This window comes from Gemmiger formicilis (genome assembly GCF_018784445.1).
Classification (GTDB): domain Bacteria; phylum Bacillota; class Clostridia; order Oscillospirales; family Ruminococcaceae; genus Gemmiger.
Genome location: NZ_WQOH01000015.1, coordinates 1 through 55,548 on the forward strand (window position 1 = coordinate 1; position 55,548 = coordinate 55,548).

61 protein-coding genes, 1 tRNA gene and 3 pseudogenes (1 of these 65 only partly in view) are annotated in these 55,548 nt (G+C 51.6%); 10 read left to right on the forward strand and 55 right to left on the reverse strand.

Annotated elements, in window-relative coordinates:
- Positions 1-514 precede the first annotated feature (514 nt).
- From GPK89_RS06760 to GPK89_RS06800, 9 genes are all read right to left on the reverse strand, one after another.
- Positions 515-1,909 carry a site-specific integrase gene (locus GPK89_RS06760; RefSeq protein ID WP_186292809.1) on the reverse strand — a complete coding sequence of 465 codons (1,395 nt, stop codon included), beginning with the start codon at positions 1,907-1,909 and terminating at the stop codon, positions 515-517.
- Between the two features lie 20 nt (positions 1,910-1,929).
- A complete protein-coding gene (locus GPK89_RS06765) occupies positions 1,930-2,136 on the reverse strand; it encodes a helix-turn-helix domain-containing protein (protein WP_005541444.1) in 207 nt (68 codons plus the stop codon).
- 527 nt (positions 2,137-2,663) lie between these two features.
- Positions 2,664-2,900 (reverse strand): helix-turn-helix domain-containing protein, encoded by a 237-nt coding sequence (locus tag GPK89_RS06770; RefSeq protein ID WP_007705888.1) that lies wholly within the window; start codon positions 2,898-2,900, stop codon positions 2,664-2,666.
- A 4-nt stretch (positions 2,901-2,904) separates the two neighbouring features.
- A complete protein-coding gene (locus GPK89_RS06775) occupies positions 2,905-3,339 on the reverse strand; it encodes a sigma-70 family RNA polymerase sigma factor (RefSeq protein ID WP_005541445.1) in 435 nt (144 codons plus the stop codon).
- Between the two features lie 495 nt (positions 3,340-3,834).
- Entirely contained in the window at positions 3,835-5,643 is a 1,809-nt protein-coding gene (locus tag GPK89_RS06780) for an ABC transporter permease (protein WP_054705816.1), read from the reverse strand.
- Positions 5,640-6,323 (reverse strand): ABC transporter ATP-binding protein, encoded by a 684-nt coding sequence (locus GPK89_RS06785; protein ID WP_008705963.1) that lies wholly within the window; start codon positions 6,321-6,323, stop codon positions 5,640-5,642. The genes GPK89_RS06780 and GPK89_RS06785 overlap by 4 nt, the downstream gene beginning before the upstream one ends.
- 112 nt (positions 6,324-6,435) lie before the next feature.
- Positions 6,436-7,356, reverse strand: a complete 921-nt coding sequence (locus GPK89_RS06790; RefSeq protein WP_430750597.1) for a sensor histidine kinase — start codon at positions 7,354-7,356, stop codon at positions 6,436-6,438.
- 125 nt (positions 7,357-7,481) lie between these two features.
- Positions 7,482-8,168 (reverse strand): response regulator transcription factor, encoded by a 687-nt coding sequence (locus tag GPK89_RS06795; RefSeq protein ID WP_215692156.1) that lies wholly within the window; start codon positions 8,166-8,168, stop codon positions 7,482-7,484.
- Entirely contained in the window at positions 8,161-8,349 is a 189-nt protein-coding gene (locus GPK89_RS06800) for a helix-turn-helix domain-containing protein (protein ID WP_054705810.1), read from the reverse strand. The genes GPK89_RS06795 and GPK89_RS06800 overlap by 8 nt, the downstream gene beginning before the upstream one ends.
- 141 nt (positions 8,350-8,490) lie before the next feature.
- Between GPK89_RS06800 and GPK89_RS06805 the strand changes: the two genes are divergently transcribed.
- The 6 genes from GPK89_RS06805 to GPK89_RS06830 all read left to right on the forward strand — a co-directional run bounded on the left by GPK89_RS06805 (position 8,491) and on the right by GPK89_RS06830 (position 13,307).
- A complete protein-coding gene (locus tag GPK89_RS06805) occupies positions 8,491-8,859 on the forward strand; it encodes a helix-turn-helix transcriptional regulator (RefSeq protein WP_021738115.1) in 369 nt (122 codons plus the stop codon).
- Between the two features lie 194 nt (positions 8,860-9,053).
- Positions 9,054-9,383, forward strand: coding sequence for a plasmid mobilization protein (locus GPK89_RS06810; protein WP_215692157.1), 330 nt, complete (start codon positions 9,054-9,056; stop codon positions 9,381-9,383).
- Positions 9,344-10,687, forward strand: a complete 1,344-nt coding sequence (locus GPK89_RS06815; protein ID WP_215692158.1) for a relaxase/mobilization nuclease domain-containing protein — start codon at positions 9,344-9,346, stop codon at positions 10,685-10,687. The genes GPK89_RS06810 and GPK89_RS06815 overlap by 40 nt, the downstream gene beginning before the upstream one ends.
- 71 nt (positions 10,688-10,758) lie before the next feature.
- Positions 10,759-11,091 (forward strand): DUF6050 family protein, encoded by a 333-nt coding sequence (locus tag GPK89_RS06820; protein WP_215692159.1) that lies wholly within the window; start codon positions 10,759-10,761, stop codon positions 11,089-11,091.
- A gap of 154 nt (positions 11,092-11,245) precedes the next feature.
- Positions 11,246-12,232: a DUF5677 domain-containing protein gene (locus tag GPK89_RS06825; protein WP_215692160.1), complete on the forward strand. Its 987-nt coding sequence runs from the start codon at positions 11,246-11,248 to the stop codon at positions 12,230-12,232.
- Positions 12,233-12,320: 88 nt separating this feature from the next.
- Positions 12,321-13,307 (forward strand): hypothetical protein, encoded by a 987-nt coding sequence (locus tag GPK89_RS06830; protein ID WP_215692161.1) that lies wholly within the window; start codon positions 12,321-12,323, stop codon positions 13,305-13,307.
- Between the two features lie 354 nt (positions 13,308-13,661).
- Here the strand turns inward: GPK89_RS06830 and GPK89_RS06835 are convergent, their stop codons facing one another.
- From GPK89_RS06835 to GPK89_RS06920, 19 genes and pseudogenes are all read right to left on the reverse strand, one after another.
- The gene (locus GPK89_RS06835) at positions 13,662-15,455 is read right to left on the reverse strand and encodes an antirestriction protein ArdA (RefSeq protein ID WP_215692162.1); all 1,794 of its coding nucleotides are present in this window, start codon (positions 15,453-15,455) and stop codon (positions 13,662-13,664) included.
- Between the two features lie 12 nt (positions 15,456-15,467).
- On the reverse strand, positions 15,468-15,947 hold the full coding sequence (locus GPK89_RS06840) for a hypothetical protein (protein ID WP_215692163.1): 480 nt from the start codon (positions 15,945-15,947) through the stop codon (positions 15,468-15,470).
- On the reverse strand, positions 15,934-18,033 hold the full coding sequence (locus tag GPK89_RS06845; RefSeq protein WP_215692164.1) for a type IA DNA topoisomerase: 2,100 nt from the start codon (positions 18,031-18,033) through the stop codon (positions 15,934-15,936). The genes GPK89_RS06840 and GPK89_RS06845 overlap by 14 nt, the downstream gene beginning before the upstream one ends.
- Positions 18,026-18,688, reverse strand: a complete 663-nt coding sequence (locus GPK89_RS16585) for a DUF4366 domain-containing protein (protein ID WP_430750598.1) — start codon at positions 18,686-18,688, stop codon at positions 18,026-18,028. Before GPK89_RS16585 ends, GPK89_RS06845 begins: the two co-directional genes overlap by 8 nt.
- A 9-nt stretch (positions 18,689-18,697) precedes the next feature.
- Positions 18,698-19,126 (reverse strand): annotated as a pseudogene (locus GPK89_RS16590) (SH3 domain-containing protein); the annotation flags it as partial.
- The gene (locus tag GPK89_RS06855; RefSeq protein WP_021738126.1) at positions 19,092-19,364 is read right to left on the reverse strand and encodes a DUF4315 family protein; all 273 of its coding nucleotides are present in this window, start codon (positions 19,362-19,364) and stop codon (positions 19,092-19,094) included. The gene GPK89_RS06855 and the pseudogene GPK89_RS16590, both read right to left, overlap by 35 nt.
- A 26-nt stretch (positions 19,365-19,390) precedes the next feature.
- Entirely contained in the window at positions 19,391-21,370 is a 1,980-nt protein-coding gene (locus GPK89_RS06860; protein ID WP_215692166.1) for a C40 family peptidase, read from the reverse strand.
- Complete coding sequence (locus GPK89_RS06865; protein ID WP_215692167.1) at positions 21,367-22,389, reverse strand: DNA cytosine methyltransferase; 1,023 nt, start codon at positions 22,387-22,389, stop codon at positions 21,367-21,369. The genes GPK89_RS06860 and GPK89_RS06865 overlap by 4 nt, the downstream gene beginning before the upstream one ends.
- A complete protein-coding gene (locus GPK89_RS06870) occupies positions 22,382-22,555 on the reverse strand; it encodes a hypothetical protein (RefSeq protein WP_173011349.1) in 174 nt (57 codons plus the stop codon). The genes GPK89_RS06865 and GPK89_RS06870 overlap by 8 nt, the downstream gene beginning before the upstream one ends.
- Positions 22,548-24,977, reverse strand: a complete 2,430-nt coding sequence (locus GPK89_RS06875; protein ID WP_215692168.1) for a VirB4-like conjugal transfer ATPase, CD1110 family — start codon at positions 24,975-24,977, stop codon at positions 22,548-22,550. The genes GPK89_RS06870 and GPK89_RS06875 overlap by 8 nt, the downstream gene beginning before the upstream one ends.
- Positions 24,895-25,329 (reverse strand): PrgI family protein, encoded by a 435-nt coding sequence (locus GPK89_RS06880; protein ID WP_215692169.1) that lies wholly within the window; start codon positions 25,327-25,329, stop codon positions 24,895-24,897. Before GPK89_RS06880 ends, GPK89_RS06875 begins: the two co-directional genes overlap by 83 nt.
- Positions 25,330-25,343: 14 nt before the next feature.
- Positions 25,344-26,213, reverse strand: a complete 870-nt coding sequence (locus GPK89_RS06885; RefSeq protein WP_021739912.1) for a VirB6/TrbL-like conjugal transfer protein, CD1112 family — start codon at positions 26,211-26,213, stop codon at positions 25,344-25,346.
- 20 nt (positions 26,214-26,233) lie between these two features.
- The gene (locus GPK89_RS06890) at positions 26,234-26,449 is read right to left on the reverse strand and encodes a Maff2 family mobile element protein (RefSeq protein WP_005541840.1); all 216 of its coding nucleotides are present in this window, start codon (positions 26,447-26,449) and stop codon (positions 26,234-26,236) included.
- 36 nt (positions 26,450-26,485) lie between these two features.
- Positions 26,486-27,310 (reverse strand): annotated as a pseudogene (locus GPK89_RS06895) (VirD4-like conjugal transfer protein, CD1115 family); the annotation flags it as partial.
- Between the two features lie 84 nt (positions 27,311-27,394).
- Complete coding sequence (locus GPK89_RS06900) at positions 27,395-27,760, reverse strand: hypothetical protein (protein WP_014080225.1); 366 nt, start codon at positions 27,758-27,760, stop codon at positions 27,395-27,397.
- A 77-nt stretch (positions 27,761-27,837) separates the two neighbouring features.
- Positions 27,838-28,011, reverse strand: coding sequence for a transposon-encoded TnpW family protein (locus tag GPK89_RS06905; protein ID WP_015521917.1), 174 nt, complete (start codon positions 28,009-28,011; stop codon positions 27,838-27,840).
- Between the two features lie 64 nt (positions 28,012-28,075).
- Positions 28,076-28,939 (reverse strand): ATP-binding protein, encoded by an 864-nt coding sequence (locus GPK89_RS06910; protein WP_005933545.1) that lies wholly within the window; start codon positions 28,937-28,939, stop codon positions 28,076-28,078.
- A complete protein-coding gene (locus tag GPK89_RS06915; RefSeq protein WP_005933547.1) occupies positions 28,936-29,685 on the reverse strand; it encodes a phage replisome organizer N-terminal domain-containing protein in 750 nt (249 codons plus the stop codon). Before GPK89_RS06915 ends, GPK89_RS06910 begins: the two co-directional genes overlap by 4 nt.
- Before the next feature lie 113 nt (positions 29,686-29,798).
- A complete protein-coding gene (locus tag GPK89_RS06920) occupies positions 29,799-30,197 on the reverse strand; it encodes a cysteine-rich VLP domain-containing protein (protein WP_215692170.1) in 399 nt (132 codons plus the stop codon).
- 126 nt (positions 30,198-30,323) lie between these two features.
- On the opposite strand from GPK89_RS06920, the gene GPK89_RS06925 reads away from it, so the two are divergent.
- On the forward strand, positions 30,324-30,602 hold the full coding sequence (locus GPK89_RS06925) for a type II toxin-antitoxin system RelB/DinJ family antitoxin (RefSeq protein ID WP_005924829.1): 279 nt from the start codon (positions 30,324-30,326) through the stop codon (positions 30,600-30,602).
- Positions 30,599-30,889 carry a type II toxin-antitoxin system YafQ family toxin gene (locus GPK89_RS06930; RefSeq protein WP_002596328.1) on the forward strand — a complete coding sequence of 97 codons (291 nt, stop codon included), beginning with the start codon at positions 30,599-30,601 and terminating at the stop codon, positions 30,887-30,889. The genes GPK89_RS06925 and GPK89_RS06930 overlap by 4 nt, the downstream gene beginning before the upstream one ends.
- 107 nt (positions 30,890-30,996) lie before the next feature.
- Here the strand turns inward: GPK89_RS06930 and mobQ are convergent, their stop codons facing one another.
- The 12 genes from mobQ to GPK89_RS06990 form a co-directional block, all read right to left on the reverse strand.
- A complete protein-coding gene (mobQ, locus tag GPK89_RS06935; protein WP_215692171.1) occupies positions 30,997-32,442 on the reverse strand; it encodes a MobQ family relaxase in 1,446 nt (481 codons plus the stop codon).
- Between the two features lie 186 nt (positions 32,443-32,628).
- Entirely contained in the window at positions 32,629-32,919 is a 291-nt protein-coding gene (locus tag GPK89_RS06940) for a DUF3847 domain-containing protein (RefSeq protein WP_028085895.1), read from the reverse strand.
- A gap of 28 nt (positions 32,920-32,947) precedes the next feature.
- The gene (locus GPK89_RS06945) at positions 32,948-33,409 is read right to left on the reverse strand and encodes an RNA polymerase sigma factor (RefSeq protein WP_215692172.1); all 462 of its coding nucleotides are present in this window, start codon (positions 33,407-33,409) and stop codon (positions 32,948-32,950) included.
- Between the two features lie 10 nt (positions 33,410-33,419).
- A complete protein-coding gene (locus GPK89_RS06950; RefSeq protein ID WP_014081145.1) occupies positions 33,420-33,872 on the reverse strand; it encodes a hypothetical protein in 453 nt (150 codons plus the stop codon).
- A 103-nt stretch (positions 33,873-33,975) separates the two neighbouring features.
- Complete coding sequence (locus GPK89_RS06955; protein ID WP_215692173.1) at positions 33,976-34,389, reverse strand: RNA polymerase sigma factor; 414 nt, start codon at positions 34,387-34,389, stop codon at positions 33,976-33,978.
- Between the two features lie 443 nt (positions 34,390-34,832).
- Positions 34,833-35,294, reverse strand: a complete 462-nt coding sequence (locus tag GPK89_RS06960; protein WP_215692174.1) for a hypothetical protein — start codon at positions 35,292-35,294, stop codon at positions 34,833-34,835.
- Positions 35,295-35,299: 5 nt separating this feature from the next.
- On the reverse strand, positions 35,300-36,115 hold the full coding sequence (locus GPK89_RS06965) for an ABC transporter permease (protein ID WP_215692175.1): 816 nt from the start codon (positions 36,113-36,115) through the stop codon (positions 35,300-35,302).
- Between the two features lie 12 nt (positions 36,116-36,127).
- Entirely contained in the window at positions 36,128-36,922 is a 795-nt protein-coding gene (locus GPK89_RS06970; protein WP_154256123.1) for an ABC transporter permease, read from the reverse strand.
- Positions 36,915-37,841 (reverse strand): ABC transporter ATP-binding protein, encoded by a 927-nt coding sequence (locus GPK89_RS06975; RefSeq protein ID WP_025529726.1) that lies wholly within the window; start codon positions 37,839-37,841, stop codon positions 36,915-36,917. The genes GPK89_RS06970 and GPK89_RS06975 overlap by 8 nt, the downstream gene beginning before the upstream one ends.
- 134 nt (positions 37,842-37,975) lie before the next feature.
- Complete coding sequence (locus tag GPK89_RS06980) at positions 37,976-38,893, reverse strand: sensor histidine kinase (RefSeq protein ID WP_215692176.1); 918 nt, start codon at positions 38,891-38,893, stop codon at positions 37,976-37,978.
- 5 nt (positions 38,894-38,898) lie between these two features.
- Positions 38,899-39,591 (reverse strand): response regulator transcription factor, encoded by a 693-nt coding sequence (locus tag GPK89_RS06985; protein WP_215692177.1) that lies wholly within the window; start codon positions 39,589-39,591, stop codon positions 38,899-38,901.
- Positions 39,584-39,772 carry a helix-turn-helix domain-containing protein gene (locus tag GPK89_RS06990; protein WP_005933662.1) on the reverse strand — a complete coding sequence of 63 codons (189 nt, stop codon included), beginning with the start codon at positions 39,770-39,772 and terminating at the stop codon, positions 39,584-39,586. The genes GPK89_RS06985 and GPK89_RS06990 overlap by 8 nt, the downstream gene beginning before the upstream one ends.
- 144 nt (positions 39,773-39,916) lie before the next feature.
- Here GPK89_RS06990 and GPK89_RS06995 point away from each other — a divergent pair, with 144 nt between their 5' ends.
- The gene (locus GPK89_RS06995; RefSeq protein WP_005933665.1) at positions 39,917-40,285 is read left to right on the forward strand and encodes a helix-turn-helix transcriptional regulator; all 369 of its coding nucleotides are present in this window, start codon (positions 39,917-39,919) and stop codon (positions 40,283-40,285) included.
- 27 nt (positions 40,286-40,312) lie between these two features.
- Here the strand turns inward: GPK89_RS06995 and GPK89_RS07000 are convergent, their stop codons facing one another.
- The 9 genes and pseudogenes from GPK89_RS07000 to GPK89_RS07035 form a co-directional block, all read right to left on the reverse strand.
- A complete protein-coding gene (locus GPK89_RS07000) occupies positions 40,313-40,612 on the reverse strand; it encodes a hypothetical protein (RefSeq protein WP_005933668.1) in 300 nt (99 codons plus the stop codon).
- Between the two features lie 16 nt (positions 40,613-40,628).
- On the reverse strand, positions 40,629-40,982 hold the full coding sequence (locus GPK89_RS07005; protein WP_035394338.1) for a TnpV protein: 354 nt from the start codon (positions 40,980-40,982) through the stop codon (positions 40,629-40,631).
- Positions 40,983-41,008: 26 nt separating this feature from the next.
- Entirely contained in the window at positions 41,009-42,889 is a 1,881-nt protein-coding gene (locus GPK89_RS16225) for a recombinase family protein (RefSeq protein WP_005933672.1), read from the reverse strand.
- A 90-nt stretch (positions 42,890-42,979) separates the two neighbouring features.
- A pseudogene (locus GPK89_RS16230) lies at positions 42,980-43,927 on the reverse strand (type IV secretory system conjugative DNA transfer family protein); the annotation flags it as partial.
- Complete coding sequence (locus tag GPK89_RS07015) at positions 43,924-44,415, reverse strand: PcfB family protein (RefSeq protein ID WP_215692178.1); 492 nt, start codon at positions 44,413-44,415, stop codon at positions 43,924-43,926. The gene GPK89_RS07015 and the pseudogene GPK89_RS16230, both read right to left, overlap by 4 nt.
- The gene (locus GPK89_RS07020; RefSeq protein WP_215692179.1) at positions 44,416-45,312 is read right to left on the reverse strand and encodes a DUF6017 domain-containing protein; all 897 of its coding nucleotides are present in this window, start codon (positions 45,310-45,312) and stop codon (positions 44,416-44,418) included. It lies immediately after the preceding gene.
- 169 nt (positions 45,313-45,481) lie between these two features.
- Entirely contained in the window at positions 45,482-45,796 is a 315-nt protein-coding gene (locus GPK89_RS16745; RefSeq protein ID WP_430750599.1) for a DUF5720 family protein, read from the reverse strand.
- 280 nt (positions 45,797-46,076) lie between these two features.
- Complete coding sequence (locus tag GPK89_RS07030; protein ID WP_114000934.1) at positions 46,077-46,274, reverse strand: helix-turn-helix domain-containing protein; 198 nt, start codon at positions 46,272-46,274, stop codon at positions 46,077-46,079.
- 600 nt (positions 46,275-46,874) lie between these two features.
- A tRNA-Tyr gene (locus GPK89_RS07035) sits at positions 46,875-46,959 on the reverse strand.
- Positions 46,960-47,171: 212 nt separating this feature from the next.
- On the opposite strand from GPK89_RS07035, the gene GPK89_RS07040 reads away from it, so the two are divergent.
- Positions 47,172-48,248 (forward strand): 6-phosphofructokinase, encoded by a 1,077-nt coding sequence (locus tag GPK89_RS07040; RefSeq protein ID WP_215692181.1) that lies wholly within the window; start codon positions 47,172-47,174, stop codon positions 48,246-48,248.
- A gap of 165 nt (positions 48,249-48,413) precedes the next feature.
- On the opposite strand, the gene GPK89_RS07045 is transcribed toward GPK89_RS07040, so the two are convergent.
- The 6 genes from GPK89_RS07045 to GPK89_RS07070 form a co-directional block, all read right to left on the reverse strand.
- Positions 48,414-50,339, reverse strand: coding sequence for a PTS fructose transporter subunit IIABC (locus tag GPK89_RS07045; protein ID WP_215692182.1), 1,926 nt, complete (start codon positions 50,337-50,339; stop codon positions 48,414-48,416).
- 155 nt (positions 50,340-50,494) lie between these two features.
- Positions 50,495-51,403 carry a 1-phosphofructokinase gene (gene pfkB, locus GPK89_RS07050; protein WP_215692183.1) on the reverse strand — a complete coding sequence of 303 codons (909 nt, stop codon included), beginning with the start codon at positions 51,401-51,403 and terminating at the stop codon, positions 50,495-50,497.
- Entirely contained in the window at positions 51,400-52,155 is a 756-nt protein-coding gene (locus GPK89_RS07055) for a DeoR/GlpR family DNA-binding transcription regulator (protein ID WP_215692184.1), read from the reverse strand. Before GPK89_RS07055 ends, pfkB begins: the two co-directional genes overlap by 4 nt.
- 210 nt (positions 52,156-52,365) lie before the next feature.
- Positions 52,366-54,840: an excinuclease ABC subunit UvrA gene (locus tag GPK89_RS07060; RefSeq protein WP_215692185.1), complete on the reverse strand. Its 2,475-nt coding sequence runs from the start codon at positions 54,838-54,840 to the stop codon at positions 52,366-52,368.
- Positions 54,841-54,905: 65 nt separating this feature from the next.
- A complete protein-coding gene (locus GPK89_RS07065) occupies positions 54,906-55,205 on the reverse strand; it encodes an AzlD domain-containing protein (protein WP_215692186.1) in 300 nt (99 codons plus the stop codon).
- Positions 55,198-55,548, reverse strand: partial view of an AzlC family ABC transporter permease gene (locus GPK89_RS07070; protein WP_215692187.1) — the final stretch only. The gene runs 378 nt beyond the window's last position; the window shows 351 of its 729 coding nt (coding positions 379-729); the start codon falls outside the window, past its right edge — the gene reads right to left on this strand; it ends in the stop codon at positions 55,198-55,200. Before GPK89_RS07070 ends, GPK89_RS07065 begins: the two co-directional genes overlap by 8 nt.

Here is a 55,548-nt window from a genome sequence, read left to right on the forward strand (position 1 = left end):
CCAATCCACAGCATCCTGAACTTATTGTAGCATTCCGCTGGAGAGCGGTCTATAAATACTACTTTTATATAATACGAGGTTACATAGAGGAATTTGCTTGCACTTGCAACGTCCACCAAAAATCGAAAGCCTTGCTAATTTCGAGCCAATCGGACGGTGTAAAATCCCTATGAAAATGCTTATGAAGCGTGATACCAGATAGGATTTGAAACAGTGAAAAACCTTGTATTTCCAAGGATTTTCTTGCACTGTGTTGCACCTGGTTTCATCGTATCGGGTCTACTCCTAAGCGTGGGGTCGGAGGTTCAAATCCTCTCTGGGACGCCAGAAAGCACCGCTGCAAGCCTTTTTTCGGGGTTTGCAGCGTTTTTTTGTTCCTCCTTCTCCCGGTAATTTCGCTTCTGTTACCGAGAGATTTTTATACGCCGCATGATGTATATTTGCTAATTGGACTCGAACGCTTTTCAGAAATTTGCTAAGAAATTTCTGCGGTTTGCTAATTCGATTTTTCGGATCACTTTGCCGGGGCTTGCGCCGCTATCAGGGCTGCGAGCGCACTCGCCAGCTCCGGCGACTTCTGAAGCTGCTCCACAAGGCTTTCAAGGTCCAGGGTCGCAGGTTCCGATTTTGCCGGTTCTTCCGGCGGACGGACATTGCGAAGATCAGGCTTGGCATAGAAGGCTGTCTCGAATTTCTGAGCATTGACCTTTCTATCCTCGTCCAGAATGTGAGCATAGATACTGGTTATCATGTCGATCTCGGCATGGCCTGTATCGCCCTGAGTGGCTTTCAGATCGCCGTGGTTCAGTTTCAGCTTGTAGGTGGTACTGGAATGACGGAGAGAATGAAAGACCACCTTCGGCAGCCCTGCGTCCTCACGGAGCTTTGCAAATTCTTTGAGGATGATCCGATCCTCGCAGGGCCGTCCATTGGGAAGTGCCACCACCAGATCGAAGTCCTGATATTCGTCGCCCAGGAAGCCTTTCAGCTCGTCCTGGGACTTCTTCCATTCCCGCAGGATGTAAGCCAGTGTTTTTGGCAGCCACACCTTACGGATACTGGAATCGGTTTTCGGCTTTTTCAGAACAATTCTTGTGCTGGTGTTCGGCATGAGCGGAGTGAATATGTAATAGATATCCTTCTCACCCAGCGTTTCAATCGCCCGTTTGGAAGCCCGTGTCAGCTCCTTGTCGATGTAGACATAGGCATTATCCGCCGCAATATCTTCATCGGAAATATGGACGTTCTCCCAGGTCAGTCCCAGGATTTCACCCATGCGCAGAGAGCAGGCAAAGGAAAGATTCATTGCTACATAGAGCTTGCTGTCCGTGCATTTGTCCAGGGCAAGACGGATCATATCCGCTGTCCAGATATCCCGTTTCGCATACTCCGTTTTCGGGAGGATCACATTGTCAAAGGGATTTCTTGCAATGATTTCCCATCGTACTGCCTGCTTAAACGCACACCGCAGGAGCTTGATGATCTTTTCAATGGTCTTGTCGCTGACATAGGTGGTAACGGCCTTTCGGGTCTTGGTAGACACCGACTTGGTTTTCTGTAAGGTCTGGATATAACCGTCAACCGCACGGGGAGTAACCGCCTGTACCTCCATATCACCGATGATTGGATTGATATAGTTCGCAATCAGCGCCGTTTGGCTGTCATACATAGACACGCCCCATTTCTTTTCTCCGTAAAGAGATACGAAGTCATAAAGGAACTCGGTGATCGTCTGATTGCTTGGCGGGAGAAAAGTTCCCGTGTGCTGCTGATTTTCGATTTCTGCCTTGCGCTTCAAGGCCTCTTTGTGGGTATGCCAGGTTTCCCACTTCTGTTTGGTTTCTCCGTTTTCATCCACATAGTTGTAAACAACGGAATAGTTTTTCTTTCGCTTGATTATAGATGCCATATCGTTCTTCCTTTCTTGGATCACAGGTCGAGGGAGTCAAGCCACTCGTCAAATGACCGCTTGGAAATGCGTATGGCGTTACCAATTCGCACGATTTTGAAGTGCCCTTCTTTTACAAGGATATATGCGGAAGTTCTTCCGATGCCCAGAATTTGAGCAATATCGTCAACCGTATATGTCCTTCTTTCAGGGGTTTCTTTCTTCGTGCCGTTCCATGTTTGAGACATGAGAACCCCCTTTCAGTTATGAAAAGGAACAGCACGAATATGTGTGGGTAATATAACTTCCACCATTATTTTACCGTGCTGCTCCGTGTTTGTCTGCTGCTAATTGAAAAGTTTACGATCTATCCATAAACTTTCAAAAAAGAAAAGTAGGCTTACGGACGGCTGCTGGCACAGCTCCACGGGAGTCTAACCCCGGCCCATGCTGATGGGTGCGGCGCACAATGCTTTGTGGGCGTTCAATGCGCGAGTATCTTTAACCCTGTCCGTGTGTCATCGCCTGCAAGCCGCCACGCTTGTTTTACGATCTGGTGCTGTTCGCTCGCCCGTTACAGTGGTCCCGTCCTGCGGACTTGAAACGAGGTCATGGCGCACCGATCGTATGGCTCGGCACAAACAGGAATGTATCCGTTTGCCTTATACTGCGGCGTTGGCCTCCCAACGGGCTTTCTTTGTCAAGGTGCTGCCTTCGGCCACGAAAGAGAGAAACAGGGAAAGGGTAAGCTGTCTCCGCTTTCAGACCGGGCTTGTCAGCTCATGCTGACAATGGAATGAATGAGCTTGATCTCCAATCGGCGCTTCATGTACTCGTCCACCCGAACATGGGGCTGGCCGTCAGGATCGTAAAGCGTCCGGGTGCAGAGCTTATTGATATAGCCCTCATAATACCGGAGTACCTGATCCACAGCCTGAGAGTCCCCGTCACGGGCGGCGTCAATCACCGAAAGAGGAAGAAGCTCCTTGCCCTTGTAAGTGGGTTTCTTCATACCTTCAACCTCCCTTCGGCATGAGTGCGGCCAACTTGATCCGCAGCTCGGTCAATGATTTTGCCCTTCGCCGTTGAACGGCACTGCGAGACATTCCAACAAGGCGGCCAACCTCCTGATCCGGCAGGTCCAGAACAAAATGCAGGATCAAAATACTCTGCTCCTGAACAGACAAACCGGCGAAGGCATCAGCCACAAGCTCGTTTTCAATATGCAGGTCATACCCATGGGACGAGAATGTAAATCTGTCACTGGGGTAATGATCTACAACGCAGAGCTTGTCCATCTCCATCTGCGGAAGGTCGCTGAATGACAGTTCCCTGTCACGGCGCCTCTGCATTTCCCGAAGGTAGTCGATTGCCTCATGGTACAGTACCAGCTTGCAGTAAGCATCGAACTGGCACCGCTCGCCATAGTCATTGCGGGGGATCATATCCATCTTTTCACCCCCTTTCCTGGGGGAATGAGGTGGGTTTCTCCCTTTCCGCTAACAAGGCGAACGCAAAGCCGCTCGCTACCCGCTAAAAGCCTCCTTTTTGAAAATTTATCAAAAAATTTTTTCGAGGCGGGCTTGTCCTCGGAAAACAGCAAAAAGCGCCCAGCAAGTCGCAACGGACCTGCAGGGCGCGGAAATGTTTTATAAAGAAGATTGCTTACATGGTATAGTTCATATCCAAAGCCGGACAACTCCGATGGAGGGGCTACGCTTTTTTTAACTGGTGCAGATCATGGATACTGCGAAAAAGAGAAAAGGACACGGCAAAATAACCTCCAATCGGCTACCGTGTCCCTGCAAGTCGTCATTGGTTTGTGTAGACGCAAAGAAACGGCGGCTCTGAAAATCAAAGCCGCCGTTTCATAGGCGCGTGAAAATGTGTCTGCTGTACGACGGCTTTTTTTCTTTTGCCGTCGTCCGGCAGATTAACATATGAAACTATAATTCATTTATGGTTGCAGTAATCGACATATTGCGAATTCGTTTTGCCGGAGCATATACAGCTGCGATTGCCGCAATCGAGACAAACAGAAGAATAACGCCCAAAGAGGTAATTGGGAACTGCCACACAGCAGATGGAAAATGCCCTGCAATAAGGAAATCATACAGCGATTTGCTAAGCGGCAAGCCAATAGCGCAACCAACAACGCACCCCAAAACAGCATAGGTGAATGCTTCACAAGCAATCATTTTCGTCATTTGCCGTTCATCCATTCCTACTGCCCGCATAGCTCCATATTGCTTCATTCTGGCAGACACACTCATGGAAATGCTATTGACAATGTTCATTACCGTTACCAGTGCAATAATTGCCAAAAACGCATAAACACAGAAAACAAAAGCCATATAAGTTCCCGTAGTGCGCTCGTCGCGTTTATCTCGAAAGCTATATGTTTGATCTACGGAATTCTGGATTGCCTGAACATTTTCGTCCGTAACATCTCCCGTTGTTTGTATCAGCACAAGAGAATAACCTTCCTCTCCTGTCAAACGGACAAATGTTTCATCAGAGGTAATCAATGTGAGCTTTCCATTTGTCAATCCATTCTCACTAAATGGGTCGTTTTTTAACAGTCCGGCTATGGTAAGGGTTTCATCCCCAATCTGAACAGTGTCACCGATTTTCCATGTGCTGTCCTGATCGGATGTTGCCAAAACAAAATTGCTGTCCCCAAAAACTTTGGACAGATCACTCCCCCTTTTCAAAGCACTGTCTTTTTTCAGACATTGTAAATCAAAATCGTCATAAGAAATCAAATCGACTGTGCCAGAAAAGTTGGTATCGTCGTTTAGTTTGGCAGAAACATCAAATACACTACGACGCCCGTAAACTTCCTTCACTCCATCCATTTCGCGGATGGTTGTAAGCAGTTCCCAAGGAATCGCATTACCGTCAGCACTTGCAATATCTATATCTGATGTGGCAGCCGACTGAGGAATCAGGTAATCCACAAAATCGACCATAATAGAAAAGCTCAAAAACAGGATGATGCTAAGTGCAAAAGAACCTGTCATCAGGAATAAATTTTTCTTCCCGGAGATTGCATGGCTGACACCAAGAAGGGATTCAATTTTTCCGAAGCCTACATACGGCGAATGGCGCATTGTTTTTTCGTGGCCTGCATTTCCAGACACCGCTGTGATAGGAGATACCTTTGCAGCATGTTTTGCCGGAGCATTTGCGGCAATCAGTACAGTAATCAGTCCCACAAAGATACCGCAAGCAATGCCAAAAATACTAATGCCAAAGAGAGGAATATCAGAAAATTCTTCTTTGACTACAAAACGCAGTACCGCGCAAAGTCCCCATGTAGTAACAACCCCTAAAACAAGACCGATAGGGATAGCTGTTTTGCACCAGTTCAATGCCTCTAAACGGACAAAGCGGATGGTCTGCTGCTTACTCATACCAATGCAGCGCATCATTCCGAAAAATTGGGTTCTCTGTGCAACGCTGCTGTTCATGCTGCTGGAAATCATCAAAACGCCTGCAATCAAAATCAGCAGGAACAGAACAACCGCAACAGAAAGAAGGGTTTGCCCCATGGAACTGCCGAGCAAGTCTCCAATAGAGAAACTTCCATGCTTACCAACCAATCGGGCCTGTTCCATCCGAAAACCCATTTCTGTCATACTGAATACTGCTGTTACCATAAACACAGCAAATACAATGCAAAGCAGCGTCATACGATTTTGTCGGCGGTGAACTTTAGCGGAGATGGGAATAAGACTAAGATAGCTTTTCATTCACGGCACCTCCCAAAATCAGTCAAAGTACCATCCGATACCTGTAATACCCGGTCTGCCGTTTGCGCAATACTGCGGTTGTGGGTAATCATAATGATGGTCTGCTCGTATTTTTTCGATGTTTCTTTGAGCAATGCTATGACCTCACTGCTGTTTTGTGAGTCCAAATTTCCTGTTGGCTCGTCTGCCAGAATCAGAGAAGGACGGGTAATCAATGCGCGGCCAATCGCCACTCTCTGCTGTTGACCGCCGGAAAGCTGACTGGGTAAATGATTACGACGATCTTTCAAATTCAAAACCGTCAGCAGTTCCTCCAAATATCTCTTATCCGGCTTTTGATAATCCAACAACAGCGGAAAAATAATATTTTGTTCCACCGTCAACTCCGGGATAAGGTTAAACGCCTGAAAGATAAAGCCGATATTCCTCCGGCGGAAAACGGTCAGCTTTCGATCGTTCATGGCAAAAATGTCCTTGCCGTCAATCAGAACCTTGCCAGATGTTGGCGTGTCCAAAGCACCGATCATATTCAGCAGTGTACTTTTACCAGAACCGGATTCCCCGACGATTGCCACATACTCGCCCTTTGGAACAGAAAAGCTGACATCCTTTAATGCCTTGACAGCGGTTTCTCCGTTGCCATAGGTCTTACTGATATTTTTGACTTCTAATAAGTTCATAGTGTAAACACCTCTTTCTGAATGATTTTGCGATATAGGCAGGCTGTCTTTGTTTGTCCTGCCTATGTGTGAGAGAATAGCACCTGAATCTTACTGTAAGCCTACAGCCAGCCTACAATTTTGTAGGAATCAGAAAATTCATTGTGAAAGTTGTCCCGATACCTAATTCGCTGTCAACCTCAATGGTGCCGTTATGAGCTTCAATGATTGCCTTTGCCAAAGGTAATCCCAGTCCAATCCCTTGCTTGTCCTTAGAAAAACGACTGCGATAAAACCGCTTGAAGATGTGATGTATATCCTCTGGGTGGATGCCGCATCCATTATCCGTTATCACAATTTGGACACCAGACGGCAACTCCTTCCACGCAACACGAATTGTTGCACCACTTTCTGTATGGTCAAACGCATTTTTCACAATATTGTCGATTGCCTCATTCAACCAATCACGATCACAAAAAAGGGAAAGATGATCCGAGCCAGACAGAATGATTTCTTTCTTTTCCTGTCTGGCTCTATATGCAAAATGCAGTTCAATATCCCGCATCATATCTGCAACATTTTCTGCGTTCTTTTCCAAGACAATGGCTCCGGCATCCAATCTTGTAATCTTGAGCAGACTTTGCACCAGTGTTTCGATACGGTCAAGTTCCTGCTCAGACAAACCCGCAAATTCTTTCACGGAGGACACTTCTATATCTTCGTCTTGAAGGAGTCCGTTATAAATATTGAGTGCTGCCAGCGGTGTTTTCAGTTGGTGTGAAATGTCGGAGATTGTATTTTTCAAAAACTCTTTCTCTCGTAACTCGTTATCTGCATGGGCATTTAACACTGCCGCTAAAGAATTGATAGAATGAAACAGTCGGTACAATTCGCCCTCATTGTCACATTCAATACGGGCATTGCGATCACCATCAAGATATGCATTGATTTGTAATATCGCCTGCTCCATGATCTGATTTTGCCGATTAAAATATACAAAGCAGACTGCCCATCCAGCACCGCCAGCCAATAGAAAAAGGATTAGCAATAACATAGAAAGCCGGCGATATGACAGCCATAGAAAAACCTCGGCTAAGAGAAATGTAACCCCAAAAACCAGTGAAAGCGAAAGAAATAGATTTTTGATTTCTTTATTTGCCAGTATCTTCATTCTGCACCTCACCCGATAATATTCCATTTATATCCCATACCTCGAACAGTCAGGAGCATTTGTGGTTCGCTTGGATTATCCTCGATCTTCATACGAAGCCGACGCATATAGACCGTAAGGGTATTACTGTCGATATAATTCCCGTCGCAATCCCATAGCTTATCTAAAATTTGTCCCTTTGTCAGCACCATGCTTGGGTTTCTCATAAACAAGCACAGTAGCTTGTATTCCGCGGCAGTCAAATCCAACAGCTCCCCATTTTTGAAAACCTGTCCTTGCAGCAAAAGAACTTTGATGCCATTCGACTGCAATTCTGTGTCTGCTGCTTGAAAAGAATTTGCACGTCGAAGTAAGGCGTTAATCCTTGAAACGAGAACCCCCAGTTTGAACGGTTTTGTGATATAGTCATCACCTCCAATATCCAGCCCCATAATAATACTTGTTTCCTCATCCGAAGCCGTCAGAAAAATAATTGGCACCTTTGATGTAAGTCGAACTCTTTTGCAAAATTCAAAGCCAGACCCATCTGGCAGAGATACGTCCAACACCAACAAATCATATTTTCCGTCTGTCCACAATTCCTCCGCTTCTTTGAGCGTTCTGGCGATATTTAATTCAAATCCCTGCTTTTTGAAAGCAAAAGAAAGCCCGTTAATCAGGCTTAGATCATCTTCAAGAAGTAATATATTACTCATACTTTTCTGCCTTTCCTTGTTTTGTTCGACCATCAATCGGCTTTTCCGCCGCTTTAGGGATCAGCCAAACCCCAGCCATCTTCACAGCGCCGGGGATACGCCCTCCGGAACATAAATAATTTACCTGGCGAGGCGTAACATTCCACTTCTTGCTTGCCTCTTTTAATGTCATGTAGTCCATTTTGCACCTCCCCAAATATTATATTTCGTCTGCACGAAGAATACAAGGATGTAAATGTGAATTATAAAATGTAGATAGAACGGATATCACATCATTCCATGTACAAACTATGAAATATAGAATGTATATGGGTGATGTTGAATGGCAAAAGTGAAAGACTGCCCTGGCTTTGAAACCTTCGGTGCAGATGTAAAAGAAGCACGGAAGGCGAAGAACCTTGCACGAAAAGATTTAGCCGAAAAGGTGAATATTGATACCAGGTATCTTGCCAACATTGAAAACGAGGGCACGATCCCCAGCCTGCCGGTCATCATACAGCTTGTAAAAATCTGCGGCCTGCCGATGGAGAGATATTTCAATCCAGAGGTCATGCGAGAGGAAAGCGAGCTGCGCCAGCGGGTCGGACAGAAGTTGAAACTCTGCCCGGAACAGTATTTGCCTATCGTGGAAGGTGCCATTGACGGGGCCTTAAAAATTGAAAAGCCGAATGAAGAAACGGAGGGTGTCTGAACATCCTCTGTTTTTCTTATTTTGCGGGCATTTTTGGACTTCTGCAACGCTTTATAAGTAGGGATAAGATACGGTAGCAAGCACAGCAAGCGAGTACCCGCTTGCGAATTTTGAGATTTTCAGGTCCCTTGCCCGAAAATTCAAAATTGCTTGTTGGGATAATCCCAAACCCTTATGAAGAACGGAGGCGGCGCATGGCAAACCGAAAGCGGAATATCCAAATGAAATTCTATGTCACGGAGGACGAAAAACGGCTCATAGATGAGAAAATGAGCCAGCTACCCACACGCAGATATGGCGCCTACCTCCGCAAGATGGCGATTGACGGGTATATCATCTATACGGACACCGCAAATATCAAGGCGTTCACAAAAGAGCTTTCCGCAATCGGTCGGAATGTCAACCAGATTGCCAAACGGATCAATGCCGGAGGCCCTGCGTATCAGGCTGACATGGACGAGATACGGGAAAGGCTGGACGAGATATGGCAGTTACAAAGACACATCCTATCAAGTCAACGCTGAAAGCGGCCATTGACTATATCTGCAACCCGGAAAAGACGGACGGAAAACTGCTTGTTTCTTCCTATGGCTGCGCCGCCGAAACTGCGGATATCGAATTTGCCTGGACCCGCCGCCATGCCATCGACAAGGGAACGAACCTGGGCCGCCACCTGATCCAAGCCTTTCAGCCTGGGGAGGTCACGCCGGAACAGGCCCATGAGATCGGTATGGAGCTTGCAAAAGAAATTCTGGGCGGCAAGTATGAGTTTGTGCTTACCACCCACATAGACAAAGATCATGTTCATAACCACCTGATTTTCAATGCGGTCAGCTTTGCGGATCACAAGCATTATCATTCCAACAAGCGGAGTTATCACTATATCCGCCGCACCTCCGACCGGCTTTGCGAGGAACATGGTCTGTCTGTCATTATTCCTGGACAGGACAAGGGCAAGAGCTATATTGAACATCAGGCCACGCAGAACGGCACCAGCTATAAGGCAAAGTTGAAAGCTGCCATTGACCGACTCCTGCCAGCCTGTTCCAACCTGGAAGAACTGCTTCGCCGCCTGCAGAGAGAAGGCTATGAGATCAAGCGCGGCAAGTATATCTCCGCCAGAGCGCCGGATCAGGAACGATTCACCCGTCTGAAAACCTTGGGGATGGACTACACCGAAGAAGCCCTTGCCGCCCGGATCGCCGGACGATCCAGACCTTCCCGCCAACCGAAACGGCAGGACGGAAAGATCAGCCTGCTCATTGATATCCAGAATAACATCAAGGCACAGCAGAGCGCAGGCTTCACCCATTGGGCGAAGCTGAACAATCTGAAACAGGCCGCCAAGACCATGAATTTCCTGACCGAGCACGGGATAAGCAACTATGGAGAACTGGAAAGCAAACTGACCGCATTATCCGCACGGAGAGATACCTCTCATGCAGAGATCAAGCGGATAGAAAGCAGAAGTGCCGAACTTGCCCTTGTAATGAAGCACACCGGAACTTACCGTCAGCTAAAGCCGATCTATGACCGATACCGCAAATCGAATGATAAAGAAAAGTTCCTGCGGGGGCATGAGAGCGAGATCATCCTTTTTGAAGCGGCCGCCAGAGAATTGAAACGGCTGGGGGCTATGCCGCTGCCGACAACGGAAAGCATGAAAACGGAGCTTGCCAATCTCAACGCAGAAAAGGAACGGCTCCTTGCTGAATACAAAGCAGCAAGAACCGAAGCCCAGGAATACGATACCGTCAAGCAGAATGTGGATGCGCTGCTGACCGTTCCAAAGGAACAGGAACAACAGCGGCGGCATGAACTTGAATAAATTTCTTTGAAAGACGCTGGGCGCAGCTCCCGGCATCCTGTATAATGGAACTGCGGAAGGAGGTTTTACCGATGACAAGAAGCGAAGCAATCAAAGCATTTTTCTTCAAAAGCGTATTGCCCGTGATCGTGGCACTGATTCTGTATTGTATCTTCAAATCCGCCTGCATGAAGAACGGAGAGCTTGACTATGTATGGCTCTGGATACTCTGCGGGCTGCCGTTTGGCCTCCATCGGATGTGCCTCTGGATCGTGCCGGGCGGCGGCTCCCTGGGTAGAGGGATCGCCCTGTTTGCATTGAACTTCATTATCGGTGGCGTGATAGGTGGTTTCATTCTGGTATGGCGGCTGATCGTAGCGGTATGGTATGTGCCGCTGACCATATACCGGCTGATTATAGAATAGACACCTTAGACACATATACGGAAAACGCAATATGTAGTGTCACAAAGTTGATTTTATTGCGAATATATGGTATTTTATTATAAGATTTTGCATGGTTGGATATTAGCTTTTTCAGCTACACGCTCCATCACACACTTAAAGGGGTGAATTATTATTGGCAGAGGATTACCTTTCCAAAGTGTTCAAAAGTGCATATTCAGATGTCATTTGCAAGTGGAGATCAGACGGTCTTACAGATACAGAAATCATTGATAGACTAAACAAAAATACCGTAAACAACAGTATGAATGCACTGTTGAAACAGGCCGCCAAGGATTACTATGAGTATTTTGTCGAAAAGAGATTCGAAATTTCGTATAGCCAAAAAATCGAATCAGATAAATTTATTGCTCATCAAAATGAGATTTGGGGAAAATGCTTTGTTGTCTCAGAAACTATGTATGTAATGGCATTGGAAGCGGCGGAACATTATTCTTCCTTCGTCAATGAATACATATCAGATAAAGAAAAGAAAGAAAAGCAATACACTTTTTTGGCGTTACAGTATATGCACGGTCGCTGCTGTCAAGAGTTTTTGGAAATACTGCATTTAATGAAACTTGGTTTTGCTGATTGTGCTTATGCCAGATGGCGCTCGATGTATGAATTATGTTGTAACGCTGCTTTTATAAAAAAGCACGGTGAAACGATTGCAAAGCAATATGTAGAGCAATCGCAAACCGATGAACATAAATACAGTTGGACCAAAGGTGCAAAAAAAGACGATGGTACAGAATTAAAAGTAACAACATTCCAAGGCATACAAGACAACTGTGATGTGGATGAAGCATGGAAAAAACAGTACAAGTTAGCTTGCTTTGTAAACCACGGTTCGCCGCAAGGAACATTCAAACGATTGTGCTTAATGGACGAACAAACCTTTGTAGTTGTAGGGCAATCAGATTATGGTATTACAACGCCAGCAGAACATTCCGCTATCTCTTTGCAATGGATAACCAGCATGTTCTTGAGTATATTTCCTTGTCTGGATGCACTTGCTCATGCCAAAGTAATATATGATTGGGTCGATGAAGTTCGCAAGGCGTATTTCAAAACTGCTGATGAATGTTTTGGAACGAATTTTAATTACGACGAGAAATAATCAAACAAAAAACATTTTGAAAACAGTTTATCACTCCTGTCCCATGATGGAAGATATAAAATTTGAACATAGAATAAGGAGATTGATTATGGCTACACCTAACTTATATTGGCCTGTATATAAAAACCTTGAAAAAGAATTTTTGAAATTAGCAGACTACATCCATATTTCAGATGACCAGACCAGTATTTACTCAATGCACATAGCGGATTTAATTGTACGTTGTTCTGTTGAAATTGAAGCACTATCGAAGGAACTGTATAGCTCTCTTGGTGGCAACATGACACCCACTGACACAAACGGTGATGTGCGCGATTTATACTTTGATACCGATTGTCTTGATTTGTTAGAACAAAAATGGCATATCAGCAAAAAAGAGATTACAGTTTCTGCAATAAACTTATATCTTACCGAAGAAAAGCACAGACTATTGCTCCCACTCCATAAGGCTAACAAACGCGGAACAAGTGGAAGCAAATGGAAACAAGCGTATCAAGCCGTTAAGCATGACCGCAGAAATTCATTAAAAAAGGCAACCATTGAGAATTTGCTTCATGCGATGGGAGCACTATACATATTGAATTTGTACTATAAGGATGAACGAACCGATATTGGTCGAGTTTATTTGAGTGACCACAATTTTGATAATCGTGCCGGTTCTGAAATCTTTTCAGCCCATTGTTGCCATGCAACGTGCATCACTATGGCTTACCACATGGATGATAGTTGTATTAGTCCACCGTTGGGGGATGAATTAGAACGATCTATATACATAATCAAATATGATGATAAATCATTCAGAGAAATGCATAAGAATTTCTGTTTGGATTTCCAGATAACAGAGCAAAGATTTAATAACTCACCTGAAATTGCTAAATTTTTATCCGAACATCCGGAATACAAAGACAAATCGATAAACGAAATTTGCTTAGCTGCAGGAGGAGATTCTCTTTTAATGAGGATAGTGTGTATGCAACACTCTATGGGAGAAAGAAGTACGCGAATGGAAGCACTTCTCAACAAGCACTCTGGAATTTATCCTGAATTATTACCACCAACTACTCAAGGAAGCTAATAAAAAAAGGGAGCGCAGCCCTCGGACGAACCGAGAAGCCGCGCTCCCTTTTTGCGTGATATAAAGTGTCGATTTTGACCTCTGTATGACCTCCACGGAGGAAGAAAACCTCCACAAAGGAAAACATATGGCCTACCTTCCGAAAAGCCGATACAGGAGATTATTTGACCGTTTTTGAACCCCTACCGCTACACTTTTTCGATCCCTCCGAAGTGTAACGGGGACAGGCTATCAGGATTACCCGGAAACTCTGCTTGCAGTCGTGGGTACAGCCACGGCAAACCTTGTTATATTGCCGCCTGCCGTTCTCACCCAGGAAGAAGGACCACTCCTGCCGCCATTTCTTGCTCCTGCTCATAGGCTGCCATGCTCGGGCGTGCCGCGTCCTTCACGTGCCTTTTCAGGCGTGGGTCTTTCGGCACATTCCCGTTTTGCCTCGGCAAGACGTTCACGGATGGAGGGGCGTTCTTTTGTTTCTTCCCGCTTTCCGTTGTTGATCTGCCCGTCGATCATAGCGTAATCATCCTCCACGGTCATTTCCGCCGTTTTGAGGGGATTGTCGCGTTCCTGCATTTCCGCATTGACTACGGCAAAGGCCCTGGTACCGTTACCCATAATAAGAAACTGCCGGTCGTCAGACTGATGGTGAACGCCGTAACCGGCCGCCTCCATCTGCTCCCGGCTCATAGCCGTCACCTGAAAGCTGCCCCTCGGTGTCTGCACACGTTCGCCAGTTTCAAAACGGTCTGGCAGATAAGTGAGGTCTTGCTTCTCTGCCGGGACAGGGAGAACAACGATATTGCCATTGATCTGCATAAATCGTTCCGGCGTTTTGAACTGTTCCGTGTATTTCTGAATCAGTTCCGGGGACAGGGAGGCGAAATCTTCCTCACCAAGTCCAACCACCAGGAAAGTCCCTGCTACGATATCATAAATTTCTCCATTTTCATCCCGCAGCCCACGGTTCAGATCAAGCCCTATGAGCTTTCCTTCATCATTGCAAACCAGCGCCACCGGGTCAGAATAGGGATAAGTTGCGCCAATGTCTCCGCCGACCTCCGCCTGCAGGGAATGAAGATCGGGGTCGATTTCCTTCACATAGGGTTCCTTCATAGGCTCCACTACAAGCACAGTCATCTTTTCCGAGGCAACCTTCTCCGCAGCGGACAGCATTTCATCCGCATGGGACTTCTCCGGGTCATCCAAAGCGGCCTTGACCTCCGCCGGATCAAAATCAAGAAATTCCTCATAGCCCGTGGCATCCTTGAACTTTTCAATCTCCGAAGGAAGATAGTCCTCCTGCGTTTGCCCCAGCGCCGCCAGCTTTTCATCCAGAGCGGAAATGCGCCCTGCCATCAGGTTTTCGTAGAGTTCCTCCTTGGCAGCCTGTGCCTCCGGGTGTTCCGCCGCATACTGCGGATCACGCTGCCGGAAAAACTCGTCCATGTCAAAGGCGATATCCATAGCCCATTCAGATTTTTCTTCTTCGGGAAGATCGTCCTGAAAGGTCATCACCCGGTACTCGTCGGGGATACTGCCGCGCTCACCGTCGTAATGCTCATGGAAACTGTCACCCGTATCACGCACATAGCCCTGATCCGTGAAGGTGCCGTTTTCCTCCAACGCAACGTCCCGGCCGTAGGCCTCATAGTCGATGTAATTCTGCAAATGCTCTGGCACCTGCATAACGTCCAGTTCTTCGATGTAATAGCGGCCCAGATCGTCATAGTCATGGATATCGGGGTAAACCTCATAGCAATCCAGATTCTCGGTGAGGTTGATGATCTCCTGCAGGCTGCCGCAATGGTCACCCATTTCCATACCGGCCTGAAACTGTGCGTATTCGCTTTCGCTCATTTCATCCAGCTTCGATGCCAGATAATTCAGCTCGTCCAGATTTTCATATTCACCCAGCTTACTGTAAAGACCGTCCACATAGCAGTCATAGTCCGTGATGAACCATTCTTCATAGGGCTGGCCGAAGTCATCCTTCTGGCCGATCCCGATCCGCTTAAACACTTCTTTCAGTTCCTCGGCGGTGGTGGGAAACTTCACCCACTCGCCCACAAGCTCGCCCTCATTGTACTTCCCAAGATTGGTGATAAAGGCGGCAAAGGGATAATCCTTGTCGTGATCGTAATATGGCATATCAGCACCTCCTTACAGCTCCGGCGCAGATTTTTCCTTATGGGGCTGCGCCTTGCTTTTCTCTGCACATTCCTTCTTGCCCTGTTCCAGCCGTTCCCGGATAGAAGGCTTTTTCTCCGGCTCCGCAGGGCGTTCATGATTCCACTCGTCGCCGGAAAGAGAAATATATCCGTGTTCCGTAAAATGGCCCTGTTCCTCCTGCATGGCGTACTTGCCAAAAGGAACAGGGTCAATTGCTTTCAGAAGTTCCGGGGGCAGCAGCATATCCATGTGCTGTGCCAGATACCGCCACCCCAGATCATTCAGATCGTGGATATTGGGTTCAAATACGAAATAGTCGATGTTGGCCGCAAACTCCTTGAACTGCTCCGGCGCTGTCAGCTTGAAGGGCGAGACCTGCACCGCCGCCAGCACCTCCCGGTCCTCCGGGGAGAGGGCAGCCACCGCCGCCCTCACTTCGGGTAAATGTTCCAAAGTCTTATTTTCTGCCATTGACACCTTCCTTTCTTTTCGGAAATTCCAGTTTGAAGTTGATGTATTTGCCACCCGTGTCATCCAGGATCACCGCAGCGTCATAAGCAGCCTGTTTCTTTTCAGACCACATTCCCTTGACATTGGTACGTCCCTTTTTCAGAAGGTCCGTTGCCACTTTCTTTGTCAGCTCCTTCTTGCGGCTCGTCCAGAAGCGGTCATTTTTCCAGAGAACGAAACCGCAGGACCGATCCGAACACGCAAAGTTCTTCTTACCCTCATAAACCGGCTGGCCGCAGCGGGGGCAGGTACCAATCACTTCCTTCTCCGGGGCAAACAGCTTTTTGCCATCCTCGGAAATGCAGGAATAGGTGGACACGATCTCTTGAACCATCGTGCGGATACCTTCCATGAAGGTATCCGGGTCAGTGCTGCCTTTTGCAATCTCCGTCAATTTCTGTTCCCATTCCGCTGTCAGCATGGGAGAGGTCAGCGGCTCCGGCAGGACCGTGACAAGGTTGATACCGTCTTTTGTGGGGATCAGGCTCTTGCCCTTGCGTTCCACAAATCCGGCTGCCACCAGCTTTTCGATGATAGCCGCCCTGGTCGCAGGCGTGCCAAGACCTTTTCGCTCCGCCTCGTCGGGGATATCGTCCTTGCCCGCGTTCTCCATAGCGGACAGAATGGTATCTTCGGTGTAGGGCTTCGGCGGTTGGGTGAAATGCTCGGTGACGGAAACCTCCGCGCCGTCAAAAACTTGTCCTTCGGTGAAGTCCGGGAGCGTGCCGCCGTCCTCGTCCGCAGGTCTTTCTTTCAGGGAGGCACGGAAAATGCGGTCGATCTCCCGCCAGCCTTCGGAGAGGATGCACTTGCCCTTTGCGGTAAAGGAATGACCGCCGCAGTCGAAAGTTACCGTGACTGCCTCATACACATACGGCTCCGCCGATGCACACAGCAGCTTGCAGCAGACAAGGAGGAACAAATTGCGCTCGCCCAGAGGCAGACCCTTGATATCTGCTTTTTCAATCTCCATCGTGGGAATAATGGCGTGATGGTCGGATACGTCCTTGTCGGAAATCATGGCCTCCACCAGCGGAAAGAAGTTGCCGCAGCCATCAAAGGGCGGCAGCTTTGCCGCCAGGCGGATCACGCAGGACGCCGTTTCCGCCATATCGGAGGTCAGATACCGACTGTCTGTGCGGGGATAGGTCAGCAGCTTCTTTTCGTAGAGGCTCTGGGCGTAGTCAAGGGTCTGCTTCGCCGTGTATCCGAACAGGCGGTTTGCCTCCCGCTGCAAGGTGGTGAGATCATAGAGCTTCGGAGGCTGTTCCTTCTTCTGCTCTTTCGTGACAGAGGTACAGGTGACGGTCACACCCTTGCACATAGCCGCTGCCTGTTCCGCCTCCGTTGGATCGGTGAATTTCTCCGACACCGCCTCAATCCCGTCCAGCGTCAGACGCAGCAGATGATATTTTTCTTTGCGGAACAGCGTGATCTTCGCGTCACGCTCCGCCAGCATTGCCAGCGTAGGTGTCTGCACACGGCCCACATTCAGGGTACGGTGATAGAGAACGGAGAAAAGACGAGTGGCGTTGATCCCCACCAGCCAATCCGCTTTCTGGCGGCACAGGGCTGATTGATACAATGCTTCATAATCGGCGCCGGGGCGCAGATCAGAAAAGCCCTCCCGGATGGAGCTGTCCTCCATTGAGGAAATCCAGAGACGGAGGATCGGCTTGCGGCATCCAGCCATTTCATACATCAAACGGAAGATCAGCTCCCCTTCACGCCCGGCGTCACAGGCATTGACAATGGTATCCACATCGGGGCGGTTCATCAGAGTGCGAAGATTTTCAAAGGCCTCCTCTTTGCCGGGTGCCAGCACATAGCGGAACGGCTCCGGCAGAATGGGAAGATCGTCATAGCGCCATTTCTTGAAATGCTCGTCATAGCCGCCAGCATCCATCGGGGATACCAGGTGTCCCACGCACCAGGATACGAGAAGTCCGTTGCCTTCATAAAAGCCATCGGCCCTGGATGAAGCACCCAGGGCCGACGCGATAGATTTTGCCACGCTCGGTTTTTCCGCAATAATCAGTTTACTCATTCTTTTCCTCCGTTTCCTCGTCCTCAGTCAGATATTCTTCTTCATCCTCCAGGTCGAAATCATCCAGATCAGCGGGAACTTTCTTGCCCTGCTTCGGTTTCAGCACCAGGAAATAGACCGCCGCGCCGCCTCCGGCTGCAAGGATCAGCAGCACCGCCAGGATCGCCCCGGTATTGCTTTTCTTTTCAGGTTCCGGATTCTCCGGATCGGTGGGCTCCGCAGCTTTCTGTTCTGTGCCAACACATTCACTGAGGTTCTTTACGCAAACCGGGCAAGCGGTATTGACCGCTCCGGCCTGGCACTTTTCCGTACAGGTGCAGACAATAGGTGTTTCCGCCTTTTCTCCATCCTCCGTGAGTGCCATGAGGTCGGCTTCATCCACCTGGTTCAGAAAATGCACGGTTTCCTCGCCCTCGTCGTCACGGTCGATAATGAGATAGAACACATTGCCGTTCTTCGTTTCCACTGTGATAAACTGTTTGCCACTGGCTGTCGGGCTGCCAATATCGTCGATCAGTGACAGGTTCCCGTCCGGCGTTAGGGCGGCACCACCATTCAAACCGCCACCCAGCATACCCAGCAGATTTTCCAGCGTTTCAGCGTCCAGGGAGAAAGAGCCTTTCCCGGAACCAGCCTCGCCGTCACTTACCGTCATGTAGCTGGAATAGACATAGCCGACTTTCTCCGGCAGGATGACCTTCAGCCAGTCGCCGTCCGTGCCGATCACCTTCACGGTCGTTCCGTTGGGAAGCTGGGTGAAGGCGGTGTAGTCCATTCCCGCACCCGTGCGGACATTCAGATTGCCGCCGCCCGTGGTGACAGTACCGGTCTGCCCGGAGTCATTTTCACCGGAACTGAACTGGATACCATCCTCGGTGACGGATACCGTGACCTGGCTGCCTGCCAGAGTGGAAAGCAGATCAGAAACATCTCCAGCCGTTTCCTGTTCAGCCACGGACTCCGTGCTTTCCTCACCGCCGCTGGCAAAGGCGGTGACAGAAAAAGCGGCAGTGCTGAGCACCACCGCCAAAAGAGCCGATACCATTTTTGTCATAAAGTTATGCTTCATCCTCGTATCCCTCCGTTTCCTCATTCTCGGTGTTGCCCTCCTGCAGCATACCTTCCGGCAGGGAGATCATACCGCTGGCATAAGCTTTCAGGAAGGCGGTCAGTTCCTTGTTATCCATCTTCACGGCTTTCACCATGCGGACGATTTCCAGATTTTCTTCCTCCGCAAGCTGGGTCTCCAGCGCACGAAGGCGTTTCTGCTGCTCCGCGATCTTTTCTTTGGTTTTCGCAATGTCATTGCGGATCTTCTGTGTCGTTGCCATAAATCAAATTACCTCCATATCGTTTTTTAGTTGTAGGGCGGTCGCCCGAAAGCGTAAAAGTGGGATTGCCAGTAGCTTGTGTTGATATCCGCATACTGGATAGGGTCGCCGCAGTGCAGCATTTTTCCACCGCCCACATAGATACCCACATGGGAAACGCCCGGTGTATCGTAAGTGCCGACGAAAAAGATCAGGTCGCCGGGTCTTGCGTTGGCAGAGGATACCGGGGTGGAAATATTGTAGAGTCCTTGGGCTCCCAGCCTGCCCGTATTGCAGACGCCGCTTTGCGTCAGCACCCAGGACACGAAGCCGGAGCAATCAAAAGAAGTGTTCGGATTGCTGCCGCCCCAGACATAAGGATATCCGATGTACTTCTCCGCCTCGGTAATGAGCGCTGCAAAGGTTTCATCTTCCAGTGCGGAAGGCGGAATATCATAGGTGGTGGGCGGTTTGGTGTACTTGTCTACATAGCCGGAGCCGGGGAATAAATCTTCCCGGTTTCCCAGCGTTGCCATATAGACCGCATACAGGGAAAGTGTTTCTTCGTCCATGATGTAGACCGGCACATGGGAAAGGTCGAAGTTTTCCAGCTTCACATTGCAAATATAGTAGTTGTATGGTACTTCCACGTCATAGTCGTTTCCTTCGCTGTCTGTCCGTGTCTCCGTCCGATAGCGTACCTCCACTTCCACGGTCTGCGTCAGGATGTACTGCTTTTCAAAGAGCATTTGCAATTCCGCCTGAACCTCGTCGATGGTGAACACCCCTTCATGGAACGCCGTGAGAATGGAGATCAGCACATAAGGGTCATGTTCGATCTCGTCCAGATCAAAACGGTATTCGTCATATCCGGGGTGCAGAGCCTCATAGTGGTCCAGTTCATATTGAAGCTCCTGCTCCAGTTCGCAGTAGGACGCCTCCGCAGCCAGCATATCCGCGTCCTCGGAGAGATAAGAAGAAGTGAATACACCGCCCACGCCGGAGCCTGCCATCATGGAACAGGAAGATACCCCGCCAAACAGCAGGGCAACACAGGCACCAATTCCAATCACCAGCAGAACCGCCCGGCTATGGTGCTTGATGTAGAGGAATGTTTCCTTGAAGGCATCCTTTGCTTTCTGTGCCGCACTTTTTGCCGTGGCCGCTGTGTTCTTTGCGGTTTTCTCTGCCTGCCGCAGCTCCTTTGCGTAGTTCCGCTTGATCCGCTGTTTCTGCAGGAAGCGGGATACCGGGTTAGAAGCTGCCAGTGCAGGATCATCATGCAGTGCCTTTTGGTAAAGGTAGTCGGCGTTTGCCTTAAAAAAGGCCTGTTCCGCCTTCGCCGCGTCACACCAGGGCTTTGTGCGGTGATGATGAACGGCGGCACGGACTTTGCCTTTTCCGTAGGCAAACCCACGCTCCGTCAGCACCTCGCCCTTGTGTCCGGCCTCCACACCCACATTTTCCTGCTCTACTTCATGCACTTTCGCATGGGCGGCGTGGACGATCTCATGGACCGGCCGAGAAAGCGGATTGTGCCGCAGGCGTCCATTGGGGCGTTTCTCCACTTCTTCAAAGTGAAGCTGCATCTTGCCTTTTCCGGCTGTCTCATCAAAAACACGCTCGGTACGGAGGACTTTCTTTGTGGGGATGGCGGCCGTTGCCGCATCTAGCCGATCCGCCGCACGGTCGGAACGGTCGATGTACTTTCCAAGTGCGGGATCGGCACGTTCTTCCTCGGTAAATTGCAGACGGGAGGACGGGCGCTGCCTTGCGGCAGAACCATCCCGCACCGCCTGGGTGTCAGCCTTTTCCACCTTTCGTGCGCTTTTCTTTTCATGGTGTTCCGCCGCACGCAGGGCAAGGTCAGCCGCAGCACCAGCGGATTCTTCCGAAGAAGCGGACAGTTCCGTTTCCGGCTCCCGGCTGCTGATATGTTCCACCTCGCCCGTGGCAAGGTTTTCCGATACCGCACCGTCACGGGTCATTTTCTGCGTGATCTTATCGGTTGCTTTCAGTTCCCTCATAGGCAGTCACCTTCCTTTCCATAGGGACAAAAGTCGCCGCAGGTGCCAATCTCAATCATGGCGATATAGCGGAAAATGGGATAGGCCTGGGGTGGGCAGACCGCATTTCCCAAAGTTTTCAGCCGCAGAGCCCGGTCCTCCATGCGCTCGGTCATGCGGGGGATTCCTTCTGGCTCGGCAGCCCAGAGGATACGTCCGTCCATCCTTTCGGGAAGCCCATGAGCCATTCCACCCAATCCGGGTTCAGCGCCGCCGTTTCGGAAACCGGCTGTTCCTGAGAGATGATCTGCGCCGACAGGTTCCCGTCCTTCTTCGCCGGATCGAAGGCCGACGGCTTCAAGGTTGAACGGAAACCGTCCGACGCCACCGGGGTCAGATAGAATACCGCCGCCGACAGGCTGAGGCTCCAGATCGCCCCGTTTCGGTTCCTCTTGCGGAATATCCCATTGTCCGACAGGAACACATCCAGGCTTGCCGCGTCCCTGGCGGTGTTGTTGTCGGAGGCAAGGGGTGTGGGAAACATCAGCCGCGACGATAAAAGTTCGCTGGCGCTCATGCCATGCGCCGACACCGCAAGCCGGAAATACGAATGGGAGAACAGCGTATCCCGCTTTTGCCAGGTCAAAGATCGTTTTGTCGAGCCCCATATTGATGAAGCCAGCAACATTTTCCCCAAGCACCCAACGGGGCCGCAGCTCGGTAATAATGCGGCACATTTCCGGCCACAGGTAGCGTTCATCCGCAAAGCCCTTCCGTTTTCCGGCGGTGGAGAAGGGCTGACAGGGAAAGCCGCCTGAGATAACGGTAACTGTTTCAAGTCCTGTTTTTTCAAAAAACGCCTCCTTCGTGAAAGTAGTGATATCCCGGAACCTGGGAACATCCGGCCATCGTGCGGAGAGGACGGAGTGCGGAAAATCCGCCCACTCACACTGGCAGACGGTTTCAAACCCGGCAGCCTCCGCCGCCAGGTCCAGACCGCCAATGCCGGAAAACAGGCTCACATGGGTCAGTTTATTCATGGTTCTTCGGCGCACGGAACGGTTCGATCTCACTTTCCAGCTCCGCAAGGACCGCCTCCATATCCGCTGTGACCGCCTTGTTTCTGGCGATCAGCCGGTTCATCACATCAAAGAAGGTTTCACCTTCCTGTTTTTCTTCTGTATGCAAATAGCGGGGATCATTCATGTTCGTTTTCTCCTTTCCCGGTTTCACCAAGTTTTGTTGTCATAATGCTGTAAAGCTCGTTGTCCTTCGGGAAGTCATCCACAAAAGGCAGGATCACATTGCCGAAGAAGATCAGCCCCTCGCCGGGGCCTGCGTTGCTGATATGCGCCGCCTGCTGGTTGGAGATATTCAGGCGCTCGCAGAGGATTTTCCTGTCTCCGCTGGCCTGGTTCAGAAGGTACACAAAATCGCTGTTTTCAAAGATGTTCTCGATCTCCGGGGAGGAAAGCAGGTCCTTAATGTTCTGCGTGATCCCCGTGGGGATACCGCCCCATTTGCGAAAGCGTTTCCAAATCTCCACGCTCCAGGTACCGACCTCGCCGCGCAGCAGAAGGTGGAACTCGTCCACGAAGTACCAGGTGGATTTACCCTGATCCCGGTTTTGGGAAACACGGTTCCATACCTGGTCCTGGATCACCAGCATACCCAGGCTTTTGAGCTGCTTTCCCAGCTCCTTGATATCGAAGCAGACAATGCGGTTGTTGATATCCACGTTGGTACGGTGGTTAAAAACATTCAGGCTGCCATGCACATACAGTTCCAGTGCCGCCGCGATCCGCTGTGCCTCCGGCTCCGGCTGCCGTTTGATCTCGTCATACAAATCTTCCAGCAGCGGCATATTCTCCGGGCGAGGGTCTGCGATATAGGGGCGGTACACGATCCGCACAGCACGGTCAATGACTGTCTTTTCCACTGGCTCCAGACCGTTCCGGCCGCCTGCCGCCAGTTCACAGAACGACAAGATAAAGTCGGATTTCAGTGCCAGCGGGTTATCGTCCTCGCTGTAATTGAGATTGATATCCATAGGGTTCACATACTGCGTACTGGTAGGTGAGATTTTGATGACCTGTCCTTCCAGACGGTTCACCAGTGGAAAATATTCCGCCTCCGGGTCGCAGATCAGGATATCGTCCTTTGTGTTCAGGAACACACCCACGATGGAACGCTTTGCAGAAAAACTCTTGCCGCTGCCGGGCGTACCTAAGATCATGCCGTTGGGTGTTTTCAGCTTTTTGCGGTCAGCAAGGATCATATTGCCGGAAGTGGCATTAAGCCCGTAGTAAAGAGCTTCGCCGCCGTGGAAAATCTCCTGTGTGGTGAAGGGAACAAACACCGCCACCGCCGAAGTGGTAAGCCCGCGCTGTATCTTAATGCGGTTGACACCCAGGGGCAGAGCCGACACGAAGCCGTCCTCCTGCTGAAAGTCCAGCCGCACCAGGGAGCAGTTATATTTCTGCGCCACGCTTGCCGCACGGAGAAGGTCATTCTCCAGCTTTTGCTTGCTGTCTGCAAAGTTCACCACCAGAAAGGTCATCAGGAACATCCGCTCATTTCTGCTTTGCAGATCACGGAGGATATTCTTTGCCTCGCCTGCGTAGGTGGCAAGGTCAGTGGGGATGATATCCATATCGAAACCTTCCCGCACCGCCTTTTTCTGCGCGTCGATCTTCATACTGTCAATGTCGGTGATCTTCCGTTTGACCGTTTTGATTGCCTCGTTCTGATCCATGCTGCGGATATGGAGGCTGACAAGCAGCCCGCTGTCCGTATCCAGCAGCTCGGTGAGCATACGGTCATCCATTTCCGGTGCGCTGATCTGCAGAAAGGACACGGCACAGAATTTATCTGCCATCGTGAACTTTCTTGCTTCACCGAAGCGGAAAGAAGAAGGTGCGATAAAATCCTGAACCAACAGGCCGGAAGGGGCAAGCCAGCTCCATTCAAAGGTAAACCGTTCCCCGTCCGGGTGCAGGATGCCGTGGAGCATTTCCAGCCACTCCTTGCCGCCAAGCTCCTTTGCCAAAGCACCCATGACCTTGAAATGGTTGAGGGCGTCCATGACGATCCTGGAAAATCGTGCCCGTGCGGTTTTGCTGTCCCGTGCCTCGATGGTGAGGGTCAGATACTTTGTCTTGATAAGACCGTTGTTGCCCCGTTCAAGCTGCTTGCGGAGCATTTGCGTGTAAAGCTCACGGATATGGTCGAAGTGATCTCCCTGCGCTGCGATCTCGATACGCTTCACAAAATCCTCCCGGTTCATGCGGCGGCTCACAAGAGATAGCTGCATCCCGATAGAAGCGTCATGGGCGTTATACATATCGCAGAGGGCTTCAAAGATCGCCGTCTGGTCGTCAGGCTTTGCAAGCTGATAATTCACATCCTCGAACTCGATACACTTCGACCAGGTGTGGTCGTCCAGCTTGCACAGACCGTCCGGGTACATCTGGCGGAACGGTAAGGTGTCCTGTGCGGAATGTACCTTGCCGTCGCCTCTGGCGGTTTCCAGGATACGGCTGATCTCACGCTTTTCTGCGGCGGTCAGCTTTACTGCGGGTTTTGCCGTCTGCCGTGCCTGCGGTTCTGGCTTTTGCTTTCTGAACAATGGCTTTCACCTCCTTTTCCGCCTGGGCCTGCCGCTCCAGGGCTGCGTAGAAATTGTTTGTCTGGTAAGGCCGTTCCTTCGTCCGCAGGAACATACAGCGGATGACCTGTCCGGCCACCACCTCCAGGGGTTGACCATGCCGCTCATACATGGCAAGTAGAAAGAACGGGAGCATGACGATAATCATGCAGAACGCGGCGGCGCTGTTGCTGGCCGTGCGTCTGAGCAAAAAGAAAAGCGGTACTCCGATGAGTGCCGCCGCTCCGAAACATATAAGCTGCCGTTTGGTAAGCCCAAACAGCACTTTGGATTTTACTTTCGTCAAATCCTTTGGAATGGTTACATACGCCAATTTATCAAGCCTCCTTAATGCGCTCCGAACAGGCTCTTAGAGAGGCTGCCGGTCTTGAACAGGGCGAAGCACAGCAGGACCGTGTAGCCCATGCAGGCCCATATCGCGCCTGAAATATTTCCGTCCGTGGCGATACTCTGTACCAAAACAGAGTAGATTCCCACGCACACCATGATTAGAAATGCCTGGAACGCCAATGCAAACAGGGATTTCAAGTAGTTCTGTCCTGTATGGCTCCAATCCCGGTTTGTCATAGTGGCAAGCGGAATTGGTCCAACGGAAGTTGTCAAATACACCTCGATCATGCGGCCGTAAATGACAAGCATGATACAGATGGAAAGGGCGTTCATGGTAAGCCCCACGAAAAGGGACTGGAACCACAGCCCGAACAGTTCTCCCGTACCCAGGGCTTCAAGCTGCGCCTCCATATCCGTGATGACGCTGCTGATATCAATGGAGGTATTCCCAATGATGACGCCCGCGCTGCTGTTCACAACGCTTTGCCCCACATCGAAGATACCCATGACGATATTCCATGTGTTCGTCACAATAAGAACGGCACAGAAAGTCTTGAAAATCCACTTGAAGAACATCCAGGTATCTACATCGTGCAGATTGTTTTTCTCTGTCACAAGCTGGATCAGCTCATAACACATTACGAATGTCAGGATAACCCCGGCGATTGGAACGATCACCGTTTCAGAGAGGTTTCGGATCATAGAAAAGACGCCGCTGTTCCATGCCAGCGGCGTCTGTCCCACTTCACCGGCGATCTCGCCTACTTTGGTATTGACCGTATCGAACATGCCCGACAGGTTTCCCGTGATCCCCTCGATGAGCAGCCCTCGGAGCCATTCATCGAGTTTGTCGAGTATGCCGCCCATAAGCGATCACCGCCAGACGATCAACCGAACAGGCCGGAGAGCAGAGGTACAAGGGTGATGCCGATGAGGGCGACACCGCCGCCGGCCATCAACTGTTTCATACCCTGGCTTTTGGAAGCAGGGTTGTCCTGGCCGTAACCTTCCAGAAGGTTGATAACGCCCCAGATACCAAGACCTGCGCCCAGGGCCACCACGAGAGTCTGCAAAACACCAACTGCGCTGTTGAAAAATTCCATAAAATAATCCTCCTAAAAAATGTTTTTGATTTTGGGTTAAGTTGTTGCGTCAATCTCGTACACATCGAAGGTGTCCGTGGGTTTTACCACGGCACGCTGCTTCTTCATGTACCGTTCCATGTCAAAGACATTTTTAGGGTCGGCGTCGGCCGTGTATCTGTAATTCGGGTGCCGGGTGAGGTCGTACTTGTCCGAAAGGAACGGGCGCACGCCCCGCAGCATGAAGATACACTTGCCGCCGTCCATCACTGCCAATTCGTCCTGGGTCATCAACTCCTTTCCTAATTTCTGATAACTGAGGCCATGAGAAACCTGGCTGCCCCGGTTTTCGGACTGGTTATAGAGATCAATGGTCTCTTTCCCCAGCAGCTCCGAAATTTCCTTGAGCGTGGATTTCTCTTTGCCGCCCAAAAACAAGGTGCTGTCACAGTTACCGACGATGGTATCTGCCGCGTCCTTGTAGATGGTCTTTAACTGGCTCTGCGACTGCAAAATAATAGAAGCCGATATTTCACGGCTTCGGATGGTGGCAATCAGCTTATCGAAGTTCGGTATCTGGCCGATGTTGGCGAACTCGTCAAGGATCAGACGGACATGGACAGGCAGCCGCCCGCCGTAGAAGTCATCCGCCTTGTCGCAGAGCAGATTGAAAAGCTGACTATACATGAGGGCGGCCACGAAATTGAAAGTGCTGTCCGTATCCGAAAGAATCACAAACAGCGCCGTCTTTTGGTCGCCCAGGGTATCCAGTTCCAGTTCGTCATATTCCATCAGGTCCCGTAGCTCCTTGATGTCGAAGGGAGCAAGCCGGGCACCGCAGGAAATGAGGATGGATTTTAAGGTCTTGCCAGAGACAAATTGTCAAGGACTTTTTAATCAAATTCACAGAAAACTCACAAAAGGTGCCAGAAGCACTGTATGGCTCCTGACACCTCATTTAACAGATTACATTTTTCCGTTCAGCAGGTCTTTGCAGAGATACGCATAGTCTGGCAGCTGGTTGATATATGGCTCCCAGAGCCGCTTGATTTCGGCTAACTCCAGCGGGTCGGCTGCTTCCAGTGCATGATCGTTGCCAGTCATATATAAAACATCCGTAGCAACATCATCCAAACACTTGCCGCAGAGATCGGCGGCAGATTCTATCCTGATACCGGTATCCACATAGACTGGATTTACGCCAATCGTCAGCCAGACATAGCCCACCTTGTCCGACCAGAGCAATTCAAAATCAGGGCTTTGCCGCAGATGTTCCGCAAAGACTTCCTTTACTCGCTCAATTTCATGTTTCTCTTTTTCTGTGTAAAGCATTTTCATGTCCTCCTTGACAAAAATTTTGGTGCGTACCATCATCAGTTTAGCACAAGGCGGCTTAGTTTATCAGTCTGTCACATCTGCTGAATTTCATTTTTGAGCATACGCTTGATTTTATCGCTCATGGTTTCTGTGCTGGTATTGCTGAAATGGACATGAACCTTGTAGGTCGTCTTGCCGATTTTCTTTACCATCGCTGGCGTGTTTTCCGGCGCTCTGGCCGCAGCAGCGGCGTCTGCCATCTGCATAGTACGGGGTTCTTTGTTCATAGCGCTCCTTTCTCCGAACGGGTCTGTGCCGCCCGGTAAAAAATCAATCGTGCTTACTGTTTACAATGTCTTTTGCTGCCTGTCGGGTGACACCGGCATTTTCTTCCCGGAAATTCTTCCCGTCAAAGAGGATCGGCGCACACCGTTCCAAAATACGGTCATAGATACGGGCGTGGGCCAGATCAGGCGGATTTTTCAGCTCGGACAGTTTCAAGTTTGTTGTGATAATCATGGGTCTTCGGCTGCGATAGCGGCTGTCGATGACGAAAAACATCTGCTCCATAGCATATTCGGTACTGCGCTCTACACCCAGATCGTCAATGATAAGCAGGTCATATTCGTCAAAGCTGGCAATAAACTCTGACCTGTCCTCAGAGAACATCCCTGTCAGGCGGTTCAGAATGGTGGGGAAGTTCGTCATCAGCACCGGCACATCCTGGTCAAGTAGAGCGTTGGCAATACATCCGGCGAAAAAAGACTTGCCGGTTCCCACATCTCCAAACAGTAAAAGCCCGATATTGCTCTTATATGCCTCTTTCCAGTTCTCCACATAGGCATGAGCCTTGTCCATCAATGGGTTTTGCCTGTTATCATTGGAAAATGTGTAGTCGTACAGATAACGGTCTTGCAGGCCCTGTGCCTTTCGGCGTTTGATACGCTCCATGCGGCGCTGCCGTTCTTCAGCAGCCTTGCGCTGCTCCTCAGCCTCCCGCTGGCACTGGCAGATGCAGTGCGGCATAAAGTAGCCGGATTTCCCGAAGCATGGCACAACGGTCTGCCTCTGGCCGCCGCATTTCTTACAGTGAATGAGCCCGTCTGACGGGTCTATATACTCGTCCTCAGCCAATTCCACACCGGCAGCTGCCTTGTCGATGAATGCCCGGATTTCTGCGGTAATCTCAATCATACAGTTTCATCCTCCTTTACGCTGTAATCCCGGTTGCGTGAGGGTGTGACCGTTTTTTTAGCGTCCTCACCGGCCCAACGCCGGATGGTCGCTGCATGGCTCTGATAACGCTTGCCAGTAGAAGCCATGTACTCGGACAGCTTTTCGATGTACTGTTCCCATACAGCAGGAAAGCTGACCTGCAAGTCTGCCAGTTCTTCATCCGTCAGGAAAACATTCTGGTAACGGCCATAGGTGTGGGAAGGGTGCCCCGTTTCAGGGCGTACCTTCTCTATCTCTCTCTTTATCTCTATCTCTTTCTCTAACTCTATCTCTATCTCTGGTGGACGAATGTCGGACAAATGTCCGCCACTTGTCCGGAGCGCAGAAAGAGCCTTATTTTGAAGCCTTGCAGCCCGCTTTCGCTCGGCCTCGGTAGAGGACTGGCCTATTAAAAGTTCGATGTTGCTCATGTAGAATGTGCCGCTGTCCAGCACTTCCACAAGACCCAGCTTCAAAAAGATCTGCAAGGCTCTCTCCACAGTGCCGATCTGCTGGCGGGTAATGGTAGCGATCATCTGCGCTGTGTAAGGGATGTCCTCGTCAAGCTGGAGCCGCCCGCCATGTTTCAGCGATTTCAGGTACAGCTTGAGCAGAATGTTGGAATACAGCACACCGTCCTGCATACTTTCCAGCAGCACGATGGAATCATCATCAAAATAGTTTTCTTTGAGTTTCAGGTAATAATATTTTCGATTGTCTGACATAGGGTTCCTCCTTAGGGGTTCTTTTGGGATTCTGTACGCATTTTAAGGCTATTTTAGGGGTCAGAGGATAAATCTATCAGACTGCCTTTGACACCCTCAAAAAAAGCCTTGATTTACAAGGGTTTTTCAGCCCCTAAAGCGTGACATTTCTCCCGTTGTTTCCGCTTGCGCTTTGCGGCGTTAATCCGCTTCATGCGTGCGGCACATTCCGGGCAGTATTTAGCCCGGTTAGAACCGGGGGTAAACAGCGCCCCGCATACGGCGCATTTCTTAGCATTCAGCCGGTGGAACAGCGCCGTTTCCAGTTCCTTATCCTGCGGCAATACCGCCGCCCGAAACCACCTGCACAACAGGGAGTAGGAAATAGACTGGACACAGACACATTCCTCCCCATCATCCAGCGCGATACAGTGGCCGCCGTCATAGTTGCAGCACTCATGTACCAGCCGCCGCACTCTGCGGTACTGGCGGTAATCCATGACAGGGATAGGTTCAGACTTATTGTTCTTCATAAATGATTTCTTTCATAAAGCCGGTAACCTCCTTGAATGAATTTATTGTTAAATATTCGTGCAAAGCATTGTTTTCTTCGTGCAAATGGCATATACTATAATTGCCAGCAGAAAGGGGTTGATCGTATGGCTGGAAATACCACAAACATCAGTATCCGCATGGACGCAGATTTGAAAGCGCAAGCGGACGCACTGTTTACTGAACTTGGCATGAACCTGACTACGGCGTTTAACATCTTTGTGCGCCAGTCGCTTCGTGAAGGCGGCATTCCCTTTGAAGTAAGGCTGGAACAGCCGAACAAAGAAACGGTTGCTGCCATGCTGGAAGCGGAAAGGATTGCAAAAGACCCGTCTGTAAAGGGCTACAATGACCTTGACGAGTTATTTGCTGACCTGAAAAGATGAAAGAAACCAAATATACCGTCAAGTACACGACCAGTTTCAAAAAGGACTACAAACGAGCTATAAAGCGTGGCTTGAAGATTGAGCTGCTGGAGCAGGTCGTAGCGTTGCTGGCGATGGGCGAACCGCTGCCGGATAAGAACCGTGACCATGACCTGTCCGGCGATTGGGCAGGCCATCGGGAATGTCACATTCTCCCGGACTGGCTGCTTGTCTACCGCATAGAAGATGATGTTCTGGTGCTGACGCTGGCCCGCACCGGCACACACAGCGACTTGTTCGGCAAATAAACAGTCTGCCGCCGTATGGGGAAACCTGTACGGCGGTTTTTCTGTGTGCAAAAGTATGTCGTGAAATGCGACGCACTTGACAGGGGTACGCCCAAATGCAGTATCCTTTACCGATCCGGCTCCCGGTCGTGAGGCTTGTCCCGTTCCTGTCGGGACAGCTGCTCGGCGGTTTTGCGGAGCTGTTCCACTGCTTTCAAATCCTTCCGCATGGATTTCATGGCAAGCGTGTCCGTCTGCTTTCCGGCGGTCAGCTGGTCAATTTCCCGCTGCCATGCCTTCGGAGTGATCCCCTCGCCGCTGTCTTTCAGTTCTTTCAGATACCGGGCCGCTGCGTCATACAGAATCAGTTCCCGACTGTGGCGCTGTTCAAACTGTTCCCGTTTTTCCGGCTTTACTTTGGCAAGCTGCTTGTGGATGGACTTGTACTGGTTGTACTGTTCCCACATCTCCCCGCGCTCGGTAAGGGTGGCGATCCGGCGCTCGGCCTTGACGATTTTTCCCCGCAGGTCATAGTAGCGGGTGTTCATATCTGCTATTTTTTCATGGAGCTGCTGCATGGACTGGATGCCGTTTGCCTGCAAAAAGCTGAACAGGGCGGCGCTCTCCTGCAAAGCTCGGATTTTGCCGGTGCGGGTGTCAGGCCGCTTGAGCTGCTGCTGGGCCTCCCACAAGTCAATCATGCTGGGCTGCTGGCCCTCCGGCTTTTCGGCTTCGGCCTTAGACCAGTTGTAAAGGCGGGTAATGCGGGCCTTGATTTCCTTGAGCAGCTTGTTGTCGGCGGCGATCTGCCGGTTTACTTCGCCCTTGTCGGTGCGGATGCCGCGCTTTTCCATTTGGCTGGCGGCTGGCCCCAGATGGACAGAGGGAATCTTATCAATGCCCTGCCGCTTGTAGCTGCGATGGTCAATGCGTTCCGGTCTGTCGGCAGATTCCAGCGCCCGATTGGTGTAGGCCGCCCACGCTGCCCGCCAAATCTCCACATTTCCTTTATCGTTCCAATCGGTTGTATCCTCACGATGATTTTTCCAGCCGCCTTTCCCATCCGGGATACGCTGTCCATTCTCGTCCAGATCGTATGCCTTGCGGCACTTTGCGCCCCACTGTCCATTGTCTTTCAGAGGCCGGAGCGTCAGCATGATATGGACATGAGGGTTGCCGGTTCCCTTGTCATGGATAGCAAAATCGGCGCACATCCCCTTGTCCACAAAGTTGTCCTTCACATAGGCCCGGACAAGGGCAAGCTGCTGTTCTCTGGACAGTTCGCGGGGCAGGGCTGCTTCAATCTCGCGGGCAAGCTGGCTGTCCCTGGCTTTCTCGATTTGCTCCACGCTGTTCCAGAGGATAGATCGGTCTGCAAATTCCGGCGGCGCGTGGGCAGGCAGCATGATCTCCGCATGGACAATGCCGCCTTTCCGGGTGTAGTCGTGGGTCATTCCGTCCCATTCATTTGTCAGCTTGGTTCCGCTGCGGTAAGCAGCTGCGGCAACAGCAGAACGTCCTGCGCTGCGCTTGATGATACTGATGGGGATATGACAGAAATCTATGGGGAACACCTCCTTTCAGTGAGGGGATAACAGGCTCTGTGGAGCCGGACAAACGCAAAGTGGGTGTCTGGCTGCGCAGAGCGCACAAGGGGTTTGGGGAGCGTAGCTTCCCATCGCGAACGAAGTACGCAACGCCCCCGGCAGGGCGCACAGCACCGGCAACGGTGTATAAGTGCGCCCTTGTAAACAAGGGACTTATGGCGTGTCCCCGGATTTTGGCAGGTTTGCAGTCAATTCCGCAGCCCCCGGAAGATGGGACAGGGCAATCAGAAATGTTTTGACCTCTGCGCCGGAAAGGTCGGGAGCCAGCGGGAAAATCCCCTCCAAAATGGCTCCGCGCTCAATCAGGCGGCGGGTGCGAACCCTGCGTTCCTCGTTCCGCTGCTTGTTCTCCAAAATCTTCTTTCGGTTTTCAAGCTGCCGAATCTCCTTCAGGACTTTCTCCCGTTCTTCTTTTTGGGGGTGGGCTGTAATTTTTTCGTTCATGTCAGGCACCTCTTTTCTTTGGAAATACTCATAGATTGACCGTCCATTTCTGACGCGCAAAGTACCGGCGCAGCCTCCGCAGTGCGGCATGGATGGATTTTCCCGCCTGTGATGGCGTGATACCCTCCATTGCGGCAATATCTTTCACTTTCATACCCAATATATAGCGGGCGTGGACACGACGAGCTTGTATGGGGGACAGGGAAGAAATGGCTTTGTACAATCGCTGTATCAGTTCTTCGTATTCGGCTAATTCTTCTTTTTCTATCAGGTAGTCCTCCGGCGATGGCTGCGCCCAGCCGATGGCGGCATTTTCGATTCCATCGTTACAATCGAGGGAATAAAACGCCTTATACCGGAACATCTTGCGATCTCTGGCGGCCTCGGCTCTCTTGTCCAGAAGAAACGCTTCGACGATCTCATCGGACACCTCCACAAAAATGTCCTCTTTGCAAAATGGATAATATTGTTTGAGATTGATGGTCTGCATAGGCACGCCCTCACTCTGTTTGAAAAAGGTCATCATAGCAGCGGCGCATATTCCGCAGCCCCCGGTGGATGGCAACGCTGACCTTACTGCTATGGATACCCTCTCTCCGGGCGATTTCCGGCTGCTTGATACCGGCAATGTAGTAGGCGTGAACACGGCGGGCCTGTGTCGGAGTGGCATGAGCCAGAGCCGCAGGCAGAGCTGCAATCAGGTGCAGGCGGGTGGTCATTTCTTCTCGTTCCAGCAAAATATCTTCCGGCGATCTGCTGTGTTCCAGTGCGTAATTTTCCAGCCAGCTGTATGCGTCCAGAGAGTAGTAGGCGCGGTGGTAGACTTTCCGACGCTCATAGTTCTCCATCTCCCGCTGGGCCTGATACATCGCTGCCCATACCTTGTCCGTAACATCCACAAACTCGTCATGCCGGTAGTGGGGATACATCCACCGCAGATTGATTGTTTTCATAGGCTTACCTCCTGAAAATTGGAGAGGCGGGCAGCTCGTCCGCTGTCCGCCCCTCGCTGAGATAAGGGAAATGATCCCTTTCACTTGGTAGCCAGAAAACAGGTCATTCGTTAAGCCTGTTCTCAAAGAAATTTATAAATTTTTTTCTGACCGCCTCCACACTTTGATACACAGCCACTTTGGAGCAGCTGCACAGCACACCGATCTCTGCAAGGCTCAGTCCGTCAAGCGCATAGAGCAGGAACCGGCTGCGCTGCGCTTCGGTACAGGTGTCCAGAACAGCCATCAGCTCATGCAGCGTTTCCATGCGGCAAAGGTATTCTTCCGGCGTTTCGCCGTAGACCCCTACACCCTCGGTGGTAATGATGTACTCGTCAAACTCCCGGCCATCCCAATGCCTCCGCTGTTCATGGAACAGGTTCTCTGTTTTATGATCGGCCCGGTCAAGAAATTCATAGACTTCCAGCGTAACCTCCACGGCCACAGCTTGTCCGTTATAATTGATGGTAACTTCCATCTGCCTTTCCTCCATTCAGATTTTTTGGGTAAATCTGAATGGGGCGGCGGGGAGCGGCACCGGGGATAAAGTTCGGGCCATGCTGACCCGATGTTCCGGCTCCATAGGGACAAAAAAGCGCCCGGACGGCATAAAGCCATACGAGCGTAATAGAGTATATTTTGCTGTTTAGTTACATGGTATAGTGCATACTTCTGACCGCATTGCTCCGCTGCTGGGAACAGGCTTTTTTTAGCTGGTGCAGATCATGGATACTGCGAAAAAGAGAAAAGGACACGGCAAAATAACCTCCAATCGGCTACCGTGTCCCTGCAAGTCGTCATAGGTTTGTGTAAACGCAAAGAAACGGCGGCTCTGAAAATCAAAGCCGCCGTTTCAAATGGGCGTGTCAAATTGTCTGCTCTACGACGGCTTTTTTTCTTTTGCCGTCGTCCGGCAGAGTATTATTCAATATTCAATTCAATGCTTCCAGTGAAATTTTCACATTCAATGCCGATATAGTTTCCACCTTCAGGAAGTGTGATTGTATCGCTGTATGTTCCGGTTGTTTCAATCAAAGTAACTGCTTCATCAGCTCCAGAAAGCCAAAATACTTTTGCAGTACCCTCCGAAACCTCCAGAGTGCAGTCAATAGACAAATCCTTACCCGCTTCACGCTTTATGGAAGTTCCTCCGAACAAATACTCTGTATCTGAAAAATCCTCATAGTCGGCTGTATAGCATCCGGTATAATCATCAATCCCTTTTTCTTTCGTGCCTTGTAAGGACAAATTTCCGGTAAGCGCTATGGAACCAGTAGACTGCACAATATTATTATACTGATCGAGAACTTCATCTTTTGTACAACCGGAAAGTATAGAGACACCACACAGTATCAGGCATAGTGATAGAACTATTTTCTTCACAGGTATCACCTTCCTTTCCTGCGTACAGCACGCTTTCCTCTTCCCTTAGCCTTTGTCTGTTTACGGGCTTTCATTTCTTTTTTGTTACTGGACATCAGTAACAACAGCACCGCCCAGAGAACCATGATGCCAACCCCAATGACTGCCAGCAAAGGATTCGGGGCTGTGGTTGTTCCGGCATATCCACTCATGTCAAAGCCCACTAAAATCAGCGCAGCAGAAAACGGATAGATGCTGGCAAGGATACCGCCTTTGAAGAACAGCATGCTATATCCAAGGAAAAACGCCAGAATGGAACCGCCCAGATATGCCCCTCGGATCTGCCCAAAAATCAAGATCAGCGGCATACAGACCAAATAGGTCGTCAGAGCTGCCAACACGATCTGTGTACCTCCATGAAAAAACACTTCCACTGTCAGTCCCGATAATCCAACCGTCAATCCAGTAATCAAGGTAACGCCGACGCTGTATATTCCCAGCAGGACTGCAAAAATCCCGACCCAAAAGAGCTTAGCTCCCAGCATTTTCGGCATGGAAACAGGAATTGTCATGATGTTTTTCAGCGTATCATGGGTGGATTCTCTGTCAATCAGCCAGCTGCCAATCATCACCAGTGAAATCGGAAAAAACATCTGCGTATTGCCCCAGACAACATTCTCAAACAGAGTGGAAAAATCATAGTTTGGATTTCGGTACTCCGCCTCCACAATCAGCTGGCTCCCATATTGCACCAACGGACAGAGTGCAAGCGCCACCAGCCCCACCCAAAGTATTTGGCACCGGCGTAGCTTGAGCAATTCCGCTTTTAATAAATTCCACATAATTACACCCCCTTAGATTTCCTGACGCCGATAAACCATCGCAATCAGCGCAAGAAATACAATCGCCTCCACAATAATCACGCCGAACACCTGAACACTATTCAGGAAATACGGACTGATCCGTTCCAACAAGTCTGCCAATTCCGCACTGGTCTGGCTTTGGTCATAAAATTGGAATGTCCAGCGGAAAGCCAGCGGTCCCGGAAGCAGGGTTCCGATATTCAAACCAAAAGGCTGTGTGAGGAACGCATCGCTCATCGAAAGGATATAATTTGCAGTCGTATAGAAAAAGGTAATCACGACCGACACGATATAGTTTTTATTAAGAAGAACAACGAGCAGGATACATGGAAGTGCGCCTACCCACATAATCAGCCCTTCTTCTATCCCAACGCCAAACAAGGTCCAAAACCCAACCGGCTCCCAGCCCTGAAACAGCAAAACCGCAAGATTTACCAATCCTCCAACTGCCATAAAGCCAACGGCAAACAATAGTAAAACCAGCATCTTGGACAGCACCAACTTGGTTCTATTTATTGGTATGGTAACAAGGTTTTTTAGTGTGTCATTGTCCAGCTCCTCAAACAGCAGATTGGAAGCCAGTATCACAAGAAGCGGCATCAAAAGCAAATAGGCACTGAGCTGGAACAGGCTGGACATCACTCCATTTACAGCATCCACATCAGTGTTTACATCTGCCAGAAAGAAAGCATAAGCCAATGGCATGAAAACAGAAAGCAGTAGGGAAATAAATACCAATGGCTTCCGTTTTAATTTCAAAAATTCGCATTTGATTAGTTTAAGCAATTCCTTCGCCCCCTGTCACACGCTTGAAGTAATCTTCAAGACTTTCTTCACAAGTATGCGCCTCCGAGACCTCCAATCCGTTTTCCACAAAGGCAGTTACAATTTTCCCAACAGGCAGATCAAGGTTGTGCAGGCGCAGATTGTGGTCGTCCTGTATAGAAAAATGGTTTTCATGGAAATTGCGTTCCAAAATCCTTGCCGCCTGTGCAGTATCAGAGAGCGTAAAACGAATATGTTTGCTGCTTTTTTGCTCCAGCTCAGCAAGGCTTTCTTCTTCCAGCAATGCGCCGTGGTCGATAATTCCAATATCGTCAGCCAGCAGAGAAATCTCCGAAAGAATGTGACTGGAAATCAAAATGGTTTTTCCTCTTGCATCGCAGAGCTCCCGAATAAAGGAGCGTACTTCTGCAATACCGATGGGATCGAGACCGTTGATCGGCTCATCCAAAATTAAAAGCTCCGGATCGTGCATAACGGCAAGGGCAATCGCAAGCCGCTGCTTCATACCAAGGGAATACTGCGAAAAGAGCTTCTTATCTTTGTAGGGCAGTCCTACCAGATCCAGAGCGTCTTTGACGGCATGATTGTTTGGTACACCCCGCAGGGTGGCAAAGATACGCAAATTTTCTGTGCCGGTCAGATTGGGATAAAAGCCGGGGGACTCGATCAGACTGCCAATACGGGGCAATAACTTCTTTTCGTTTCCCTGCAAGGACTTTCCCCAGATTTTGACCTCCCCGGAAGTCGGATTTGTTAAGCCCAACAGCATCTTCATGGTTGTGGTTTTTCCGGCTCCGTTTCTCCCCAGCAGACCATAAATTCTCCCACGCTTCACATGGATATTCAAGTCAGCCACACTCTTTTGCGAGCCGTATTGCTTCGTCAGATTTTTTGTTTCAATAATGGTATTTGTGTTCATATTCAAACCTCCTGTTCTGCAAGGTATTCTATCACGCCAACCTTGCATTAACCTTGCCGCAACCTTGCATTAACCTTGCAATTTAGAATCCGGCTAAAATGACAAGGGTTCCCGCCGCAAGGACGGGAACCCGCTTAAATCTCCAAAGGAAAAAGCAACATAAATTTAGTTCCTTTTCCCGGTACACTTTCAACTGTTATATTTCCACCCATCTTTTCTACTAACTGATGGACAATAGAAAGGCCAAGACCGCTGCCTTTTTCAGACCGACCCTTATCACACTTATAAAGCCGTTCAAAAATGTGTTTCAAATCTTCTTTTTCAATCCCCACACCATTATCCGCCAGCAGCAGCTCCATGTGATTTCCCTGCTTTGACAGGGCAATTTTAATTTTGTCCGCATGGCTGTGAGCAATTACATTTTGAATGAGATTGTTGATAATCCTCATATAGCTGTCCATATCCAATTTTACCCGGACAGGCTGTTCTGGAATGTCAATGTCATAATCGACCTGTTTATCCTCAAAAATCGGTATCCAGTCGATCAGGATATTTCTTGTCAGCTCTGCGGCCTCAACGCTCTGGATCTCCAAAGCAAACTCATTGGAATTTAACTTGAACCAGTCAAAGAGCACATCAATATATTCTTTCAGATCATGGGCTTTCCGGCGGGCGGTTTCAATATAATCATCCCGGTCTTTTCCTGTGACCAGTCCTTTGTGTGCAGCGTCAAGATACCCAATCAGAGTGGTAAGGGGTGTCCGAACATCATGGGAAAGGCTCGTCATAAGCTGGCGGTTGGTTTCTTCTGTCTGCCGTACAGTTGAAAGTCTGCTTTCATAGGACACAACAATCTCATTGATTTCATAGGCAAGAGGTGCTGTCAATTCATTTGTTGCAGACAGAATACGCCGGTTGCCATTTCCGTTTTTCACATCAACCAGCACATCGGTCATTTCTGCGATTTGTTTTTTTACGCGCCGAACGAGAACGATGGAAGTCAGCACAGCCACAACAGCAATCACAATGGACAAGAAAACGATGATTTCCATATTGGCTATACCTCCTTATTAAAGCGGTAGCCAATCCCTTTGACCGTTTGGATATACTTTGGGCTTGAAGGATTGACTTCTAATTTTTTACGAAGCCGGCTGATAATCGCCATAATGTTACTGTCATCATAGAAATATTCTTCGCCCCAAACTTCCTCATAAATCTGCTGTTTTGTCAAAATTTTTCCTTGATGCTTTGCGCAGTACAGGAGCAGATCAAATTCCTTTGGTGGAAGTTCAAAAGTGCCATTTTCCGTCGTAACAGAACGATTTTCAAGGTCAATTTGCAATCCATCAAAAACCAGTTTTTGCACAGCTCCGGCTTGATGATTAAAGCGGGTGTAGCGGCGAATGAGGGACGCAATACGGGCAATCAGTTCGTCCATATCAAACGGTTTTGTCAGATAATCGTCCGCCCCGGCCCGTAAGCCCCGCACTTTAGAAATGCTGTCATTTTTGGATGTAAACATCAAAATCGGCAGGCTGTTCTCTTTGCGGATTTCTTCCAGCGTTTCAAAGCCATCCATACCGGGCATCATCACATCCAGCACCACAAGCTGATACTCCTGCTCTTTTAATTTCTGCAAGCCCTCTTTTCCGGTATTACAAAAATCGGCTTCTATATGTTCCGATTGTACGCTGCGTTTAATCAAAGCGCACAGTTCTCTGTCATCATCTATAATCAAAATTTTATTCATGGCGTAGTTCCTTTCCTTGTTTTGTCCGGCCATCAAGCGGCTTCTCCGCAGTTTTAGGGAGCAGCCAAACACCGGCCATTTTCACAGCGCCGGGGATACGCCCACCGGCACAATAATAATTTACCCTACGAGGTGTCACGCCCCATTTCTCGGCGGCCTCTTTCAATGTCATATAGTCCATTTCGCACCTCCACAGAGTACATTATAGTTCTCTTTCTCGAACAATGCAAGAAACGGAATGTGAATTATAAACTTCAACCAACCTGCATATAGCAACATTCCACAGGCAAAGTATGAATTATACAATGTAACTGGGTGATGTTATATGGCGAAAGTTGAAGATTGTCCCGGTTTTGAAACCTTCGGCGCAGATGTCAAAGCCGCACGAGAGGCAAAGCGTCTGGCACGAAAAACATTGGCAGAAATGGTTGGGATTGAATGGCGGTATCTTGCCAACATTGAGAATCAAGGTGCGATTCCGAGCCTGCCTGTGATGATCCAGTTGATTAAGGTCTGCGGACTTCCCGTGGAACGGTATTTTAACCCGGAGATCATGCGGGAAGAAAGCGAACAGCGGCAACGAGTCAGCCACAAGCTGAAGCTTTGCCCTGAAGAATACCTGCCGATTATCGAAGGTGCCATAGACGGGGCGCTCAAAATGGAACAGACTGCGAAGCAGAAGGAGGACGCATAATCGCGGCCTCCTTCTGGCGTTTCTATATCAAGTTTCCCGGCACTTTTCCCAAAGTTCCCGGCACCTCTGCTGGATTTCTCCGGTTTCTGTCACAGTCAGATCGCGGTCATTTCCGGTAATCTTATCTTCCAGAAAGTTGGCGTATGTATCCAGCAAGGCGTTTCGCAAATCCTCCGGAGTTTTCTGTATTTCGGCGCTGTACCAGTCATTCCGGTGAGGTTCCCATGCCATCAATGTATAACCGTGGCTGGTCTGCACCACCTCATACAGAGGATCATCATCCAGATATGCCTGAAACACTTCCAGAACCTTTTCAAAGGTCAGCATTTCCCACACCTCCCATTCAACTGCAAATCAGTTCCCTGATTAAAATTTCCTCAATCTGTGCCGTTAATGTGTTCATCAGTCCTACCCAGCGCATAGGATCACAGGCTTTCAGTTCCTCAGTGACACCCGCAGCCTCCATCATGTGAGGCAACATGGTGTCCACGCGCTCCTGCGCTGTCCAATCAATCTCTAACAGGTGCGGATACAGTTTCTCGCTCATCAGCAGTTGGTTGTAGAGAATAGGACGGTGTTCCTTCAGGTAGGACTTTCGCATCCTGCCGTACTTGCCGATAGAAGTTTCCGGCTGTTCAGAAAGTTTTAGGTTGGGTATATCATAATCTCCACAACGAATGTAAGTCAACTTACTCATATTCATGCTCCTTTGCTCCGTGATGATTAGACTGCTGCGCTGGCTGCTATGCTGCCTTTGCGCGGTTCTTCTTTTGGTAGCTGCCCGATAGTAGAAAAAACACCTTTTTTCATATCCTCAGCCCGGATCAGGGCTTTCTTAGCGTCCATTTCCGCTTTTTTCTTCGCCTTGATTTTGTCCTCATACCGTTTCTGTGCGCCGCTGGCTTTCCGCTTCAAATAGTTCTGATGGAGCCTGTCCTTGCGTTCTTCTCTTTTCCGCAATTCTTCCTGTTCCTCTGGGGTTAAAGGAACCGGCTGTAAGGATGGTGGAATATAGCGTCCTAAAAAATTAAAGTAGATTTCAATTTCCTGCGTGGTATCCTGACTGCCTTTTCGGGAGCGTTCATGGACAAGGATTTTCTCTACAAACTCGTTGAGCATGGTATTTGTCAGCGTGTCAAAATTCTCGTACTTATCAATCAGGGCTATAAATTTCTCTGCTGATTTCTGGCTCTGCTCATAGCCGGTAACAGCCTTTTCCAACTCCGCAATTTCAATCTCAAGTGCGTCCTGCTCTTTGGCATACTGTGCATCAAGCGCCTTATATCGTGTATCCGGCAGCTTGCCGAGGGCGTTATCCTCATAGATTTTGCAAATCAGTTTTTCCAGTTCTCCGGCTCTCTTTTGGGCAGTAGCCAGATGCCTGCGCTTTTTCGATATATCGGCACTCTGTTGAGCAACCTGCGTCTCCTGAACAGTGTGAATAAATTCCGTCCGGTCATTTCTCGAATATTCAGCGATAGCCCGGAGTGTGTCGGAAACCAATGTCAGAACAGCACTCTCATTGATACGGTGTTGTGTAAGGCATAGTGTCCCACACGGAACTTTGGTATAATTGGAACAGGTATATTGAGAAATCCGCTTGCCATTGTTGGTGCGGTGGACATACATCTTGCCGCCACAATCGGCACAATAGAGTAAGCCTGTGAGGGGAGCTGCTTCGCCCCAGCCGTTTGGATAACGCCGTACATTGCTGCGGATTTTCTGCACCAGATCAAAGGTCTGCTGGTCGATAATGGCTTCATGGGTATTCTCAAAGATCGTCCACTCGTCCTCAGAAACATAGTGGCTTTTCTTGTCCTTAAAGTGCTTGCGGGTCTTGAAATTGATGGTGTGCCCCAAATACTCTCGTTTTTTCAAAATGTTCACGATGGTAGATGATCCCCATCCATAGGGGTCTTTGACCGGCTTTGAACGGTTCACACCCTCGTTGAAGCGGGCAAGGTGTACGACGGGAATTTCAATCCGATCTGCGGATAATTTGCAGGCAATCTGATAAGGCCCATATCCCTCCAGCGTGAGGGAGAAGATACGGCGTACCACTTCGGCGGCTTCCTCATCTACCAGCCAATGCTCCCGTTTTTCGTCCCATAAGTAGCCGTAAATCACAGTGCCGGTCAGGTGCTTGCCGCTCATACCTTTTGCCTTAAACACAGAACGGATTTTCCTGCTGGTATCACGGGCGTAAAATTCATTCATGATGTTGCGGAATGGGGTAAAATCGTCATCGCCTTTCAGACTGTCCACACCGTCGTTGATGGCGATCAGACGAACACCGCGTTGCCGCAAAACCTCCATGACCTGACCGACCTTCAGATAGTCGCGCCCCAACCGGCTCATGTCCTTGATGACGATTGCCTCTACACGCCCTGCCTCCACTTCCTCCATCATCGCCAAAAATCCGGGGCGGTCAAAACGGGTGCCTGAGATACCATCATCTGTAAAGTGCGTAGGGTTTGGCAGCCCATTCCGGCGGGCAAAATCCTCTAACATCTGTTTTTGGTTGGATATGGAATTGCTCTCGCCCTGTAACTCGTCGTCCCGGCTCAGGCGCTCGTACAGTGGGGTAATTTTTTCATTTCTCATGGCTGTACCTCCTGAAACAAAAATGCTCTAAGTGATTGCTTCACTAACCATGACAAAATCATGATTAAGAAGTCACTTAGAGCATATATCACCCGCCGCCATCTTGAATTTGCGGTACTGCTTGACGGCAAAGTGGTCCGGCTCCCGTTCCTCCAACTGAGAAAAAAGCAGGTCCACCGGGCTTTGATAGGTTTCGTCGTCCTCTCTGGCTTCACTGGCATTGATAAGGTCCAGAAGTGTGATGAAGTTCTTTTCTTCCTCCGTGGCCTCGTACCAGATGTAGCCGATCAGTGCGGAATAATAGAGGCGTTCCGCTTTGACCCAGAAATCTTCGGAAGATTTTTCACCTTCGCCCTTCGTGTTCATAATCAAGGCGTTCACCAGCTTTAAGATATCCTTCTCTGACCGAATGTAGGCCAGAGGGTTGTATTTCATGGATTTTCGGAAGTTTATCAGGTTGAGGCACTTAATACGATATTTCTTCCGTTCCAGGAAAGTGCCGATCTCCGGCAGCAAAGTTCCTTTCGGATCGGTGCAGACATAGGACGAATGGGCTTGCAGCAGAGATGGCTTACAGAAGAACCGTGTCTTGCCGCTGCCGGAACCACCGATTACCAGAATGTTTTTGTTTCTGGCATACTTTGGCTGTTTTGGGCGGCTCGCCATTGTGATCCGCTCCGTCTGCGTCATGGGGATGTTCTGAAAAAAGTTTTTGTCCATGTAGGGAGCAATATCTGCCGCCGTACCCCAGCGGGCAGAGCCATATTCCATGCCGTGGCGGTATTTCTTGGCGTTTTTGCCTTTCAGGTAGACCGCTATGCGAAGGACCACCGCACCGGCTATGCCGATCAGCAGGTCCGTGGGATGGAAACTTAGCCACGGAGAGGAAAGCGCTGCCGTGAAGCCGTCCCAGATAGAAAGTAGCTTGCCAGAGAGGTCAGCACCGGGCGCAAGCCGGAAAGCCTGTGCCAGCTTATCGAAGGGATACACGAACAGAAGATACGGAAGGTTCAGCAAAAATATTTTTTTCATATTCATCTCTGCACGCTCCGATCTTTGACCTTTACTTTCTCCCGGTCAATGGTGCGGTGTTCCGTTTTCTCCGCCGCCTGTTCCTTCGCCTGGGACAGCCGCTCCCGGATGGAGGGCTTTTCCTCACGGTTCATTTTCCGGCTGGCAAACTCCTGAAACGCCGCTGTGATGGCATCCGCGTCCCGGCTTTTGAAAAAGACCAGGTAACGGGGCTGCTCTGCGGCGGTGTCCTTCTTCAAGGCAAAATCCACATGGTATTTCTTCGCCACACGGGAGAAAGCCTTGATATTCTTGTCACTGATCTCTATATTAGCAAGACCGGCGTTCTGGCTGGCAAGCTGTTTAAGGCTCTGCCTGCCGCGGTAGATTTTTGGCTTCTGGCTTTTCTGGATTTCCTCCAGGAACTTTTTGACGGCCTTTTCAAAGACCTGCTCACTTAGCTTGGCTCCGTCAACAATGAGCGTTACGGCGCCCCGCGTTACTTCCTCTTGCATTTAGCCTCGCCCCCTTTGCCCGTCCCCGTACATATCGTGCTGCACCAGGGAAGAATAGTAGCTGTTGATGGTGGTCGGGGCGTTATACAGCGCCGCCAGAAGGTATTTCTTGATATTGCGGACATAGGTGGTGTTGTCCTTCATACAGTCCATGACATACTGAACATGGGAACTGTCCAGCTTCATAAACCGGGACTTTACCACCTTTGCCGGATAATCATCTCCGGCAATGCGGATGACTTTGCGGGCAGAACATACGGTATCCACGATCAGGTCAACGATTTCGTCAAGCTGCTCACGGTCGATATGGCTGTCCTGCACCAGATAGCTGTACTCGATGTTGTCCAAAATCACTTCACGATAACATTCTCTGGCTCCCATCCGATCCATTCCCATCCTTGCCCCTGCGGGGGTAGGGGGATTTGATGGGATAGGATTTGATATCTCCGTACTTGATAAATCAGTCTTTGTTTGATTAGTATTTAATTGTGCGGGGTTTTCCGTACACGGTTCCGCCGTATCCGGGATACCCATATCCGGGTTTTCCGTATATGGCTTTGCCGTACCCGGTAAAGGCGTACCTGGGCTTGACGGCGGCTCGCACTGAGGCATTTCGTAAATGACATACTCGGTATCCGTGATCTTGCCTTTTTCATCCCGAAGCTGGGTGCGCCGGATATACCCGTGGGTTTCCAGCTCCTTCAATGCCGCACCGATGCTGTCCACACCTTCCCGGCAGATCGCCGCAAGACCTCTGGTGGTGTAATTCCACTCGTCAGGGAGTGACAGCATCATGGACAGCAGCCCTTTGGATTTCAGGGTCAGCGTCCGATCTTTCAAGTGATGGTTCGACATGACCGTATAATCACGGGTCTTTTCAATACGAAAAACAGCCATCTTCGCACCTCCTTCCTGTGAAAATAAAAAGTGTTGATTTTAAGCGGTTTAACCGTCTGTATGCCTCCATAGCCTCCCGCATGGGAAAACATCCACGCTCTGTTCAGAACGCAAGCCACGGAGGAAGAAACAGAAGATTTTCCGCTGATTTTGATACATTTTGGGGCGGCTACCTCTCACGGTCTTTATGGTCATAGTGGAGATCGCCGGAAAGCACCTTCGCATGGTTACGGATTTTGATATGTCCCTTTTCCTGATTTTCCAAAGCCTTGCTGTATCCGTTGTCGGTCAGGAACAGGCGCATTTTCTCACCCTTCCAGCCAACAGGCGAGTCATGGGTAAGAACATCAAAGACGATCATGTGTCTGGTCGCCGGGTCGAAACGCTCCAATGCCATAATGTCATGGCCGGATAACTTCTGCGCCCCGGATCGTTGTCTGGCTTCTGCCAGCATTTCCCCGATGGTGCGGGCCTTCTCCGGCAGACGGTATTCGGTCTGCACCTTGCGGATCAAATCCATGCGCTCCTGATCCGACAGGGGACGGAGCTTGTCCAGAAGGCCTTCCGCCGTTTCTTTCGTTGCCGGGTTCGGCGCATAGCGCCATGTCATGTAAATCTCATTCAGGGCAGCGTTCTGATTGGTACTTTCAATCTGAAACACCATCCTCATTTCTGCTTCTGTCAGTTTCATTGCCAGCCTCCTTCAAAAATGGGTATAAAAAAACGCCATAGGTTTTTTGAGCCTACGGCGTTTCTTGCAATATTCACAATTCCAAACTTTCCAGCCACTCGTCAAAAGATTTCTTGGAGACGCGGATCGCATTTCCTATGCGGACGATTCTGAACTCCTCCTGCTTGACGAGCTGATATGCGGTTGTGCGACCGATGTTGAGCATGGCCGCAATCTGTTCCACGGTATATGTGCGCGGTTCCGGCAGTGACTTTTTCTCTTTCTTGTCCATAGTAACCTCCATGTATTTGCCTTGTCATTTTGACTAAGGGAGTGGAGAATGGCAGTAGCAATCGGCTTTGGCTGGGTGTCCTCTTGCTAAGAATTTGCTAATAGGACCACCCAACGGACACATAAAACTGTGTCAGAATAGGTGTTTTGCACCATAAAGTTCGTTTACTACAAGTCATTCTGCGTAAGGGATGATATTGGAAGTTACATCCGAACCGTGTATCACATGGTAAGCCATACTCCTAAGGGGAAGGCCGGGGGTTCGAATCCCTTTTGGCGCGCCAGATAATAACGCCGAAAGCCTTTGTTTTCAAGGGTTTTCGGCTTTTTTATTGAGCAGTAAAAGAAAAAATAATCAAGCTTCGCTTAGAGAGGTTTTTCTCTTTTATTGCTGCAAGGTGTTCTTCTCGTACAGGGCGATAGCAAACTCAAGCATCCATTTTCCGGCTGAATCAGAAGCCACTTCCTCAAAGCGTTCTGAAAACAGCGGAAAAAATTCTGATTTTTCTCAAGAAAACGGCCCACTCCCCTGCCACAATTCAGAATTTTGCGGGAAGATGAGGCAATAAAAAGGATCCGCAACCTAAGTTGCGGATCCTTTTGGTGGGAGCTGGTGGATTCGAACCACCGAAGCATTAAGCAGCAGATTTACAGTCTGTCCCCATTGGCCACTCGGGAAAGCTCCCATATTCTGTTTTGTGTCTGCCGTGTCTCCCGGCGACGTATGTTATTATAGCAAAGCAGATTCTAAATTGCAAGCCCTTTTTTAAATTTTTTTGCGATTTTTTCAAAAAAGTTTGTTTCCGTCGCAGCATCGTGTAAAAACTTTTCTTGACATCCGGTTTGGGTTAGCGTACATTTATAATATAGTATAAATACAGCATTGGGAGGTTTTACTATGGCGATTCGTGTTGGTATCCTTACTTCCGGCGGCGACTGCCCCGGCCTGAACGCCACCCTGCGCGGTGTGGCAAAGGCCCTTTATCACCGCATGGGCGACAAAGTCGAGATCGTCGGCATCATGAACGGCTACGACGGCCTGATCAACGGCAACTACCGTGAGATGTCCCCCGACGAGTTCTCCGGCATCCTGACCGTGGGCGGCACCATCCTGGGCACCAAGCGTACACCCTTTAAAAAGATGCGCGTGGTCGAGGACGACAAGGTGGACAAGGTCGCCGCGATGAAGAAAAACTACCGTGCCGCCAAGCTGGACTGCCTGCTCTGCCTGGGCGGCAACGGCACCCACAAGACCGCGAACCTGCTCAGCCAGGAAGGGCTGAACATCATCGGCCTGCCTAAGACCATCGACAATGATATCTATGGCACCGACGTCACCTTCGGCTTCCACACTGCCGTGGACATTGCCACCGAGGTCATCGACCGCATCCACACCACGGCGGGCAGCCACAGCCGCGTGATGTGCATTGAGATCATGGGCAACAAGGCCGGCTGGCTGACGCTCTACGCCGGCATTGCGGGCGGCGCAGATATCATCCTGCTGCCCGAGCTGCCCTACGATATCAAGAAGGTCGCCGCCGCAGTCGAAAACCGTGCCAAGGCGGGCAAGAACTTTTCGATTTTGGCCGTGGCCGAGGGTGCGTTCTCGGTGGAAGAGGCCAAGATGAAGCGCAAGGAGTGGACCGCCAAACGTGCCGAGGCCGGTTACACCACCGCCACCGCCCGCATTGCAAAGCAGGTGGAGGAGCTGACCGGTGCCGAGACCCGCATCTGCGTACCCGGCCACATGCAGCGCGGCGGCAGCCCCAGCGCCTACGACCGCGTGCTGGCAACCCAGTTTGGCTCCTACGCGGCCGGGCTGGTGGCGGACGAGCATTACGGCGTGACCGTCGCCATGGTCAACCGCCACGTCACCGCCAACCCGCTGGCCGACATTGCCGGTAAGACCCGCGGCGTGCCCGGCGACTGCGATATGCTGAACGTCGCCCGCGCTATGGGCATCAGCCTGGGCTGATTTTTCCGCAAAATATCCAATCCCCGCTCCTCTGCCGCCCGCGGCACAGGGAGCGGGGATTTTTACATCTGCGGCGCTGCCGGGTCGTCGAGAACGCCGTCTCTTCCCCTACGACACGCCAAAAGGCCGCCCCTTTGCCGGGGCGGCCTTGCATGGTTTCTGTGCTTATTCTTCCACGTACTCTTTCTTCAATAGGCTCAAAATCAGCGCACCCACCGCCGAACCGACGGCCAGGGCGACGACGTAGAGCAGGGCATGATCCACGACCGGGAACACGAAGATACCGCCGTGGGGTGCGCGCAGGGCGCAGCCGAACACCATCGAGAGCGAACCGGCCAGCGCCGAGCCGATGATGCAGCTGGGCAGCACACGCAGCGGGTCTGCGGCCGCATAGGGGATCGCTCCCTCGGAGACAAAGCAGAGACCCATGACATAGTTGACAATGCCGTTGCGGCGCTCGTCGGGGCTCCACTTTTTGGGGCAGAAGGTGGTGGACAGCGCGATGGCGATGGGCGGGACCATGCCGCCGACCATAACAGCCGCCATGACCTCGTAGTTGCCGGCAGCCAGCGCCGCCGTGCCGAACACATAAGCCGCCTTGTTGAAAGGGCCGCCCATGTCAATGCTCATCATACCCGCGACGATTGCTCCCAGCATCACCTTGGACGTGTCGCCCATGGCGTTCAGCCAGTCGGTCATGGCCGTGTTGATGATGCCCATGACCGGGTTGATGCCGCACATGACCAGACCAGTGACGAGGATACCGCCCAAGGGGTAAATCAGCATCGGGCGGATGCCGTTCAGGCTGGCAGGCAGCTTCTCGGTGATTTTCTTGAGGAACTGCACAATGTAGCCCGCGGCGAAACCGGCCAGCAGCGCCGCCAGAAAACCGCCGGAAATGCCGGTGGTGTCACCGCTGGCAAGGCCCGCAAAGTTCGTGCCGTTCATGGCCAGCACGCCGCCCGCAAAGCCGACGGCCAGGCCCGGGCGGTCCGCAATGGACATGGCGATAAAGCCTGCCAGAATCGGCAGCATATAGCCGAACGCCGCGTTGCCCACGGTCTTGAAGAAGGCCGCCACCGGCGTGTTCATGCCAAAGTTAGAAGGGTCAATGGTGTAATCGTCCAGCAAAAATGCCAGCGCGATCATGATGCCGCCGCCCACAACGAAGGGCAGCATATGCGATACACCGTTCATCAGGTGCTTGTACAGGCTGTGACCAAGGCTGTCGCTCGCACCGCCTGCGCTCTGCTGGGCCTTGGCCCCGGCTTCGGCGCGGTAGATGGGCGCTTCGCCGTGGGCAATTTTCTTGATAAGCTCCTCCGGTTTGTGGATGCCGTCATCCACGCGGGCAAAAATGACCGGCTTGCCGTCAAAGCGGGCCGTCTCGACATTCTTGTCCGCCGCAATGATGATGCCGTCGCAGGCGGCGATTTCCTCGGGCGTCAGCACGTTTTTCGCGCCGTCGGAGCCGTTCGTTTCAACTTTCGTGGGCAGACCCAGCTTGTCCCCCATCTTGGTCAGGGCCTCGGCGGCCATGTAGGTGTGGGCAATGCCGTTGGGGCAGGCGGTGACGGCCAGCACGCGGTAGCCGCTCTGGCGGATTTCCTGCTGGGTAAAGCTTTCCTCGCCGAACTGGGCATCCTCCTGCGCGTCGATGGCGTCCAAAAATTCAGCGGGCGTCTTGGCGGCACGGAGCTTTTCGACAAAGTCGTCGTTCATCAGCATCTGCATCATGCGGGCCAGCATATCAATGTGCAGGCTGCCGTTTTCCGGCGCAGCAATGGCAAACAGCAGGTCGGTCTTGCCGTCGTCGTCAGGGTTGTACTGCACCGGGGCGCTCAAACGCAGGGCGGCCAGGCTGGGGCGGGTCACGCAGGCCGTGCGGGCGTGCGGGACCGTGATGCCGTTGTCCACATAGGTGGAGGCTTCGGCTTCGCGGGCGTAGAGGGCCTTTTTGTAGGCGTCCTTGTCGGTGATGTTGCCGTGGGTGGCCTGCAGCTCCACGAGCTTGTCAAGGATAGCGGCCTGGTCGGGTGCCGCAACATCCAGCGCGATGGACTGCGCAGTGAACAGTTCCGTGATACGCATACGATTTGTCTCCTTCGTTTGTTTCTATTGAGGTGTAGGGGCCGGGCATACCCGGCCCTCGGCTTTATGGGAAATGCGCATTTATGGCTAAGTTGCGGGCCGCACGTCTTTGCAGGGGCGGATACTTGCATCGGCCCCTGCAAGTCACGGTCTACTCACATCGTCTTGAGCAGCTTATCAATATCCGCCTTTGTCGCCAGTCCCAGGCTGAACGCGGTGGCACTGCCGCAGGCGGTGCCGAGCTTGAGGGCTGCGGCGTAGTCACCGCCGCTCTGCTGATAACCGGCCACAAAACCGGCCACCATGCTGTCCCCCGCACCGACGCTGTTGACGACCTTGCCCTTCGGGCAGCCGATGCGGTGTACGTCGCCCTGCTCGTCCAGCAGCAGCGCACCGTCGCCCGCCATGCTGACCAGCACGTTGCGCGCACCCTTCGCCTGCATCATCCTGGCGGCGGTGACGATCTCGTTATCGTTCGTCAGTTTGACGCCGGCGATCTCGCTCAGTTCGTGGTTGTTCGGCTTGATGAGGAACGGCTTATACCGCAGCACATTCACCAGCAAATCGCGGGTGGCGTCCACGACGGCACGGATGTCGCGGCCTTCCAACCGGGCCAAGATGCGCTCATAGGTCGTCTGCGCCAGGCTGGCCGGGATGCTGCCCGCCAGAATCAGGATATCGCCCTTTTGCAGGCGATCGAGCTTTTCTTCCAACGCCTGCATGGCGCTTTCAGGGATGTCGGGGCCTGCGCCGTTCAGCTCGGTCTCCTGCCCGGCCTTGATCTTGACGTTGATGCGGGTCATGCCGTGGTCGAGGTGGACGAAGTCGGTTTTCAGCCCCTGGGCGACCAGGCCGCGCTCCAGCCACGCACCGGTCTCCCCTGCCACAAAGCCGAGGGCCACGCTCTCGCACCCCAGCTGCGCCAGCACACCGGACACGTTGATGCCCTTGCCGCCCAGCACGCAGTCTTCGCCCTTGGCGCGGTTCACGTCGCCGACGGCCAGCTCACGGTCCAGCCGCACCACGTAATCGATGGCCGGATTGAAGGTCACTGTGTAAATCATAATTCCGTCTCCTTTACCAGTGTCAGCTGCTTGTATTTCGGTTCGGGGCAACGGTTCGTCAGAATCGCGCCGCCGTAAAGCTCGCTGATGACCGCCGGGTAGACCCGCCCGAACTTGGAGTCATCCACGAGGAACCAGGTTTCCCGCGCGCGGCGGGAGGCCATGGCCTTGACGGCGGCCTCCTCGGGGTCAGGGGTCGTGAAGCCTGCGCCCAGCGCCACGCCGTTGGCCCCCAGAAAGGCCTTCGTGAAGTTGAACTGCTGTAAACTCGTCAGTGCCGCCGCGCCGATGATGGCCTCGGTCTTGGGGCGCAGCAGACCGCCGGGTACGCAGACGTTGCAGCTTTTTTGCGCCAGCAGCCGCGCGTGGGCGATGCCGTTGGTGACGTAGTGGGCATCCAGCGCGGGGCCGCTGAGGGCGCGGACCATAGCCAGCGTGGTGGAGCCTGCGTCGATGTAGACGAAATCCCCGGCGCGGACAAGGTCGGCTGCCGCCTGAGCGATGCTGCGCTTTTGGCCGACAGCCAGAGTTTCCTTTGCGGCCATCGTCGGCTCGTCAGCCAGGAATTGGCCGTCCGGCAGTGTTGCGCCGCCGTGGACCTTGTTCAAGCGGCCCTGCCGGTCAAGTTCGGTCAGATCTCGGCGGATCGTGGACTCGCTGGCGTTCAGCGCCTCGCAAAGCTCCTGCACGGTGGCGGTGCGTTTCTCCGCCAGCAGGTTTAAAATCAAGGCAAAGCGTTCTTCGGCTAACATGGGGTGTTGCTCCTTTCCCGGTCATCATTTGACCGTTTTTGGCGATTTATGATGTTTTATGATTGGCTGTATCTGTATTATAGCAGACTCTCCGTCAAAATCAATCATTTTCAGTCATTTTTAATCACCAAAAATCACGTGATAATTTTGTGCAGGATGTACAAAATAAAAAAGGCTTCCCCCAAGGGAGAAACCTTTTTAAGTTGTATGTCAAATAAACTTCCCCGTCCTGCTCTCGGGGATTGCTTTAATCTCCGCAGGCGTCCCGGCCGCCACGACGCAACCGCCCTCTTCCCCGCCGCCGGGGCCCATATCAATGATATAATCTGCGCTGCGGATGACATCCAGGTCGTGCTCAATGACAATGACCGTCGCGCCGTTCTCAATCAGCGTGCGGAACACCCCCAGCAGGGTGCGCACGTCCAGCGGGTGCAGGCCGATGGTCGGCTCGTCAAAGACGAACACCGTGTCGTCCTGGGCCTTGCCCATCTCGCTGGCCAATTTCAGCCGCTGGGCCTCGCCGCCGGAAAGGCTCGGCGTTTCCTCGCCCAGGGTCAGGTAGCCAAGGCCCAAGTCTTGCAGCACTTTTAAACGCTGTGTCACCAATTTTAAGTCTGTGCAAGCCCTCAGCGCCGTGTTGATGTCCATATCCATCAGCTCGGGCAGTGTGTAGGCCCCGCCATGCTTATTCTCGTGGTGGACGGCGTCGGCCTCCGGCGCATAGCGGGAGCCGCGGCAGGCCGTGCAGGGGATCTCCACGTCGGGCAAAAACTGCACGTCCAGGCTGATGGTGCCTGTGCCGTCGCAGACCGGGCAGCGCAGCTTGCCCGTGTTGTAGGAGAAATCGCCCGCCTTGTACCCCAGCCGCTTGGCGTCCGGCGTGCGGGCAAAGACCTTGCGCAGCTCGTCGTGGACATTGGCGTAGGTCGCCACGGTGGAGCGGACGTTGATGCCGATAGGCGTTGCATCGATGAGCTTTACCTGCCCGATACCCACGGCCTGCACGTCTTTGACGTGGGCAGGCAGGGCCGCGCCGCTGGTTTTGGCCGCCAGCGCCGGGACAAGGCTTTCCAAAATCAACGTTGTCTTGCCCGACCCGGACACGCCGGTCACGACGGTCAGGCGGCCTTTCGGGATATCTACTTCCAGCGGCTTGACCGTGTGGATGGCGCCGGTGGAAAGGTGGATGCGCCCCTCGGCAAACAGTTCCTCGGCGGGGCGGTTTTGGGGCGTCACGCTCCCCTGCCCGCCCAAAAACGGCCCGATCTGTGACGCGGCGTTGGCAGTCAGCTCGGGCACGGTGCCCTGGGCAATGATACGCCCGCCGCCTGCACCGGCCTCGGGGCCCATCTCGATGATGTAGTCCGATTCTGTCAACACCTGGGTGTCGTGGTCGACAAGGACGACCGAGTTGCCGTCGGCAATCAGGTCGTGCATGACGCCGTTCAGGCCGACGATGTTCGAGGGGTGCAGCCCGATGGATGGCTCATCCAGCACGTACAGCACGCCGGTGGTGCGGTTGCGAACGGCGCGGGCCAGCTGCATACGCTGGCGTTCCCCGGTGGAGAGCGTCGCGGACGCGCGGTCCAGCGTCAGGTAGCCCAGCCCCAAATCCAGCAGCCGCTTCGCGCCGACGCGGAAGGACTCGCAGATGCTCTCGGCCATGGGACGCATTTCAGGCGGCAGGCTGGCGGGTACGCCGTCCACCCAGTCGCACAGGGCCGTCAGCGTCATTTTGCAGGCCTCGTCCAGGCCGATGCCACGCAGTTTTGGCGCACGAGCGGCCTCCGACAGGCGCGAGCCGCCGCAGTCAGGGCAGGTGTCCACCCGCAGGAATTTCTCCACCCGCTTCATGCCCTTCTCGTCCTTGACTTTGGCGAGGGCGTTCTCAACTGTGTAGACGGCGTTAAAGTAGGTAAAGTCCAGCTCGCCCGCCTCGGGGGTGTTTTTTGCCTTGTAGAAGATGTGCTTTTTCTCTGCCGGACCGTTAAAAACAATGTCTTTCTCTTTGTCTGTCAGTTCACGGAACGGTACGTCTGTGCGCACCCCCATGGCGCGGCAGACATCGGTCATCAGGCTCCACATCAGGCTGTTCCACGGTGCGACGGCCCCCTCGTCGATGGTCAGGGAATCGTCAGGCACAAGGGTGGCCCGGTCCACGGTGCGCACCATGCCGGTGCCATCACAGGTGCGGCAAGCGCCCTGGCTGTTGAAGGCCAGTTCCTCTGCCGACGGCGCACGGACGCGCGCGCCGCACTCCGGGCAGTAAATCGGCTGCTCGGCGGCAACGTTCAGCGTCGGCGGGATGTAATGGCCGTTCGGGCAGCGGTGGCTCGCCAGGCGGGAGAACATCAGGCGCAGACTGTTCAAGAGTTCCGTTCCGGTGCCGAAGGTGCTGCGGATGCCGGGCACACCGGGCCGCTGGTGCAGCGCCAGCGCGGCAGGCACGTAGAGAACTGCATCGACCTGGGCCTTGGCGGCCTGGGTCATGCGGCGGCGGGTGTAGGTGGACAGGGCATCCAGGTAGCGTCGCGAACCCTCGGCGTAGAGCACGCCCAGTGCCAGCGACGACTTGCCCGACCCGGACACGCCCGCAATGCCGACGATTTTATTCAGCGGCACATCGACGTCGATGTTTTTTAAGTTATGCACCCGCGCCCCGCGGATTTGGATAGCGTTTATCATGGGATTCCTCGTTCTGCAAATTGTAGGGGCGGCCATTGGCCGCCCGCGGGCGAGCAATGCTCGCCCTACACGAATAGTTCAATCACAAACACCAGTACACAGCAGATCACCGATACCGGGAACAACCCTGCGCCGCACCAGGCGGCGAGGATGCCTGCCACCAGTGCCGCCGCGCCGGAAATGGGCGTCTGGGTCGCCTCGATGATGGCCGGGAAGGTCATGACCGCCAGCGTCACATAGGGCACGTAGTACAAGAACGACTGGATGAATTGGTTTTTGATGGGCTTACGGATCAGCGTCAGCGGCAAAATGCGGATGGTGTAGGACACCGCGAACATGACCGCTATATAAATGTAGTTATTCATGGTCTGCCTCCTGCTTGACCGGGAACAGCACCGCAGCTGCCGCCGAGATGGCCACCGTTAAAATAATGGTCCGCGTGCCGCCGGACAATGCCGAGATGCCGAGCAGATACTCACAGGCGAAGCTCAGCACAAAGCTGATGACCACCAGCGCCGCCACAATGCGGTTTTTGCGGGCCGGCGGGATGATGATAGCCAAAAACATACCGTACAGCGCCACGCTCAGCGCACTGACAACCCGCAGCGGCAGCGCATTGCCCGCGATAATGCCCAGCGCCGTGCCGATGGCCCATGCGGGCGCGGCCAGCAGGATCGCGCCGTAGGTGTAGTAGGGGTTCAAGTACCC

Bases quoted from the DNA above. Each gene is read 5' to 3' on its own strand.
- GPK89_RS06760 (WP_186292809.1), bottom strand. From the start codon at position 1,909: ATGGCATCTATAATCAAGCGAAAGAAAAACTATTCCGTTGTTTACAAC.
- GPK89_RS06765 (WP_005541444.1), bottom strand. From the start codon at position 2,136: ATGTCTCAAACATGGAACGGCACGAAGAAAGAAACCCCTGAAAGAAGG.
- GPK89_RS06770 (WP_007705888.1), bottom strand. From the start codon at position 2,900: ATGAAGAAACCCACTTACAAGGGCAAGGAGCTTCTTCCTCTTTCGGTG.
- GPK89_RS06775 (WP_005541445.1), bottom strand. From the start codon at position 3,339: ATGGATATGATCCCCCGCAATGACTATGGCGAGCGGTGCCAGTTCGAT.
- GPK89_RS06780 (WP_054705816.1), bottom strand. From the start codon at position 5,643: ATGAAAAGCTATCTTAGTCTTATTCCCATCTCCGCTAAAGTTCACCGC.
- GPK89_RS06785 (WP_008705963.1), bottom strand. From the start codon at position 6,323: ATGAACTTATTAGAAGTCAAAAATATCAGTAAGACCTATGGCAACGGA.
- GPK89_RS06790 (WP_430750597.1), bottom strand. From the start codon at position 7,356: ATGTTATTGCTAATCCTTTTTCTATTGGCTGGCGGTGCTGGATGGGCA.
- GPK89_RS06795 (WP_215692156.1), bottom strand. From the start codon at position 8,168: ATGAGTAATATATTACTTCTTGAAGATGATCTAAGCCTGATTAACGGG.
- GPK89_RS06800 (WP_054705810.1), bottom strand. From the start codon at position 8,349: ATGGACTACATGACATTAAAAGAGGCAAGCAAGAAGTGGAATGTTACG.
- GPK89_RS06805 (WP_021738115.1), top strand. From the start codon at position 8,491: ATGGCAAAAGTGAAAGACTGCCCTGGCTTTGAAACCTTCGGTGCAGAT.
- GPK89_RS06810 (WP_215692157.1), top strand. From the start codon at position 9,054: ATGGCAAACCGAAAGCGGAATATCCAAATGAAATTCTATGTCACGGAG.
- GPK89_RS06815 (WP_215692158.1), top strand. From the start codon at position 9,344: ATGGCAGTTACAAAGACACATCCTATCAAGTCAACGCTGAAAGCGGCC.
- GPK89_RS06820 (WP_215692159.1), top strand. From the start codon at position 10,759: ATGACAAGAAGCGAAGCAATCAAAGCATTTTTCTTCAAAAGCGTATTG.
- GPK89_RS06830 (WP_215692161.1), top strand. From the start codon at position 12,321: ATGGCTACACCTAACTTATATTGGCCTGTATATAAAAACCTTGAAAAA.
- GPK89_RS06835 (WP_215692162.1), bottom strand. From the start codon at position 15,455: ATGCCATATTACGATCACGACAAGGATTATCCCTTTGCCGCCTTTATC.
- GPK89_RS06840 (WP_215692163.1), bottom strand. From the start codon at position 15,947: ATGGCAGAAAATAAGACTTTGGAACATTTACCCGAAGTGAGGGCGGCG.
- GPK89_RS06845 (WP_215692164.1), bottom strand. From the start codon at position 18,033: ATGAGTAAACTGATTATTGCGGAAAAACCGAGCGTGGCAAAATCTATC.
- GPK89_RS16585 (WP_430750598.1), bottom strand. From the start codon at position 18,688: ATGACGGTAAGTGACGGCGAGGCTGGTTCCGGGAAAGGCTCTTTCTCC.
- GPK89_RS06855 (WP_021738126.1), bottom strand. From the start codon at position 19,364: ATGGCAACGACACAGAAGATCCGCAATGACATTGCGAAAACCAAAGAA.
- GPK89_RS06860 (WP_215692166.1), bottom strand. From the start codon at position 21,370: ATGAGGGAACTGAAAGCAACCGATAAGATCACGCAGAAAATGACCCGT.
- GPK89_RS06865 (WP_215692167.1), bottom strand. From the start codon at position 22,389: ATGAATAAACTGACCCATGTGAGCCTGTTTTCCGGCATTGGCGGTCTG.
- GPK89_RS06870 (WP_173011349.1), bottom strand. From the start codon at position 22,555: ATGAATGATCCCCGCTATTTGCATACAGAAGAAAAACAGGAAGGTGAA.
- GPK89_RS06885 (WP_021739912.1), bottom strand. From the start codon at position 26,213: ATGGGCGGCATACTCGACAAACTCGATGAATGGCTCCGAGGGCTGCTC.
- GPK89_RS06890 (WP_005541840.1), bottom strand. From the start codon at position 26,449: ATGGAATTTTTCAACAGCGCAGTTGGTGTTTTGCAGACTCTCGTGGTG.
- GPK89_RS06900 (WP_014080225.1), bottom strand. From the start codon at position 27,760: ATGCTTTACACAGAAAAAGAGAAACATGAAATTGAGCGAGTAAAGGAA.
- GPK89_RS06905 (WP_015521917.1), bottom strand. From the start codon at position 28,011: ATGCAGATGGCAGACGCCGCTGCTGCGGCCAGAGCGCCGGAAAACACG.
- GPK89_RS06910 (WP_005933545.1), bottom strand. From the start codon at position 28,939: ATGATTGAGATTACCGCAGAAATCCGGGCATTCATCGACAAGGCAGCT.
- GPK89_RS06915 (WP_005933547.1), bottom strand. From the start codon at position 29,685: ATGTCAGACAATCGAAAATATTATTACCTGAAACTCAAAGAAAACTAT.
- GPK89_RS06920 (WP_215692170.1), bottom strand. From the start codon at position 30,197: ATGAAGAACAATAAGTCTGAACCTATCCCTGTCATGGATTACCGCCAG.
- GPK89_RS06925 (WP_005924829.1), top strand. From the start codon at position 30,324: ATGGCTGGAAATACCACAAACATCAGTATCCGCATGGACGCAGATTTG.
- GPK89_RS06930 (WP_002596328.1), top strand. From the start codon at position 30,599: ATGAAAGAAACCAAATATACCGTCAAGTACACGACCAGTTTCAAAAAG.
- GPK89_RS06940 (WP_028085895.1), bottom strand. From the start codon at position 32,919: ATGAACGAAAAAATTACAGCCCACCCCCAAAAAGAAGAACGGGAGAAA.
- GPK89_RS06945 (WP_215692172.1), bottom strand. From the start codon at position 33,409: ATGCAGACCATCAATCTCAAACAATATTATCCATTTTGCAAAGAGGAC.
- GPK89_RS06950 (WP_014081145.1), bottom strand. From the start codon at position 33,872: ATGAAAACAATCAATCTGCGGTGGATGTATCCCCACTACCGGCATGAC.
- GPK89_RS06955 (WP_215692173.1), bottom strand. From the start codon at position 34,389: ATGGAAGTTACCATCAATTATAACGGACAAGCTGTGGCCGTGGAGGTT.
- GPK89_RS06965 (WP_215692175.1), bottom strand. From the start codon at position 36,115: ATGTGGAATTTATTAAAAGCGGAATTGCTCAAGCTACGCCGGTGCCAA.
- GPK89_RS06975 (WP_025529726.1), bottom strand. From the start codon at position 37,841: ATGAACACAAATACCATTATTGAAACAAAAAATCTGACGAAGCAATAC.
- GPK89_RS06980 (WP_215692176.1), bottom strand. From the start codon at position 38,893: ATGGAAATCATCGTTTTCTTGTCCATTGTGATTGCTGTTGTGGCTGTG.
- GPK89_RS06985 (WP_215692177.1), bottom strand. From the start codon at position 39,591: ATGAATAAAATTTTGATTATAGATGATGACAGAGAACTGTGCGCTTTG.
- GPK89_RS06990 (WP_005933662.1), bottom strand. From the start codon at position 39,772: ATGGACTATATGACATTGAAAGAGGCCGCCGAGAAATGGGGCGTGACA.
- GPK89_RS06995 (WP_005933665.1), top strand. From the start codon at position 39,917: ATGGCGAAAGTTGAAGATTGTCCCGGTTTTGAAACCTTCGGCGCAGAT.
- GPK89_RS07000 (WP_005933668.1), bottom strand. From the start codon at position 40,612: ATGCTGACCTTTGAAAAGGTTCTGGAAGTGTTTCAGGCATATCTGGAT.
- GPK89_RS07005 (WP_035394338.1), bottom strand. From the start codon at position 40,982: ATGAGTAAGTTGACTTACATTCGTTGTGGAGATTATGATATACCCAAC.
- GPK89_RS16225 (WP_005933672.1), bottom strand. From the start codon at position 42,889: ATGAGAAATGAAAAAATTACCCCACTGTACGAGCGCCTGAGCCGGGAC.
- GPK89_RS07015 (WP_215692178.1), bottom strand. From the start codon at position 44,415: ATGCAAGAGGAAGTAACGCGGGGCGCCGTAACGCTCATTGTTGACGGA.
- GPK89_RS07020 (WP_215692179.1), bottom strand. From the start codon at position 45,312: ATGGCTGTTTTTCGTATTGAAAAGACCCGTGATTATACGGTCATGTCG.
- GPK89_RS07030 (WP_114000934.1), bottom strand. From the start codon at position 46,274: ATGGACAAGAAAGAGAAAAAGTCACTGCCGGAACCGCGCACATATACC.
- GPK89_RS07040 (WP_215692181.1), top strand. From the start codon at position 47,172: ATGGCGATTCGTGTTGGTATCCTTACTTCCGGCGGCGACTGCCCCGGC.
- GPK89_RS07045 (WP_215692182.1), bottom strand. From the start codon at position 50,339: ATGCGTATCACGGAACTGTTCACTGCGCAGTCCATCGCGCTGGATGTT.
- pfkB (WP_215692183.1), bottom strand. From the start codon at position 51,403: ATGATTTACACAGTGACCTTCAATCCGGCCATCGATTACGTGGTGCGG.
- GPK89_RS07055 (WP_215692184.1), bottom strand. From the start codon at position 52,155: ATGTTAGCCGAAGAACGCTTTGCCTTGATTTTAAACCTGCTGGCGGAG.
- GPK89_RS07060 (WP_215692185.1), bottom strand. From the start codon at position 54,840: ATGATAAACGCTATCCAAATCCGCGGGGCGCGGGTGCATAACTTAAAA.
- GPK89_RS07065 (WP_215692186.1), bottom strand. From the start codon at position 55,205: ATGAATAACTACATTTATATAGCGGTCATGTTCGCGGTGTCCTACACC.